Source organism: Bradyrhizobium niftali (genome assembly GCF_004571025.1).
Taxonomy (GTDB): Bacteria; Pseudomonadota; Alphaproteobacteria; order Rhizobiales; family Xanthobacteraceae; genus Bradyrhizobium; species Bradyrhizobium niftali.
The window spans coordinates 922,023-979,693 of the sequence record NZ_SPQT01000001.1; the positions used below are offsets into that span (position 1 = coordinate 922,023).

Consider the following 57,671-nt stretch of genomic DNA (forward strand, 5'->3'; position numbering starts at 1 on the left):
GATGTTTCTCGGGGCAACCCTGAAGCAGCCGATCGGTGGCGCCACCGACATCCGCGCCTCGGTGCTGGTGGCGGCGGCCGGCGGCTTCGAGGCCAACATCGAATGGCTGAAGGAGTATTGGGGCGCAGCCGCCGACAATTTCCTGATCCGCGGCACTCCCTATAACCGCGGCTCGATCCTTAAAATGCTGCTGGCGAAGGGTGTGCGGGAGATAGGCGACCCCACTCAGTGCCATGCAGTCGCGATCGACGGCCGGGCACCGAAATTCGACGGCGGCATCATCACCAGACATGACTCCGTTGTGTTCGGCATCGTGGTCAACAAGCACGCCGAGCGTTTCTACGACGAGGGCGAGGACATCTGGCCGAAGCGTTACGCGATCTGGGGCCGGCTGGTAGCAGCGCAGCCCGACCAGATCGCCTACATCATTTTCGATTCGAGCGTCGTCACCAGCTTCATGCCGTCCTTGTTCCCGCCGATCGGCGCACCGACGATCGCCGAACTTGCCGCCAAGCTTGAGCTCGATCCGGCCTCCCTTGAAAAGACCGTTATCAATTTCAACGCCGCAGTGCAGCCCGGAACCTTCGACCACACCATTCTCGACGACTGCCGCACCGAAGGCATCACACCGGCGAAGACGCATTGGGCGCGCAAGATCGACGCGCCGCCCTATCTCGCCTATCCGGTGCGGCCCGGCATCACCTTCACCTATCTCGGCACCCGCGTGAACAAGCAGTCGCGCATAGTGATGAAGGACGGCAAGCCTTCCGCCAACATGTTCGCGGCCGGCGAGATTATGGCAGGCAACGTTCTCGGCAAGGGTTACGCCGCCGGCATCGGCATGACCATCGGCAGCGTGTTCGGACGAGTGGCGGGACGGGAAGCAGCGAAGAATGCGAAGAACTAGATCTCGCGCTAATCGAAATTTTCTCGAGCAGCGCCGTCCCCTTATCGCATCAGGCAACAACGAGTAGAGCAACGCACCATGCACGGAACGAGAATTCTGGACGAGGCCGACCGCCTGATGACGGTCTGCAATTCCTGCCGCTATTGCGAAGGGCTCTGCGCGGTATTTCCGGCGATGGAAATGCGCCGAGCGTTTTCCAACGGCGACCTCAATTATCTCGCCAACCTCTGCCACGGCTGCGGCGCCTGCTACACCGACTGCCAGTTCTCCCCGCCGCATGAATTCAACGTCAATGTGCCGCAGACCTTGGCGGTGGCGCGCGCCGAATCTTACGCTGCCTATGCCTGGCCCCGCGCCTTCGCCGGCAGTTTCGCGCGCAACGGCCTTGTCATCAGCCTGATCGCCGCGTTCAGCGTCGCGGCCTTCATCTTCGGCTTCGCCGCCTTCAACGACCGCCAAATTCTGCTCGGCGTTCACGCCGACGCCGGCGCGTTCTACAAATTGATGCCGCATAATGCGATGGCGGTGCTATTCGGTGCGGTGTTCCTCTATGCGATCGCAGCTCTCGTCATGGGCGTGCGCGCGTTCTGGCGCGACATCGGCGAGCCCGTCGGCATGAAAACCAACATCGCCTCGCTGTTCCAGGCGATGCGCGACGCTGGCGAGCTGCGCTATCTCGATGGCGGCGGCGGCGGCTGCTTCAACGAGGACGATACGCCGACCGACCGCCGCAAGATCTTTCACCACCTGACCTTCTACGGTTTTGGCCTTTGCTTTGCCGCGACCTGCGTCGCCACGCTGTATCACTATCTGTTCGCCCGCGAGGCGCCCTATGCGTGGTGGGATCTGCCTGTTGTGCTCGGCACGCTGGGCGGCATCGGCCTCCTGATCGGGCCGATCAGTTTGCTCGCCGAGAAGTGGAAGCGCGACCCGGTCCTGGTTGACGCGCAGCGTTTCGGCATGGACGTCGCGTTCATCGCGATGCTGTTCCTGACCTCCCTAACCGGCATCGCGCTGTTGCTGCTGCGCGAGACATCGGCGATGGGCCCGCTGCTGGCGCTGCATCTCGGCGTGGTGTTCGCGCTGTTCGTCACAATGCCCTACGGCAAGTTCGTCCACGGCATCTACCGTTATGTCGCCCTGGTGCGCTATGCGCAGGAGCAGCGGGCGATAATCGGCGAGTGAAGCTCAAATCGGCCGGCGCGGATGCGCTCGTGATCGCCGCGACGCCAAAATTTGCTGCGCAGGCGATCCGCAAGACCTACGAGATCAACTGGCGTCCGATGACGTTCCTGACCAATGTGTCGGTATGGATGTCCTCGGTGATGGAGCCCGCCGGGCTCGACGCCGGCGCCGGCATCATCTCGAGCGCTTATGTCAAGGATCCGCTCGATCCGACCTGGGCGGATGATCCCGGCGTGAAGGGGTGGCGCGACTACATGGCCAAATATGTGCCTGACGGCGACGTCCGCGATTCCAACTACGTCAACGGCTACAACAACGGCATGGTGCTGGAGCACGTGCTCAAGGCGGCCGGCAACGACCTGAGTCGCGAGAACATCCTGCGGCAGGCGCTGTCGATCAAAGATCTGGAATTGCCGATGCTGTTGCCCGGCATCAAGGTCAATACCAGCGAGAGTGACCATCTGCCGGTCGAGCAGCTGCAGTTCATGCGCTTCACCGGCAAGCAGTGGGAGCGGTTCGGCGAGGTGCTCTCGACCAAGTAGCGTCGATATCGAACCCCAATGATGTCGAGGCGGGTTGGTCCGGGGGTGTTGCCATTGCGCTGCAGCAACGATGGGAGCGATTGTATTGAAAATTGAGGGCCATTGGTTTTACTCCGCGGTACCGAAGCCTCGAGCCCTTGGTCTGTCGGATGCAGGCGACGTCGAATTTTGGGGTGCAGGAGACGCACGGGATCCTGGACCGCTTCCAGGCCGAATTCCGCGGTTCGAGCGAAGGGCTCGGCTGGTCGTCGGCCTATGCTTCGGTGCAGCGTGAACGGCCGTTTGACGGGCACTTCCACGCCCTGTCCGACAATCTGATGGTGCTGCATCGGGGCGGCCCGGTCGACATCACCTATGTGATGGAGGGCAAGTCGGTCGCCCGACACATCCCGCGCGGCGGCGTGTTCTTCCTGCCGGCGGGGCACGCCTGCAACGTGGTCCTGCATGAAGCACTGGAATCGACCCATATCTATCTGCGCTCCGACCTGTTCGGGGGCCGGGACGGGGCCCCAAGCCCGATCGGCGGGCTCGCGCCGATGCTAGGCGATCAGGATGCCGTGCTCGAGCATCTTGCCGCGGCGATCGGCGATACCATCACCGGCGGCCTGCCGGCCTCGTCGCTCTTCGTCGATCCGATCGCGCAGGCGATTGCCAACCGCTTTGTCGCGATTAATTTCCACAAGCCGAGCGTGGAGGCCGGCAAGCATCCAAACCTGCTCAGCGTCAAGCAGATGGCGCGGATCCGCGAATTCGTCGACGCTAACCTCGATACCGATATCCGGCTTGACCAGCTGGCGGAGCTGTGCGGTCGCAGCACCGAATACTTCGTGCGCCTGTTCAAGGCGAGCATGAGGGAGCCATGAGCGGGTTCGATACCATCATCGAGGGCGTGCTGCTCGGCGGCGTCTATGCACTGTTCGCGCTCGGCCTGTCGCTGATCTTCGGCATCATGCGCCTCGTCAATCTGGCGCATGGCGACCTGATCCTGCTCGCGGCCTATCTTGTGCTCAGCGCGACCACGGCGCTCGGCCTGCCGCTTGCGGCCGCAGCCCTCTTGGTCGTCGTGACGATGTTCGTGCTCGGTTTCGTGCTGCAGCGGCTGGTGCTGGAGCGCGTGCTCGGCGACGATATCCTGCCGCCGCTGCTGGTCACCTTCGGCCTGTCGATCGTGATCCAGAACGGATTGCTGCTCGGCTACGGTGCGGACAGCCGCCGGTTGCAGGCGGGCGCCTTCGAATCCTCGTCGGTGATGCTGGCCCCGGGCTTGAGCGTCGGACTGGCGCCGCTCACGGCGCTGGTGACGGCGATCGCCGCCGTCGCGCTGCTGCAGCTCATCTTCTATCGCACCTCGCTCGGCCGGGCCTTCCGCGCCACCGCTGACAATCCCGCAATCGCGCAATTGATGGGCGTCAACGAGCGCAATGTCTATGCGATCGCCGTCGGGCTGTCGCTCGCGGTGTCGGTGATCGCCGCTGTCGTGTTCGGCATCCGCGCCAGCTTCGATCCATCGATCGGCCCGGCGCGGCTGCTCTATGCGTTCGAGGCCGTGATCGTCGGCGGCCTCGGCAGCCTGTGGGGAACGCTGGCCGGCGGCATCGTGCTCGGGCTGGCGCAGGCGATCGGCGGTCGGATCAACCCGGAGTGGCAGATCCTAGCCGGCCATCTCGCCTTCCTTGCCGTGCTGATGGTGCGGCCGCGCGGTCTCTTGCCGGCGAGGCGGACATGAGCGTCGAAAGCATCCATGTCCCGGCAAGCCGGGAGCAACGCCCGGCGCATCTGCCGGTAATGCTTGCATGGCTGAGTGTCTTCTCTCTGTACCCTCCCCGAATCATTACACCGTGCTTGCCAATCGGGACAGCTCGATTACATGCCCATCGTAGAATTGGATAGGCCAGCGGGCGAAACGGATATTCCAAGGAGCGTGGGCATGTTTCTACCTGGAATCGGATGAAGCGGGGACATGCTCCCGACGGCTTTTGCCGGACGCTTGACACCATCACCGGCCATCCAGCGCGCGGCGCCATTCGCGGAAGAAGGCTTTCCGCTTGGATTGGTCGAGGTTCGCTAGCAGATCGGGTCCGACGCGGATAGGACGGAGCGTGTCCTCGCTCACAGTTGCCCTTAGCCCGGCCGGCAGATCCGAGCGTACAGTTCCGAAGGAGCGCGCAGCCAACTGCTGCTGACCGTTCCGGGAAAGCAGGAAGTCCATAAAGAGGGCCGCCTCTGCCGGATGTGGCGCGTTCTTCGGGATGATCGCAATGCGTGTAATCAGCGCGGTATAATCCGTAAACAGGGTCACCCCGATGGACGGGTCGTCCTTTGCGCGTTCGAGCGCATAGGACGCGATCATGTTGTAGGCCAGCAGATGTTCTCCGCTCGCGACCCGATCGAGGATCGTGTGACTGAACGTATAAAGACGCACGCCGTCCTGCCCGAGACCGCGGATCAGGTTCCAGGTGTTTGGCGTAATCTGCACATCGTTGCTGAAGAAGAGGAATCCGGTGCCACTCAGTTCAGCATCATATGAAGCCACCTTGCCCTGATAGATGCTGCGCTTTGTGGTCAAGAGCTTGAGCAGATCAGCGCGCGTGCGTGGAACATCTTCAGTTGGAACCAGCCGCTTGTTGTAGACGAGCGCGATCGGCTCGGCGGTAATCCCGAATGCCTGCTTCCTCCAGATCGCCCAATCGGGAATTCGATCGGGCTCGGTTGGCGAGAAGGGCTGCGCATAGCCATCGTTCACGAGCTTGACTTGCAGGTCCATCGCCGAACTCCACGCAATGTCGGCGCATTGGCCTTGCTCGCGGCACTTCACGACATCTTCGTAGACCTCGAGAGAGCTCTGATGGATGTAATCGACGCGAATATCGGGGTGTAGGCGATGCCACTCGCCGAGCAGGCCTTTCACCTCCACGGTGTCCGATGTTGAGACAATGCGAACTGCTCCCTGCGTACCGGAGCCGACCGACAGTCGGTCCCGGTCGAGCGGGTCGGTGCGAACTTGATCCTCCTGGCTGCTCGCTGACGTGGCGGCCAGGACACAAAGAACAGTTAAGGCTACGAAATGTAACCCATTCCTCGGCATCCAAACGGCCTCGATCTACCGGACACCGACGGTGGAGGCGTCATGGGAGACGCTTCGCCAGCCGACGTCTAAAGCAGACATTATAGACGGTGCCGTCGTCCTAAGAAAAGGCCGGGGACTCTTCGGTAGGACGTATCTATCGTGCGGGTGCGATCGGCTCCATCCCGGATTTGACCAGTGCGGGAGCGGCTGCAGGCGAAGCGAGGAAGTCGACGAGCGCCTTGCCTTGCTCGCGCGCTTTGGCCTCCTTGGTGAGGGCCGCCGAGAAGATCGTGATCTTTTGCAGCTCCGGTGGCAGTGGTCCGACCAGATCAGCCCCCGGAATTGGCAGCAACTCACTGATTTGCTGAAAGCCGAGCTCGGCGTCCCCGTTCGCGACGACGCCTGCGACGGGGTCCGCTGGGATCATCCGCGCCTTGCCTTCCATCTCCGACGCGATGCCAAGTTTCTTGAAGAGCTCTGTCCCGACATAGACACCGCTTGCACTGTCGGAATATGCAACCGATTTCGCTGCAAGGAGGGTTGCCTTGAGAGCTTCCGGGGTCGAGATGTCGGGCTTCGGAGCGCCCGCGCGAACGACCATGCCGATCGGCGAGCGCACCAGATCCACACGGCTGCCAGCATCGGCAAGTCCCTTGGAGATCATGACACCGAGCGCATCGCCGACCATGATCAGCACGTCGGCAGGTTCGCCGCGGGCGAGGCGGACGGGGATTGCATTCTCGGTACTTCCCATCGAAGGCCCGTAAGACGTGATGACGGTGTTGCCGGTCGCCTTCTCGAATTGGGGAGCGAGCTCTTTGTAGGCAGCGCTCAGGCCGCCCGAAATCATGACCCGGATTTCTGCCGCCTCAGTCCTCGGTGCGCAGAGTGTTGCGACAAGGATTGCTATTGCAGGAAGCCAGGCCCGACGAATTGAAGACATCAAGTCACGCTTGGGTTGTTCGTTCATGGCCGGTCTTCCTCCTCAGGTACCGACGGTGTTCAAGCTGGCGGAGACTTCGGATGCCGTCGCAACCGCTTGCGTTCGATATACCAATAGGGTCCCGACGAGACCACATGCTGCCGCGGCGCTCATCCACCAGCCGGGGGCGGCGTTGTCACCGGTCGTGGCAATGAGCCACGTGCAGATCGCCGCCGTAAAGCCTCCGAATGTTGTGGCCAAGCTGTAGGCGAGCGAGAAGCCGGATGTGCGCACGCCAACCGGCATGACCTCCGTCAGCGCGACAATCATTGCGCCATTATAGCTTGCATAGATGAAGGACAACCAAAGCTCGACGGCCAGCATCTTGGCGAAGGTCGGTTCAGCGGCGAGCCAGGAGAGAGCGGGATAAGCCGACACGAGGCCAAGCAAGGAGAAGCCCACAAGGATCGGTTTCCGGCCTATCTTGTCGGACCAGGCCCCCATCACGGGAAGCCAGAAGAAGTTCGAGATGCCGACGCAGATGGTCACCAAGAGACTGTCGGTTGCGGAAAGCTTCAGCACCGACTTGCCAAAGGTGGGCGTGTAAACCGTAATGAGGTAGAACGAAACGGTCGTCATGATCACCATCATCATACCGCAGAGCACGATCGCCCAGTTTGCGAGGATCGAGCGGTAAATCTGACCGACGGTCGGATGATGCTTTCGCGCAAGAAATTCGTCCGTTTCCTGGAGCGAGCGCCGGATGAAGAACACGAAGGGCACGATCATGCAACCGACGAAGAACGGGATCCGCCATCCCCAGTCGTCGACCTGTTGGGGAGACAGCAAGGCGGTGAGGGCGAAGCCGAATGCGGCCGACACGATGATCGCGACCTGCTGGCTCGCCGATTGCCAGCTGGCGTAGAAGCCCTTGTGGCCGGGGGTCGCCATTTCGGAGAGGTAGACGGAAACACCGCCGAGCTCGACTCCCGCCGAGAAGCCCTGCAGCAGCCTTCCGGCCAGCACGAGAAGGGGAGCCGCGATGCCAATGGTCGCGTAACTCGGGACGAATGCGATCAAGACCGTTCCGCAAGCCATGATCGAGAGTGTGACAATCAAGCCCTTGCGGCGGCCGATCCGGTCGACGTAAGCGCCCAAGAAGATCGCCCCGAGCGGTCGCATCAAGAAGCCGGCTCCGAAAGCGACAAACGTCAGCAGCAGCGATGCATACTGATTTTCGAGCGGAAAGAACGCCTTTGCGATGTAGGAAGCAAACACGCCGGAAAGGAAGAAATCGAACATCTCCAGAAAGTTGCCGCTGGTGACGCGCAGCACCATTCCGATTTTTGATTGCTCGGATGTCGTCATGATATCCTCCCCTGGTTGTCGCGTTGCTTGACCCGATTTCGGGTTCTTGTGTCGTGTGCAGATCGCGCTCCGCGCCGCGACCGCTCGATCGGGCACGGTTGGAAAGCAAGGCAAGGAGCTGCTGCAACGGTAGCGATGGAGGTAGCGTAGACAGCTGAGCTGTCGTGAACCTGTCACGGGCCAGTGCTGTGCCGCGTCAGGTGCGCGCAGGCAGATAGGGCTGGCCCCGCCGAAAGACTCCGTTGCGGATTTATCGAACAGACGGGAGCGTTTGCGAAGAAGGAGATGCTATCACGGGCGCTCTGTGATAGACGTCATGGCAAGGCGCGAGATTAAAAGAAGCGCCTGAGCCGAGCGATGCGTTGGCGGGGAGGCGCCGTGAGAATCCTGATCGTTGAAGACGACAAAGCGCTTGTGCGCGGCCTCTCGGCTTCGCTCAAGGCCATGGGGTTTGCGGTCGACCACGAGCCGGACGGAGCCGAAGCGGCTTCGATTGCCATCTCCGAACCTTACAGCCTTGTCGTGCTCGACCTCGGTCTGCCGAACAGCTCAGGCTTTGAGGTCTTGCGTCAAGTCCGCGCCAGTGGGTCAAAGGTGCCGATCATGATTTTGACGGCACGCGATGCCACCGCAGACAAGGTGAGGGGGCTGGATCTCGGAGCGGACGATTACGTTCGCAAGCCATTCGATCTGTCGGAGTTCGAAGCCCGGGTCCGCGCGCTCGTCAGGCGGGGGCAAGGTCGCACCGATCCACTGTTGACTTGTGGATCCCTCGTGATCAATCCAGCGATGGGGCGCGCGACCCTCGGTGATAAACCGCTCGATTTGCGCCGCCGGGAGATGGCGGTCCTGAAAATATTGATGCTTCACCACGACAAGCTGGTGCCGAAAGACCGCCTCATCGCCGAGGTGTTCGGCTTTGACGAGCCGGTCGGACCAAATGTGCTGGAGCTTTATATCGCCCGTCTTCGCCAGAAACTGGGTCCTGATGGACCAAAGATCCGCACCATGCGGGGGCTCGGATATTTGCTGGAAAAGCACTGATGGCGCGAGGTCAGCCATCTCTCAAAACCCGATTTCTCGTCGGTCTGCTGGTTCCCGTGTCCTGCATTGCGGTGGCGGTGGCTGTTGGCGGCAGTCTTGTCATCTCACACGTGGTCGAGGTTACGCATGATCGGCTGCTGAAAGGCTCGCTGTTGGCGATTGCCGAGCGTCTTGCCGTGGAGGATGGAGAGGTGACGGTTGACTTGCCGCGCGTGGCGCTCAGCATGCTCGAAACGCAATCTGACGACAGCGTCTTTTACAGGGTGAGCGCGGATGGCCAGACGGTCACTGGATACAGCGACCTGCCTCTGCCCCGGAAGGCGGCACTGGAACCAGAACAGCCGATCTTTTGGGATGATAGTTACGGCGGTAATGCCGTCCGCATAGCGGCCATATCACGGCACGTCTACGGTATTGCCAAGCCGGTCCTGGTCACCGTTGCGGAAACCGAGCATGCGCGCGAGCAGCTGTGGCGAGAGATGATCCGCGAACTTGCAATGGCCGAGATCGTGTTGCTCGCAGTCATAGCCTTGCTCACGTGGCTCGCGGTTGAGCGCGGCCTCGGGCCGCTTGCCCAGCTGAAGCGGCAGATCGATCGTCGTGGAATCCGTGGCTCGAAAGATTTCCAGCCGCTCGATTTGCAAATGGTGCCGAAGGAGGCGCTTGCGCCGGCCCAGGCCATCAACGAATTGCTCGACCGCGTCAGCCTGGCGACGCAGATCTTGCGCCAGTTTACCGCCGATGCGTCGCACCAGATGCGAACTCCCCTTGCTGCGCTAAGGACGCATTTGGATCTCCTCAAGCGGCGCTTGACCGGTTCGAGCGAAATGACCGAGATGGTGATGGAAGTGGACGCCCAGGTCGTTCGGTTGGACCGGATGATCTCGCAATTGCTAACGCTGGCCCGTGCCGACGAAGATGCTTTGGTCAGATCCCCCTCAGAAACGATTTCGCTGGTGACGAAGGCGAAGCAAATTCTTGCTTTGCGGGCGCAAGCTGCGGCGGCTCGTAACATCGAGCTCCAGCTGGAGGTGGAGCAGGATGAGATGTCCATCGAAGCCAACGAGCTGCTAGTTGACGAGGTTTTCGGCAACGTGATCGACAATGCGATCCGGTATGGGGCGGCTGGTGGGGTGGTGATCGCGAGAGTGTCCAGGGACGGCGAGACCGGCGTGGTCGACCTCGAAGACGACGGCCCCGGAATTCCGCCGGCCGAGCGGCAGAAGGTGTTCGAACGGTTCTACAGGATCGCCCGTCCGGACGCTCCGGACGGAAGCGGTTTGGGGCTCTCGATCGTACGCGTGTTGCTCGACCGGATGGGCGGCTCCATCGAACTCGGCGAAGGCAAGCGCCTTCGTGGTCTCCGTGTCACGATGAGATTCCGCCTCGCATGACGCTGCGATAGCCAATCTCGTCGCCTTGGCAGCCGCGACAGGTTGTTGACAGGTAACCGCCTCTATCCTGCTCCCAACAGTGCTGGGTTGATGCTGGCCGCACGCGGACAGCGCAGCCATTGCGCATTCAAAAAACGTGGGAGGACGTCATGGCTGTACCGGCTCAGAACGGTCAGCGCATTCAAGGACATCCCTCCCTCCGTAGGTAGAGCCCCGGGTCTCGTGAACTCGGCGGGCGCGCGGATGACGGGAGGTGAGCATGACGACGTTGGACAGCTTTGGATGCCAGCGTACCCTCGATGTCGCTGGACAGCCCTATAGCTATTTTTCCCTGCTCGAGGCCGAAAAGAACGGTCTCGCAGGTATTTCGCGATTGCCCTTCTCTTTGAAGGTCCTGCTCGAAAACCTGCTGCGCTTCGAGGATGGCCGGTCGGTGACGCGCGTCAACATCGAGGCGCTCGCGAAATGGATCGACGATCGCGGCTCGGCCGGCGCGGAGATCGGCTTTCGTCCCGCCCGCGTGCTGATGCAGGATTTCACCGGCGTGCCGGCCCTGGTCGATCTCGCGGCCATGCGGGACGGGATGGAGAGGCTCGGTGGCGATCCCTCGAAGATCAACCCGCTGGTTCCGGTCGATCTCGTCATCGATCATTCCGTTGTGGTCGACCATTTCGGCAACCCGCAAGCCCTGCACGACAACGTTGCCAGGGAATACGAGCAGAATGGCGAACGCTACAACTTCCTGAAATGGGGGCAGGGGGCATTTGCCAACTTCCGCGTGGTGCCGCCGGGCACCGGCATTTGTCACCAGGTCAATCTCGAATATCTGGCCCAGACTGTCTGGACGGCGGAGCGTGGCGGCAAGACCTTCGCATATCCGGACACGCTGGTCGGTACCGACAGCCACACGACCATGGCCAACGGTCTTGCCGTTCTCGGCTGGGGCGTTGGCGGGATCGAGGCGGAGGCCGCCATGCTCGGCCAACCCTTGTCCATGTTGGTGCCGGAGGTGATCGGTTTCAAACTCTTGGGCCGGCTGCGCGAGGGCGTGCTGGCGACCGACCTCGTGCTGACGGTCACCCAGATGCTGCGCAAGAAGGGTGTGATCGGCAAGTTCGTCGAGTTCTACGGCGCGGGGCTCGACCACATGACGCTGGCCGATCGCGCGACCATTTCCAACATGGCGCCCGAATATGGCGCGACCTGCGGCTTCTTCCCGGTCGATCAGGAAACGCTGAACTATCTCAAGCTTTCTGGGCGTGCCAGCGATCGCATTGCGCTGGTCGAGGCCTATGCCAAAGCGCAAGGCCTGTTCCGGACACCGGGCATGGCCGATCCGGTGTTCACCGATACACTGGAGCTCAATCTCGACGACGTCGTGCCGTCGCTCGCCGGGCCGAAGCGACCCGAGGGACGGCTCGACCTGTCCGTGGCGAAGAGCAACTTTCTCACAGCCCTTGAGAGCGAGTACGGCAAGCAAGCTCAGGCTGCGAAGCATTTCGCTGTCGAAGGCAAGGAGTTCAAACTCGGCCACGGCCATGTTGTGATCGCCGCGATCACCTCCTGCACCAACACCTCGAACCCATCGGTGCTGATCGGCGCCGGCCTTTTGGCGCGCAATGCGGCGCGCAAGGGGCTCACGGCCAAGCCCTGGGTCAAGACCTCGCTCGCGCCGGGCTCGCAGGTGGTGGCGGAGTATCTCGAAACGTCGGGTTTGCAGAAGGATCTCGACGCGCTCGGTTTCTATCTCGTCGGCTTCGGCTGCACCACCTGCATTGGCAATTCCGGTCCGCTGCCGAAGGAGATCGCGAAATCGATCAACGATCATGGCGTGATCGGTGCGGCAGTCTTGTCCGGCAACCGCAATTTCGAAGGCCGCGTCTCGCCCGATGTGCAGGCCAACTATCTGGCTTCGCCGCCCCTCGTGGTCGCCTATGCACTGGCCGGTTCGCTTCAGGTCGACCTCGTCAACGAGCCGCTGGGGATCGGGTTGGATGGCGCTCCCGTTTTTCTGAAGGACATCTGGCCTTCGAGTACCGAAATTCAGCAGTTCATCCGCGACAACGTCACGCGCCGCCTGTTCGAGAGCAAATATGCCGAGGTCTTTGAGGGCGATGCGAACTGGAAGGCCGTCGAGGTCACGACGGCGCTGACCTATCGCTGGAATATGTCATCCACCTACGTTCAGAACCCGCCTTATTTCCAGGGTATTACGATGAATCCGCCGCCGACCCGAGATATCGCGGGCGCCCGCATTCTCGGGTTGTTCGGCGACAAGATCACGACCGATCACATCTCGCCTGCGGGCTCGATCAAGGCGTCGTCGCCGGCCGGAGAATTTCTGCGCGGCATGCAGGTCCGGCAAGAGGATTTCAACCAATACGGCACGCGGCGCGGCAATCACGAGGTGATGGTTCGTGGCACCTTCGCCAACATCCGCATCAAGAACTTTGCCGTGAAGGGCGAGGGCGGCGGGCCACCGGAAGGCGGCTGGGCAGTGCATCAGCCTTCCGGCGACCGGATGTCGATCTTCGATGCGGCGATGCGATACCAGCGGGAGAACGTGCCTTTGGTGGTGTTCGCCGGCGTCGAATACGGCAACGGCTCTTCGCGCGACTGGGCTGCAAAGGGCACAAAGCTCCTCGGCGTTCGCGCCGTCATTGCGCAGAGCTTCGAGCGCATCCACCGTTCCAATCTGGTCGGCATGGGCATCCTGCCCTTCGTCTTTGACGAGGGCACGTCCTGGAAGAGCCTTGGTCTAACCGGTTCCGAGCAGGTCTCGATCAAGGGAATCGCCGACATCACGCCGGGCCAGCGCGTGACCGTCGACATCACGATGGCGGACGGCACCGTGAAGCAAGTCCCGCTGACCTGCCGCATCGATACGCTCGACGAGCTCAACTACTACAAGCATGGCGGCATCCTGCCTTACGTGCTGCGCCAGCTTGCGGCGTGATCCCAAGGACACGATCAACACGGGGGACGAACATGTCAGGAAAAATTCCGGCGACCTTGATACCCGGCGACGGCATCGGTCCAGAGATCACAGCCGCCGTCACCCGCGTCCTGGATGCACTCGGCGCTCCTTTCGAATGGGACCTCCAGCAGGGCGGCATGGCCGGGATCCAGAGCGCCGGCGATCCCTTGCCCGGTGCGCTGATCGACAGCATTCGCCGCACCAAGCTCGCGCTCAAAGGTCCGCTGACGACGCCGGTCGGCGGCGGCTTCCGCTCGGTGAACGTGCGCCTGCGAGAAGAATTCGGTCTCTACGCCAATCTGCGTCCGGTCAAGACGATGGTGCCGGGCGGTCGTTACGAGGACATCGACCTCGTTCTTGTCCGCGAAAACATCGAGGGTCTCTACGTCGCTTTCGAGCATTTCATCCAGGTGGGCGACGATCCGCACGCGGTCGCGATCTCATCGGGCGTCAACACCCATGCGGAAGCACGTCGCATCGTTCGCTTCGCATTCGAGTATGCGCTTGCGCACGGCCGCAAGAAAGTGACGGTCGTTCATAAGGCCAATGTGCTGAAGGCTCTGACCGGCTTGTTCCTTCAGGCCGGCCGTGAAATTGCCAAGGAGTACGAGGGGCGGATCGCGATGGACGACCGCATCGTCGATGCCTGTGCCATGCAGCTGGTGATGAACCCGTGGCAATTTGACGTCATCGTCACCACCAATCTGTTCGGCGATATCCTGTCCGATCAGATGTCCGGCCTCGTCGGTGGCCTCGGCATGGCGCCCGGCGCCAATATCGGCGAGAAGGCCGCGATCTTCGAGGCGGTGCACGGCTCCGCGCCTGACATCGCCGGCAAGGGCATCGCCAATCCGCTCGCGCTGTTGCTCGCGGCGGGCCTCATGCTCAAGCATGTCGAGCGGGACGATCTCGCGAGCAAGCTGCGAACGGCGATCGAACAGACTTTGCAGGTCGACAACGTGCGGACAGCCGATCTCGGCGGCAAGGTCTCGACGGCGGATTTCGCCGGCGCCGTGATCAAGCGCCTCGCCTAGCGTCGAAGAACACAAGGAGAAGAAACATGGTGAAGGGCTCTGACCTGCTGGTCGCGGCATTGGAACATGAAGGCGTCGACCAGGTCTTTGGCGTTCCGGGCGAGGAAAATCTCGACGTCGTCGAGGCGCTCCGCAACTCGAAGATCGAGTTGGTCCTGACGCGTCACGAGCAGGCCGCCGCATTCATGGCCGCGACGCACGGGCGGCTCACCGGCCGACCCGGCGTCTGCATTTCGACGCTGGGCCCCGGCGCGTTGAACTTCTCGACAGGGGCGGCCTACGCCCATCTCGGCGCGATGCCGATGGTGCTGCTGACGGGGCAGAAGGCGATCATGAGCAGCCGCCAGGCGCGCTTCCAGATCGTGGACGTCATCGCCTCGATGAAGCCGCTGACGAAACTGTCGCGGCAGATCGTCAGCGCGTCCAGCATCCCGACACTGGTGCGTGACGCCTTCCGCGTCGCCATGGAGGAGCGGCCGGGCCCGGTCCTGCTAGAACTGCCCGAAGACATTGCGGGCGATGAGGTCGAGCCGGTGCCAATGGTGCCGATCCACCCCATCGAGATACCCGTCGCGCACCGGGCGGCGCTCGACCGTGCGGCCGAGATGATCCTCGCGGCAAAGCGCCCCCTGATCATGCTCGCGGCTGCCGCCAGCCGTCCGCGCTCGACGTTCGGCATCGCTGGCTTCGTGCGCCGCACCGGCATTCCGTTCTTCACGACGCAAATGGGCAAGGGCACCGTGCCTGGCGGCACCAACCTCTATATGGGGACTGCGGCGCTGTCCGAGCGCGACTATGTGCATGAGGCGATCGACCAGGCCGATCTGATCATCGCCATCGGCCATGATACGGTGGAGAAACCGCCCTTCATCATGGGTCCTAAGGGGCCGCAAGTCATCCACGTCAGCTACACGCCGGCGACGGTCGAGCAGGTCTACTTCCCGCATGCCGAGGTCGTCGGTGACGTCGGTCCGAGTCTCGAACTGCTGGCTGACCGGCTTGAAGGCAAGCTGCACAACGCCAAGGCGCTGCTGCCCCTTCGCGACAGTATTCTCGGTCGCATTGCCGACCGTGCCACCGAAAGCCGCTGGCCGGTGACGCCGCAGCGTCTGGTGCATGATGTCCGAAAGGTGATCCCGGAGAACGGCATCGTCGCGCTTGACAACGGCATGTACAAGATCTGGTTCGCTCGCAACTACCGGACCTATGTCGCCAACACGCTGTTGCTTGACAACGCGCTGGCCACGATGGGCGCCGGCTTGCCATCAGCGATGATGGCGGCGATGCTCTATCCGGACCGCCGCGTCATGGCGATCTGCGGCGACGGCGGCTTTATGATGAACAGCCAGGAGCTGGAGACCGCGGTCCGCCTCAAGCTCAACCTGGTCGTGCTGATCCTCAATGACGGTGCCTACGGTATGATCCGCTGGAAGCAGGCCGTCGATGAGTTCCCGGATTTCGGCCTCACCTTCGGCAATCCGGACTTCGTCCGCTACGCGGAGTCCTATGGCGCGAAGGGCTCGCGCGTCACCTCAGTCGATGGGCTGCTGCCGACCATGGAGATGGCGTTCAAGGGCGGCGGCGTGCATCTCGTCGACGTCGCCATCGACTATTCAGAGAACACGAAGGTTCTGGTCGACGAGCTGCGCAATCGCAAGCTCGGCGGCGAACCGACCTGACAAGCACGCCATGTTGCAGGTTGTTCAGGCGTTCGACCGTGCCCCCTTTGCCGAGGTTCCGGTCGATGATGCCGACGCGATGGAAGCGAAGCTGAAGGCCGCGCTCGGTGTGTTCGCCGACCGCGACGGCTGGCTCGCGCCCCATACGCGCGCCGCGGTGCTGCGGCGCGCCGCGGCTCTGCTGGCGGCGCGGCAGGATCATTTCGCACATCAGATCGCGCGCGAGGGCGGCAAGCCGCTCATCGATGCGAATATCGAGGTCACGCGTGCGATAGACGGCCTGCATTGCGCCGCCGACGAACTCCGGAATTTTGCGGGGCGCGAGGTCCCGATGGGCCTCGCGGCTGCGTCCACCAAACGCTGGGCGTTTACCACGCGCGAGCCGATCGGCGTCGTGTTCGCAATCTCCGCATTCAATCATCCGCTCAATCTGATTGTGCACCAGGTTGCGCCCGCGATTGCAGTCGGCTGCCCCGTCATCGTCAAGCCGGCAAGCGCGACCCCGCTGAGCTGCCGCGATTTCGTCGCGCTGCTGCACGAGGCCGGCCTGCCGGAAGGCTGGTGTCAGACCTTCATTCCGCGCGGATCAGCGCTTGCCGAGCAACTGGCCGGTGACCCCAGGATCAGTTTCCTGAGCTTCATCGGTTCGGCCAGCGTCGGCTGGCGGCTTCACAGCAAGCTTGCGCCCGGGACGCGCTCGGCGCTCGAACATGGCGGAGTCGCGCCGGCGATCGTTGACCGCAGCGCCGATCTCGACCGCATCATCACTCCTCTGGTGAAGGGCGGCTTTTACCATGCCGGTCAGGTCTGCGTCTCGACCCAGCGCATCTATGTGCACGAAGCCATCTTCAGCGAGTTCAACGAGCGTCTCATTGCCCGCGTGGCATCCTTGCGAACCGGCGACCCCATATCGGCCGAAACCGAGGTTGGACCGTTGATTCATCCCAACGAGGTCAATCGGGTCGCGGATTGGGTGAAGGAGGCCATTGCGGGCGGTGCCAAGCGCGTCAGCGGCGGCGAACGCCTGTCAGCAACATTGATGCAGCCGGCGATTTTGATCGAGCCGCCGGTCGGAGCCCGGGTGTCGCGTGAAGAAGTGTTTGGGCCTGTGGTCTGCGTCTACCGGTATTCGCGACTGGATGAGGCCATTGCCCAGGCGAACTCGCTGCGGGTGCCGTTCCAGGCCTGTGTGTTCAGCGAGGACATCGACGTTGCCCTGCGCGCCAGTGAACGACTCGATGCATCCGCGGTCATGATCAACGATCCCACCACGTTCCGGACGGACTGGATGCCGTTCGCAGGCCGCCGCGAGGCCGGCTACGGCGTCGGTGGCATTCGCTACACCATGCGCGACATGACCCAGGAAAAATTGGTGGTGCTGCATCGCCGCGCCTGAGCGCTCGCAGGCCATTCGACGAAACCCGGAGGAGCGGAAAACATGATCGGGAAATTCACCTTTCAGGCGCCGTCGAACATCATGTTCGAGCCCGGCGCTTCGCGGAAGATCAACGAGCTCGTGGCGAGCTACGGCGCGCAACGCGTGATGCTGGTGACCGACAAGGGCGTGCGGGGCGCGGGGCTGACCAGGGACGCGGAGGCCTCGCTGGCAGCAGCTGGCATCGAGCTCAGCATATTCGATGAGGTGGTCGCCGACCCGCCATCCCATATCGTGGAAGCGGCCGCGGACGCGTGTCGGGCCGGCCGGATCGAGCTCGTGCTCTCGATCGGCGGCGGCAGCGCACTCGACACCGCAAAGCTCGTGGCCTATCTCGCCCGGACGCCGGATCGTCTCGACGACATTTACGGCGTCGGTCTGGCAAAAGGAAAGCGCCTGCCGCTGTTGCTGGTGCCGACGACGGCCGGCACAGGCTCCGAAGTGACCCCGATCGCGATCGTCACGACGCCGACCACGGAGAAGAAGGGAGTTGTCTCGCCGGTCCTGATCCCGGACTGGGCAATCCTCGATCCCGAGCTGACCCTTGGTCTGCCGGCGCCAGTGACCGCCGCGACCGGTATCGACGCCATGGTGCATGCGATCGAAGCCTATACCAGCAAGATCAAGAAGAACCCGATGTCTGACCAGCTCGCGCGCCAGGCGCTCGCATTGTTGTCGGCCAATGTGCGGCGTGTCTGCGAGAATGGGAAAGATCTCGAAGCCCGTTCGGAGATGCTACTCGGTTCGATGCTCGCCGGCATGGCCTTTGCCAATGCGCCGGTCGCCGCCGTTCACGCGCTGGCCTATCCGATCGGGGCGATCTTCCACGTGCCGCACGGTCTGTCGAATGCGCTCGTGCTGCGCCATGTGCTGGAGTTCAACCTGACCGCGGCCGAGCCGCTGTATGCGGAGCTCGCCGAGATCGTGAAGCCGGGCCTGCGCGGCAGCGTGCCTGAGAAGGCGCGGGCCTTCATCGACGAAATGACGTCGATCGGCCGCGATTGCCAGGTGCCAGGATCGCTGGCGGCGGTCGGGATCGGCCGCGACGATCTGAAGAAGCTCGCGGAAGACGCGATGAAGCAGACGCGTCTCTTGGTCAATAACCCCAGGGAGCTGACACTAGATGACGCGTACGCGATCTACAGCGCCGCCTTCGGTGACGGTAGCAACCGCTTTGTGCAGGCCTCCCATGGCTGAGGAGAGCTCCAGCGCAAATCCGTTCGGCCCGCTCGCCGCGCAATGGATGGACTCCTGGCGCGCGATGGCGGGCGCTGCCGCCGGCGTCGGCGAAAACTGGTCGAGCTCGATGCTGCCCTTCATCATGAAGCGAGCGGCCGAGAGCGGGTTCGGCGTCGGCCCCGGCAACGACCTCTCCGAGGCGATCGAACGCATGGCCAAGGGACCGCGTCTCGCCGACGTGCTCGATTTCGACCGCAAGCTAGCGAACATAACGGCGGCCTGGGGCGAGCTGCAAAGCAAGCTTGCCGCTTATCAGTTCGTCGCATCGCGTCCTTGGATGCGAACGGCGCAGCAATACGAGATGAAAATACCGCAGCCAGGCGAGAGCCCCAATTGGCGCGAGCAGCTCGGTGCATGGAACGATCTTGCCAACGAGGAGCTGATCGCCAACCAGCACTCGGAGGAGTTTTTGGTCGCCCAGAAGCAACTGTTGCAGGCCGCGACCGAGTTCAGGGCCCGGCAATCGGAGATATCGGACGCGATCGCCGCCGTGCTGGGAATGCCCACGCAGCGCGATTTCGACGATCTGACCCGCCAGATCACCGAGCTTCGACGCGAGGTTCGCGCCCTGGAGCGACGAATCACCGGAGCCGCGCAATGAGCCCGCAGGTACCGAAGGGCGACGGCTTCGCATATATGAGCGACAAGCTGCTCAAGGCCGGCAAGCTGCTGTCGTCCATCAAGGACGAGGACGTCGATGTCGGCGCAACCCCAAAGACGCTCGTCATGCGGCGCGACAAGGTCGAGCTATTTCGCTATACACCCTTGACCGAGCAGAAGGTGAAGACGCCGGTCCTGCTGGCGTACGGCCTGATCGGCCGCTACACCATGGCGGACCTTCAGGAGGACCGCTCGCTGGTGCGCAGTTTGTTGCAGGAGGGGCTGGATCTCTGGCTGGTTGATTGGGGCCAGCCGAACCGCAGCGAGCGTTGGCTGACCATCGACGATTATGTCGACGACTACATCCATGCCGCCGTCGAGCGCGTTTGTCGCGAGACCGGATATGACAAGATCACGCTGCTCGGCATCTGCGAGGGCGGCGTGTTCACCACCTGCTATGCCGCGCTGCATCCGGACAAAGTCAAGGGCCTGGTGCTGACGATCACGCCGATCGACTTCCATGCCGATCGTGACGATCCCGACACCCATCACGGGTTCCTGAACGTCTGGACTCGCAGTCTCGATCGCGCCGACATCGACCGCTTAGTCGACGTCTATGGCGGGCTACCCGGCGAGTTCATGAGTTCGGTCTTCTCGCTGATGACGCCAATGCGCTCGTTGACCAAGTACAACATCGACCTGATCGACGTCATCGACGACGAAGCCAAGCTGATGAATTTCCTGCGCATGGAGAAATGGCTCGCCGACCGGCCCGCTCATCCGGGCGAAGCCGCCAAGCAGTGGCTGAAGGATCTCTACCAGGACAACAAGCTCGTGAAGGGCGACTTCGTGCTGTCGGGGCGGCGCGTCGACCTGTCGAAGGTCACCGCGCCGGTGCTCAACGTCTTCGCTTTAAACGACCACATCATCCCGCCGACCTGCTCGCGGGCGCTCCGCGCACATGTCGGCACCAAGGATTATTCGGAGATCGAGCTGCCCGGAGGCCACGTCGGACTGTTCGTATCCAGCAAGTCGCAGGGCTCGCTGACCAAGGGCATTTCGGAGTGGCTTTCCGCCAGGGACTAGCGCGATGAACAAGGACAAGATCGTTTCAGCCGACGAGGCGGTCGCCATCATAAGGGATCGCGATACGGTCTGCACATCCGGTTTCGTCGGCATCGGCACGCCCGACGAGCTTCTGATCGCGCTCGAGAAGCGATATCGCGAAACCCGTCATCCCGCAGACCTCACTCTGACATTTGCGGCTGCGCCCGGCGATGCCGGAGACCGTGGCCTCAATCGACTTGCCCATGACGGTCTCTTGAAGCGCGTGGTCGGCGGCCACTGGGCACTGGTGCCCAAGCTTGGCGAGCTCGCGCTCGCCAACCGTATCGAGGCCTACAATCTGCCGCTCGGCTGCATCTCGCATCTTTATCGCAACATCGCCGCGCGCGGCCCCGGCGTGATCTCTAAGGTTGGCCTCAAGACCTTCGTCGATCCCCGTTTGCAGGGTGGCAAGCTCAACGAGAGTACCACCGAGGATCTCGTCGAGCTGATGCGGATCAACGACGAGGAGTGGCTGCGTTACAAGTCGTTTCCGATCAACGTCGCGCTACTGCGCGGCACGACGGCCGATCCCGCGGGCAACATCACCATGGAGCGCGAGGCGCTGACGTTGGACAACCTTGCAATGGCGATGGCGGCGAAGAATTCGCGCGGCTTCGTCATCGTGCAGGTCGAGCGCATCGCGGCAAGCAATTCGCTGAACCCGCGCGAGGTGCAGATCCCGGGCATTCTCGTCGATTGCGTCGTGGTCGCCGACCCCACCAACCACGTCCAGACCTACGGCGCGACCTACAGCCATGCCTTCTCCGGCCGTCAGCGCGTACCGATGGATCGCGTCAAGCCGCTCGAGCTCGACGAGCGCAAGATCATCGCGCGGCGCTGCGCCTTCGAGCTGCCGCCGGGCGGCGTCGTCAATCTCGGCATCGGCATGCCCGAGGGCGTCGCCGCGGTCGCCGCCGAAGAGCACATGCTCAAGTTCCTGACCCTGACCGCAGAGCCCGGCATCATCGGCGGCATGCCGCAGGGCGGGCTCAATTTCGGAACCGCGCTCAATCCGGATGCCGTGATCCATCAGAACCAGCAGTTCGACTTTTATGACGGCGGCGGCCTTGATCTGGCCTGTCTCGGCATGGCGCAGGCCGACAGCGCCGGCAACGTCAATGTCAGCCGCTTCGGTAAACGTCTCGCCGGCGCCGGCGGCTTCATCAACATCTCTCAGAGCTCGAAGAAGCTGGTGTTTGCCGGCACCTTCACCAGCGGGGGCTTGAAGCTCGCCGTAGAGGAGGGCGCGCTCCACATCCTGCGCGAAGGCACGACGAAGAAGTTCGTCTCTGCGGTCGAGCAGATCACGTTCAGCGGCGATCATGCGGTGTCGACGGGCCAGCCCGTGTTCTATGTCACCGAGCGCTGTGTGTTGCAGCGGACGCCCGCCGGCGTGGAGCTGATCGAGGTGGCACCCGGCGTTGATGTCGATCGTGACATCCTGGCCCAGATGGAATTCGAGCCGCTGATCCGCAACGTCAAGCCGATGGATCCCCGGATTTTCCGCGACGGCCCGATGGGTCTGGACCATATGCTGCTTGGCCGAAGCCTGGCTGATCGGATCAGCTACGATGCCGAGCGTAACACGTTGTTCGTCAATTTCGAAGGATTTGATGTCAGGACGGTCGAGGACGTCGACCTGGTCCGCCGCGAGGTCGAACGCGCCTGTCGTGCCGTCGGCAAACAGGTGGCGCTCGTCGCCAATTATGACGGCTTTCATTTGGATTCAGCGGTCGGCGACACCTATTTTTCGATGATCGCCTATCTCGAGCAACGCTACTACAGCTCGGCATCGCGTTACACCACCAGCGCGTTCATGCGTCTCAAGTTGGGCGAGGGCCTCGCCGAGCGTCACGTCGCCCCGCACATCTTCGAAACCCGAGCGGAGGCGCAAGCTTTTGCGCGGGGACTACGTAAGGAAGAAGCCAGCATCTAATCGAGGGAGCTGATCATGACCCAGGATATCGAAGCCGTAACGAAAGCCATGAAGGAGCAGTTTGCGAAGCTGACGGAGAATCTCAAGGTACCAGGCGTGAATGTCGATGCATTGATCGAAAGCCAACGCAAGAACATCGAGGCAATGTCGAAGGCCGCGCAGTTGACTGCGGAGGGAGCTGCTGCGATCTCTCATCGCCAGCTGGAAATCCTGCGCGTCACCAGCGAGCAGGTGCGCACGGCAATTCGCGATATGAAGCTGTCGGGTGAGCAGCAAAGCGAGTTCGCCCGCAAGGCGTTCGAAACCGCAATCGCGAACGCGCGCGATCTTGCCGAACTGACGGTCAAGTCGAACACCGAGGTCTTCAACGTCGTGAAGCAGCGAATGACCGAGGATTTCGAAAGGATGAGAACGGCGTTTCTCCCGGGCGAAGGCAAGAAGTAGGTGATTACGGCATGGTTCGTGCCCGCTTGGAGAGCGCGGACCTGCTGATCAGGTTGCAGGGGCGACATGTTTGAAGCGGCTGGCGAGCTAATGCGGGACATGGCGGGCGGATCGCCGAAATCCGGACAGCCGGATCGGGAGGGCGTTGTGCTCGGGCTCTCGCCCTCCGGCTTTCACCAATTGGCCTATACCGATTGGGGGCCCATCGCGGACGAGAGGCCGGTCGTTTGCGTGCATGGACTGACGCGGCAGGGTCGGGATTTCGACCATCTGGCGGAACAGTTAGTGGCTGCCGGACGACGAGTGATCTGCCCGGATTTGCCGGGCCGCGGACGCAGCGGCTGGATCGACGATCCCGATCACTACGCGCTCCCCCAATATTGCGCCGACATGAACGCGCTGATCGCGCGCCTTGGCGTTTCTGAGGTGGACTGGGTTGGTACTTCGCTGGGCGGGCTGATCGGGATGATCATGGCCGGCTTCTCAGGCAGCATCGTCCGCAATCTCGTGATCAACGATATCGGCCCCTTCGTCTCGTCGACCGGGCTGCAGCGGATCGGCCAGTATATAGGCAAGATGCCATCGCTGTTCGCGTCCCTTGAAGATGCAGAGATGTACTTTCGAACGGTGCTGGCGCCTTACGGTGATCTGCTCGACGAGCATTGGCGTCATCTCACCACGCACAGTGTTCGTTGGGACGATAGCAAACAGGGATACGTGCTGTTATGTGATCCGAAGATTGCGAAAGGGTTTCGGTTGCCATGGTTTCAGCCGCTCAATCTCTGGGCCTATTGGGAGGCCATCAAGGTCCCGGTGCTTGTGCTGCGCGGCGCTCGCTCGGATTTGCTTTCATTCGATCTCGCGGCAGAGATGCGAAGGCGTAACCGACTGGCCAATGTTTTTCAAGTCGATGATTGTGGCCATGTACCACCACTGATGGCTCGCGAGCAGATTGATGTGGTCACCCAGTTTCTGCAGGCGTGATGGAACGCTGCCGACTGCGTAGGGAGGACAAGATGGATAATCTGGTGGGATATACGTCCGAGAAGATCTACGACGTCCCCGCGGAATGGGCCAACCGCGCCTGGGTCGACCAGGCCAAGTACAAGGACATGTACGCCCGCTCGATCGCGGACCCGAACGCCTTCTGGGCCGAGCAGGCCAAGCGCATCGACTGGATGCACGCGCCGACCAAGATCGAGAACGTCTCCTTTGCGCCCGGCAATATCTCGATCAAATGGTTCGAGGACGGAATCCTCAACGTCGCCTATAATTGCATCGACCGGCATCTCGCCAAGCGCGCCAACCAGACCGCGATCATCTGGGAAGGCGACGATCCCTCGCAATCCCGGCACATCACCTACAAGGAACTGCACGACGAAGTGTGCCGGATGGCCAACATCCTGCGCACCCGCAACGTCAAGAAGGGCGATCGCGTCACCATCTATCTGCCGATGATTCCGGAAGCCGCCTATGCGATGCTGGCCTGCGCCCGGATCGGTGCTGTTCACTCCGTGGTGTTCGCGGGCTTCTCGCCTGATTCACTCGCCCAGCGCATCAACGACTGCCAGTCCAAGATCATCATCACCGCCGACGAGGGCCTGCGCGGCGGCAAGAAGGTGCCGCTGAAGGCCAATGTCGATGCCGCATTGGCAAAGGCCGACGGCGTCGACTGGGTCGTGGTGGTCAAGCGCACCGGTGGCAAGATCGACATGAACCCGACGCGCGACCTCTGGTACCACGAGGCAGCGGCGATGGTGACGACCGAGTGCCCGGTCGAGCACATGCATGCCGAGGATCCGCTGTTCATCCTCTACACCTCGGGCTCGACCGGCCAGCCCAAGGGCGTGCTGCACACCTCCGGGGGCTACCTCGTGTTCGCCTCGATGACGCATCAATACGTCTTCGACTATCACGACGGCGACATCTACTGGTGTACCGCCGACGTCGGCTGGGTCACCGGCCACAGCTACATCCTCTACGGGCCGCTCGCCAACGGCGCGACCACGCTGATGTTCGAGGGCGTGCCGAATTACCCGGATAATTCGCGGTTCTGGAACGTCATCGACAAGCACAAGGTCAACATCTTCTACACCGCGCCGACCGCGATCCGCGCCCTCATGCAGGGCGGCGACGAGCCGGTGAAGAAGACCTCGCGCGCCTCGCTCCGCCTGCTCGGCTCGGTCGGCGAGCCCATCAATCCCGAAGCCTGGGAGTGGTATCACCGCGTCGTCGGGGACGAGCGCTGCCCGATCGTCGACACCTGGTGGCAGACCGAGACCGGCGGCATCCTGATCACGCCGTTGCCGGGCGCGACCAAGCTAAAGCCGGGCTCGGCGACGCAGCCGTTCTTCGGCGTGGTGCCTGAGATCGTCGACGCCGACGGCAAGGTGCTGGAGGGCGAGACAGCAGGCAATCTCTGCCTGACGCGCTCATGGCCGGGCCAGATGCGCACGGTCTATGGCGATCATGCCCGCTTCGAGCAGACCTATTTCTCGACCTACAAGGGCAAATACTTCACCGGTGACGGCTGCCGGCGCGACGCCGACGGCTATTACTGGATCACGGGCCGCGTCGACGACGTCATCAACGTCTCCGGCCATCGCATGGGCACCGCAGAAGTCGAGAGCGCGCTGGTGGCGCATGAGAAAGTCTCGGAGGCTGCAGTGGTCGGCTTCCCGCACGACATCAAGGGCCAGGGCATCTACGCCTATGTTACCCTGATGGCCGGGATCGAGCCGACCGAGGATCTGCGCAAGGAGCTCGTCACCTGGGTGCGCAAGGAGATCGGCCCGATCGCTTCGCCCGACCAGATCCAGTTCGCGCCGGGCCTGCCAAAGACCCGGTCCGGCAAGATCATGCGCCGCATCCTGCGCAAGATCGCCGAGGACGAACCGGGAAGTCTCGGCGATACCTCGACATTGGCCGATCCCGCCGTGGTCGATGATCTCGTGAAGAACCGGCAGAACAAACGATCAGCGTGAGCGGAGAGGGCGGCGGATGAATATTGATGCAATCGCGATCGGCCATGCACCACCTGATGATGTCAACGTCGTCGTCGAGGTGCCCCTCGGGGGAGAGCCGATCAAGTACGAACTTGACAAGAATTCGGGCGCGCTCGTCGTTGACCGTTTCCTCTACACGCCAACGCGTTAGCCCGGCAATTACGGATTTGTGCCGCGTACACTTTCGGACGACGGTGATCCGATCGATGTACTCGTCGCCAATACCCGTCCCATCGTCCCCGGAGCCGTCATCAATGTGCGTCCGGTCGGCGTACTGAGGATGGAAGACGACGGCGGCGGCGACGAGAAAATTGTCGCTGTCCCATCGTCTCGTCTCACCCAACGTTACCAGCACGTACATAGCTATACCGACTTGCCAGAGATCACCTGGAAGCAGATCGAGCATTTCTTCCTTCATTACAAGGATCTCGAACCCGGCAAGTGGGTGCGTCTGGCGGGATGGGGAGACGCGGAAGAAGCCCGCGAATTGATCGAGGCGGCGATTTCGCGCGCCGCCAACCGAAAATCGCGCTGAGGGAGCGCTGAAATGAGGCTTGTATTGTTGGGACCTCCTGGCGCCGGAAAGGGAACTCAGGCGTTCAAGCTTTCGCAAATCCTCGCGATTCCGCAGCTTTCGACCGGCGATATGCTTCGCGCGGCGGTGGCTGCGGGAACACCGATCGGGCGACAGGCCGCAAAGATCATGGAGCGCGGCGCCCTCGTGCCGGATCCGTTGGTGCTTGAGGTAATCGCCGAACGCGTTGCGCAGCCCGATGCCGAGAGAGGCTTCATCCTGGATGGCTTTCCGCGCACCGTAGTCCAGGCGGAGAGCCTCGACGAAATCCTCAATGGCCACAAACTGGATCGCGTACTGGAGCTCAAGGTCGACGAGGACCAACTGCTCGACCGAATACTCGGGCGCGCGACGCAGGCCCGTGTAAATGGAGAAGCGGTACGAGCAGACGACAACGAGAAGGCGCTCAACGCACGACTGAGGGCCTATGCAGACCAGACACGGCCCTTGACCCACTACTATGGAACCAAGGGATTGCTCAGAACAGTTGACGCCTCGCTGCCTATCGACCGTGTCACCGCAGAGCTTGTCGAGGCAATTCAATGAGAGGAACGGAGCACCGGGCGACGAATGCTCGTTTCCGCCAGATAAGACCTGTGCTGCAACCCCTAAGTCATCGACTTTTCTAGTCCCGTAGCTGCCCCGAATTGGCTGCCGTGTCGAATTCCCCATCGGGCGCCGTCTCAGATCGTCACTTGAACCGATTGTTGATATCGGTATTTGCGCCACTCGCCGACCGTTTTGGAGCGACGGGATTGCACAAGAAAACAGGGTTTCCGAACTAATGGGTTTCGCGATGTAGCGAACCAGTGGCTGACCCAAGCGCAGTAACGACCTCTCATCTGATGAAAATGCAAGTTTGGAAGCGCCGCGCGCTTGGGTCTCGCGAGTCACGGAGAAGGTCCCCGTCATGTTTCGCGCGCGGGGATGTGGCGACCAACAACGGCGAGAGAGAGGGCGAGACCGATCATGGCGACGCCCAGCATCAGGAGATAGCCGTCCTTTCCGCCGACCGTGATCACCGTTGCACCGGCAAAGGCACTGAGGATGGCTCCAAGCCGACCAAAGGCGAGGGCGGAGGCCGTGCCCGTGGCCCGGACTGAGGTTGGGTAGACATAGGCGCACACGGCGTACATGGTCGACTGCACCGCATTGGCGAAGAAGCCTTGCACACCTAAGCCTGCTATCAGAATGCTTGTCTCCAGCGCGATGTTCACGCGGGTCAGGTAAAGCGCGGTGGCGGCGCCGAGGAGGCTGCACAGCAGGAGCGGCCAACGGGAGCCGTACCGGGTGATGGCCATGGCGCATGTCAATGCGCCGAGCACGCCTCCGAAGTTGTAGGCCGTCAAACCGGACCCCGCAATCGCGACGTCCAACCCTTCGGACGTCAGCATCGTCGGCAGCCACGTGAAGGCACTATATACGGCAAGCAGGTTGAGAAAGAAGGCGCACCAGAGCGCGATCGTGTCGCGGGCTCGGCCCTTCTCGAACAACGCAGGAAAACCCTCGCGCTTCTCGATTCTTTGCTCGCTTAAATCTGTGAAGATGATGTCGGCCGCGACCGGACGCGACATTCGTCCGACGAGCCGGCGCAGCTCGGTCCAACGCGCGGGCCGGCGCGTCAGAAAACGGGGCGTCTCCGGAAGTATGAACAGCAGAATGAATCCGAGGAGCACGGCCAGAGCTCCGCCGAGAAAGAACAGGGCCCTCCAACCGAGACTCGGCAGGACCAGGCCGGCGAACAGGCCGGCGAGCATGCCTCCAAGTGGGACGCAGACGATGGTCGCCGTAATGGCGAGCGTCCGCCGCCGTGCGGGCGTGAATTCCGCCGCAACGGTCGTAGAGCTCGGCAAGGCGCCGCCAATGCCGAGTCCCGCAATAAATCGCAGTGCGCCGATGTGCCACAGGTTGGCTGCAAAGCCGATGCAGAAGGTTGCCAGCCCGAAAACCATCACGCTGACGATGACGGCCCCACGTCGTCCGAACCGGTCGGCAAGGAGGCCGGCGAAGGCGCTCCCTATTCCCATTCCGACTAGGCCGGCGGCAAGGGCGGGAGCAAAGTCACCACGGGTAACGCCCCATTCCTTGATCAGAACGGGCACCGCGAAGCCGATCAGCTGTCCATCGAACCCGTCCATGATGATCGACAGGGCGGCGATGAAGACGACGATTTTCTGCAGGACGGTCCAGGGGCCATCATCAAGGAGCTGCCCGATGTCAAGCGAGGAATGTGCGTTGTCGCCGCTGCTTCTAACCTCACCAGGAATGCGAGTTGGACTGGAGCCGGTTGCCGCAATGTGCGGAGCAGACAAGGGACCCATGGGGTACGACTCTGTCATGACTTGATTTCCTCCTGTTGTTTTGCGCCGTGTGGTGAACTGCCAACACGATCTTTCCTATGCCCGCATGACTGCACAGGACTTTGCTGTTCAGGCATTGCGGGCGATCTTTGCGTCGATGTGCCGGATCAAGGCTAAAACAGTTTCAGTCATTGGCGTTGAGAGGCCGCGTTCCTTTGCGTGTCTCACGACGGCACCGCAGATCGCCTCGATCTCGGTGGGTTTTCCGGCGAGCACGTCTTGGAGCATCGAAGGCTTGTGGTGCGTGTGATGTTGCATGGCGGACGCCAGGGTCTGTTCGACATGCGAACGATTGACGGGAAAGCCGCAGGCAATAGCGGTGTTACAGACTTCCGCAGCGATCGCGAACGCCAGGCCGCGCGTAGCAGCGTCGGAGCCGATCTGGCCAACCGTCGAGTGCGTGAGCGCGCAAAGCGTATTTAGGGCGGCGTTGAACGCAACCTTTTCCCATATTGCGGTTTCGACCTGAGGATCGACGGTGGCGTTCAACCCGCCGCGCGCGAGCAGTTCGGGCAGCAGCTTCAGAATTGGCGTCGCAGGCTCGGAAGTCGCCGCCAGGCGGGCGATCCCCGCACCGTGCGACTCCACGTGGCCGGGCGCGACGAGGTCTGCAGGATAGGTCGTGATGCCGATCAGGACGTTCTGGGGGGGAGCGAAGGCGGTCAACGCGAGCTTGTTATCGAGTCCGTTCTGAAGGCTCAGCAAGACCGTCTCCGGGTCGATGCAGGCGCGGACCGCCGAGAGGGCGGAACTTGTGTGCATGGACTTGGTGAAGACCATGACGAGATCGAATATCGTCGCCACCTCCTGTGGAAAGACAGCTGGCAAACGGATGGACCGCTCGCCTGCGTCTGTCTTCAGGACGAGACCGTGTTTTCGGATCACCTCCACATGCGAGACATTCAGGTCGATCAGGGTAACGTCCGATCCGCCTTCGAAAAGACAACCGCCGAACAATGATCCCATCGCACCGGAGCCGAGAATGGCGATTCGACGCCGTGGTAACTGCCGATCTGACATTCTGTGCTCCGTCTAGACGAGCCTGATCGCGCCTCGCCCGAGGGGGAGACGACATCGTTTCATTGGAGATTCGAGACCGGGCTCGCGCCTGATCAGAACGGGTAATGTCGTTCGCTTGTCTGGATGGTCATCCAGCGGGTGTCTGTGAACTCGGCGATTCCAGATTTGCCGCCAAATCGCCCGTATCCGCTGTCCTTCACGCCTCCGAACGGCATCTGAGCCTCGTCGTGCACGGTAGGGCCATTGATGTGGCAGATCCCGGATTGAATGCGCGAGGCGACGCGCATGCCTCTCGACGTATCCCTGGTGAACACGGCGGACGACAAGCCGTAGGCATTGTCGTTTGCGCAGGCAATCGCGGCTTCCTCCCCCTTGACCCGGACGATCGGCTTGATCGGTCCGAAGGACTCCTCGCTGTAGATTTTCATATCCGACGTGACGCCATCGATCAGCGTGGCCGGCATCAGCGTGGAATCGGCTTTCCCGCCACACAGCAGCTTTGCGCCTTTCGCGAGCGCGTCATCGATGAGGTCGTTGCAGCGCTTGACAGTGCTCATATCCACGACCGAACCGAGAACGACAGGGCCCTTCCTCGGGTCGCCGAGTGGCAGCTTGGAAGCCTTGTCGGTGAGACGACGTACAAACTCGTCTGCGATGGTCTCATCAACGATGATTCGTTCGGTCGACATGCAGATCTGTCCCGAATTCGCAAAGGCACCGAACGCGGCTGCGTTCACCGCGGCGCCGATATCGGCATCGTCAAGGACGACGAGCGGCGCCTTGCCTCCGAGTTCGAGGACCACCGGCTTGAGATACTTCGCGCATGTGGCGGCAATGATCTTTCCGACGCGGGTCGATCCTGTGAAATTGACCCGGCGGACGGCGGAATGCGCGATCATCGCTTCGACCACGGATCCAGCGTCCGACGGAGCGTTGGTGACGTAATTGACGACGCCCTGGGGAAAGCCGGCTTCCTTGAATGCCTCGACGATCAGCCCGTGAGTTGCGGGGCACAGCTCGGACCCTTTCAGAACGACGGTATTTCCGCAGGCCAGCGGAAGCGCGATGGCTCGCACGCCGAGGATCACAGGCGCATTCCAGGGCGCCATGCCAAGGACTACCCCGGCGGGCTGCCGCACCGCCATCGCGAAGCTGCCGGGCACATCGGAGGGAATGATCTCACCGCTGATCTGCGTCGTCATTGCCGCGGCCTCAAGCAGCATGCCGGCGGCGAGATGGACGTTGAACCCAGCCCAGATCCCCGAGCCGCCGGTTTCGGCAGCGATGGATGCCGCAAATGCAGGGGCCTTGGCCTCCAGCGCGTGCGCTGCCTTAGTCAGAAGGGCACGGCGCTCCGATGGCCCTGTGGCAGACCAGCTCGGGAAGGCCGCGGCGGCCGCTTCCACAGCTGAAACCGCATCGTGCGCTGTGGCTGCCGGTGCTCGCGTTGCAATCTGGCCATCGAGCGGATTGAGGCGCTCGAACGTGGCGTCACCGGTGGCCGCTCGTTGCTCGCTGCCGATCAACATCGAGATCGTATTCATGTCTACTCCCTCGGTTTTTCTACCTGTGCAGGTCTCTGTCCTCGACCTCGACTTCGATCAGGGTAGGTCGCTCGGACGAAAATGCCTTGTCCAACGCGTCGTGGAGGCCCTTGGCGCTCCCGGCATGGACTGCGGAGCAGGCCAGGCCCCTCGCGATCGAGACGAAATCGAGCCCGGGAAGGTCGGTGCCCTGGACGTGCTCTTGCGAACTGAAGCCGAACACAGGTGCGAAGTCCTGTAGCGCGGCGTAACGCCCGTTCTTGAGAATGACGAAGGTGACGGGCAGACCGAGTTGCGCCGCGCTCCAGATGGCCTGGATCGAGTAGAGGCTCGAGCCATCGCCCATCAGGCCAATCACACGGCGGCCGGGCTTGCCCAACGCCACGCCCACCGCGGCGGGCATGCCGTAACCGAGGCCGCCGCTGTCCATCGTGTAGAAGGCTTCGCTCTGCGTGATGGGCAAGTGCGCCTGCATCACAGGCCTGGCGCCCGGCGCTTCCTCGACGATGATGCTGTCGGCAGGTTTTGTGTCCGCAATGGTTTGCATCACGAAGGCCGTCGAGAGGGGCGTCGTCGGCTCCACTCGCCGCGCGATGGAGCGAGCAGGAGGAAGGGCACGCGTCGGGGGCCTCGCACGTGCCAGAAGATCCAGGAGGCCGAGCCGCACACTGCCGATCGCAGCCATTCCCTCCGGCGTCCATGCGGCGGTCTGGGGATCGTCGGTCAACTGGAAAAGCTCGGCTCCATCTGGCAGATGCGGACCAAACCCCTCGACATGATACGAGAACGCCGGCGCGCCAATGGCGAAGACGAGATCGTGTCCGTCGAGCAGGTGGACGATCTTCTCGCGGATCGCCGGCAAGAACCCGGCGAACAATCGATGGTCCTCGGGGAAGCTACAGCGGCCGGACATCGGCGCAGTGAAGACCCGCGCATTGTGCGCTTCGGCAAGCTGCCGGACCTCGTTGAAGGCCCCGTCGCGATCCACGGCCGCTCCGACGACGAAGGCCGGCCGCTTCGAACGATCGAGGGCGTTTCCGATTTGCTCGAGAATGGCTGGATCGGGGCGGACCTGCTGGCTGACCGTGCGTGTTGGCAGATACTCGGCCGGACGGTCCCAATCGTCCACCGGCACCGAGACCAGGACAGGCCCGCACGGTTGCGTCATCGCGATGTAGTAGGCGCGCGCGATGGCATGCGGCACGTCCTCGGCACGTGCCGGTTCAATACTCCATTTCACGTAGGGCTTCGGCAGCTCGGTAGCTTCTCTGGAAGCGAGAAACGGATCGAAAGGGAGGATGGAGCGGGCCTGTTGTCCTGCCGTGATGACGAGGGGCGTCCGGTTCTTGAACGCGGTGAAGATGTTTCCCATCGCGTTGCCGACGCCGGCCGCCGAATGCAGGTTGACGAAGGCCGCGTTGCGCGTTGCCTGTGCAAAGCCGTCGGCCATGCCGACGACGACTGCTTCCTGGAGCCCGAGGACGTAGCGGAAGTCTTCAGGAAAGTGCCGGAATAACGGCAATTCCGTCGATCCCGGATTGGCGAAGACAGACGTCATGTTGAGACGACGCAGCAGGTCGACGACGGCATCGCGCACTGTCGGCGCAGTCACCCGTTGTTGCTCGAACGTATCCGTCCCAGTGGCCATATCGTTCCCATCCCGGTTTTTTGTCGTTCGGACACTAGGGGAGGGACGCCGTTGCAAAGAATTGAAAAAAAGGCGAAAACCCATTACACTTGGTTATGGCCCTGAGCATCGAACAGCTGACGACCTTCACCACGATCGTCAAGGCGGGGAGCCTTGGCCGGGCGGCTGCCCTGTTGAACATGACACAGCCCGCGCTGAGCCGGGCCATCAAACGGCTGGAGCAGCAACTCGGCGCCGAACTGTTCGAGCGCCACTCCAAGGGCATGCAACTCACAGATATCGGAAGGGCCTTCTTGCCGCACGCGACTTCGCTGCATGTCGAAGCCACGCAGGCGCTGGAGGAAATTCAGGCGCTGCGCGGCGCGGCGAAGGGGACCGTCCGCGTTGGGGCAGTGGCGAGCATCGCGAGTTCGATCCTGCCGCCCGCGATCGAGCGGACCTTGACGAAGTGGCCCGGTCTTCACTTCGAAGTCTTTGAAGGCGTCTGGGACTTATTGGCAGCGAGTTTGTCGAAGCACGAGATCGATCTCGCCTTGGGCGCGGACGCGCCGGACACGGACGAAATCGTGGCAATTCGCGATTGTTGCTGGGAGGACACGAGCCACGTGATCGTTTCGTCTGGACACCCTCTCAGGCGTCGTCGAAAGTTGACGCTCGCCGATACGCTTCACGAGAAATGGACGATCCCGCCGCCTGGCACCGGACCGCATCAGCACGTCGAGCGTGTGTTCGCCGAACAAGGCCTCGGCATGCCCGACGTCATCGTCAGAACGCGCTCGATCACGGTGCTCAAGAGCCTTGTCGTCGATTCCGGGTTTCTGAGCTGGATGGCGGAGCCGATGTTCGAGCCGGAGCGGCGCGCTGGCCTCATTGCACCCCTCTCGATCGCGGGGGTCGATGGGAGGCGAAAGCTGGTGGCATTTCGCCGCCGGCGGGGTCTCCTGGCCGTTCCGGCAGTGAAGCTGCTGGACGAGTTGAGGCGGCTAACGTCGGCGGGAAACCGCAAACGCTGACCGCACATCCGGCCATGTTGGCCGGACCCCTTCTAGGAATGCGTCGCCTGCCCGTTCCGACAGTCGCGCGGCGCCACGCCGAACTTGATCCGGAAGGCCTTGCTGAAGTGGCTGAGATCGTTGAACCCGTTGTCCGTCGCGATCTGGGGCACGCCGCGCGCTGATCGCGGTGATCTCGGCGTATGAGCGGTTGCCCTGTGGGCCGAAGGCTCTGCCGTTCCGGACGCTCATTCTTCACTCAGTCGGTCGAGGCTGCAGGCTCGCTCAGAATGGTCGGAGCAGAGGCTGTTGTCATCAATGCGAGCGCTTGCTCCCGAAGCTTGCTTTTCATGATCTTACCCACCCCCGTCAAAGGCAGCGGTTTGTCGCCGACCCATACTCTTTTGGGGCATTTGTATGCGGCGATATGGGATCGGCAGAATTGTCCAATATCGGGCTCGGTTAGTCTGGCGCCCGGTTCGCGCACAACAAAGGCGTGCACCGCCTCGCCCCAATACGGATCTGGAACGCCGACCACTGCGCAGCTCCGGACGCCGGGCAAGGCTTCGAGCACGCGTTCGACTTCGCCGGCGTAGACGTTTTCTCCGCCCGTGATGATCAAATCCTTCAACCGGCCGACCACAGCGATATACCCATCCTCGTCGCGACGGCCCATGTCGCCGGTTCTCAGCCAACCGTTGCGCAAGACTTCCGATGTGCGTGCAGGATCTCGCCAATAGCGAGCCATAACACCCTCACCACGTACAACGATTTCGCCTGTCTCACCAGGAATGCATTCCCGGTCGTCCTCGCCGGAGATGCGAACGTCGAATCCGGGGAGCGCAATGCCGGCCATGCTCAGTCGCTCACGGCTTGATTTCTCTAGGCGGTGGGCCTCGGACGGCAGCGTCAGGCAGGAACCTCCGGCTTCCGTCTGCCCGTAAACCTGGTGAAAAGAGGCGTTTGGCAGCTCTCGAATCGCACGCCGCAAAAGGGGCTCGCTGATCGGCGACGCTCCGTATCCGACATGTTCGATGCGCTGAAGTGCTGCCTTGTGGCCCGAGGTGTTCTCGAGGAGTGTGGCGAGGTAGGTGGGCACGAGGCCTAAAACATTTACGCCGTGATCGGCGATCGATGCGAACACATCGTCAGGTTTGGTGGAGCCGGGAAAAACATGAGTCCCGGCGGCCAGTGTGATTCCGTGTGTGTGCGTCAATCCAGATAGATGAAAGAGGGGGCTGGTGTGGAGATAAACGGACATCGTGTCGTGGCGCATAATATTCAGCAAATTCTCTGCCTGTCTTAGAAACGAGCGCCCAGTGAGCATTGCCCCCTTGGGAGTACCCGTGGTCCCTCCCGTGTAAATGATGCCGGCAATGTCCCGATCTTCGCCGAAACGGAGGATCGTTGGCTTAGAGGGCAGGCAGCCCGTCGGCGTAGGCTCGCGGAGGTCGTTGAGAGTCTCTATCTGCAGCGCGCGAGAGATTTGGCATTCGGCCGCGATTGTGTGTGCAGTATTGGCGTGTGCCGCGTCAAACAGCAGAGCGGCAGCCTCGACATGAGAAAGGATGGCGCCGAGTTCGCTGGATGACAATCGTATGTTCAGAGGGACCAGCACGGCTCCCGCGGCCCAAACGGCATAGGTCGTCGCAAGATGGGCCGGAGAATTTCCTGCCAGCAGACAGACATGCATACCGGGTTCAAGGCCGTTCTTTATCAAGGCGCCCGCAATCTGAGAAACCCGCCACGCAAAGGCGGACCATGTCTCGGAGCCTGCTTGGGAAACGACTGCCACGCCGTTGGGATTTTGGCGCGCCGCGCTCCAGACAAGCGTATCAAACGTGGGCATCTCCATCGTATTCATTTTCGTCTTCTTCTGTTTGCTTGAGGCCGGGACCTCGCCGCGGGAGTTTCTGATTTTAGGCTACGCTTCCGGAGTAGAGGTGCATAGGTCTACGCCGCGGTTGACCAAGTTACTGTCTAGACGGTAAGTTAGTTTTCTTAAGCGCAGACACAATCCTGGCAAGTTCCAAAAAGCCTAGTCAACACGGATGATACATGCTCGAACAGATGAGGGTGCTGAGTTTTTCACATTGGCTTCAGGGTCCAGCCGCTTCCCAATATCTGGGCGATATGGGCGCCGACGTGATCAAAGTGGAGCCACTCGAGGGCGCTTTCGAGAGACGATTCAGCCCCGCGGGAGCCTACGTGGATGGACATTCAAGCAGCCTCTTGGCAGCAAACCGCAACAAGCGGTCAATTGCGATCGATTTGAAGCATCCGAAGGCCAAACGGATCATTCATCGGCTCGTAGAAACGATTGATGTTGTTACTGAGAACTACCGCGTCGGTGTTCTCGACCGTCTCGGCTTCGGGTTCAAGGATCTGCAACAAACGAAGCCCAATCTTATCTATGCATCAGCCACGGGTTGGGGGGTGAATGGTCCGATGGTTCAAGAACCAGGACAGGATTTGCTTGCCCAAGCGCGTACGGGTCTGATTGCGGCGACCGGCGATCTTGCCACGCTACCGTCGAGCGTTGGTGCCGCGATCGTCGATCAGCACGGCGGGGCGCTTCTGGCGCTCGGCATTCTTGCCGCCTATGTGAAGCGACTTGCAACCGGCGAGGGGACGCGGGTCGAATCGAGCCTCCTCACGTCTGCAATCGATCTGCAAGCCGAGACGCTGACCCATTTCTTCGCCCGGCGGGCAACGCGTGCAAATATCGAGCGAGATCCGCATATCGGGCTTTGGTTCTCCGATGCTCCCTATGGCGTCTACCGGCTTTGCGATGCGCACATAGCCGTCAGTGCGGGAGGGACATTCGAAGACCTACCTAGGCTCCTCGGTATTCCGGAATTGGCAGAGCTCGGACCGGACGGCCGCAAAACGCGGCGGAATGAATATGCCAAATTGTTCGCCGCCAAACTCGAGACGATGACATTCGACAAAGTTGCTGCGGTATTGACGTCGCAGGGGATCTGGTTCTCACGGGTACAGTCCTATGACGACCTCCCCGATGATCCCCAAATTGCGGCCATTGGAGCATTAACCCGCGTTCCGGTTGGGGAGGCCCAGGCGACGCTAGTCACTCACCCCATTCGGTATGATGGCGAAGTGCGCCCAGTACGCCACCTTCCGCTCGCTCTTGGCGATTCGACGCGGGCGGTGTTGCAAGAAGCCGGTTATACGGAAGACGAGATCGCTGCCCTCGCGGCCGAAAAAGCCATTGGGGTCGCCGATCCCGACTGATCGAATACTGTGGGAGCTTGCCAAGGTGTGGATCGAGCCCCACGGTGAGTGCACTAGCGGTTCATCAACGCGCGGGAACCTTCACGAGCACGTACGTGAGGTGCTTCCCTTTGGCGACGAGGAAGTTGTGTGGAATCTTGGCTGGGATGTGAACCAAGTCACCTGGCGCGAGCGCATGCCGCTCCCCGCCCTCGATTCCCGTGCCTAGGTACTCGCCGATGCCCGGGCCAGCCTTGGGGTCGATCATTTTGCCGCCCAGGAGCAACGTGCCCTCCCCGCTTTGCACAATGACGACATCGACAAAGTTGTCATGCTGCTCAGGGAGTCCATCCGCATCCCGATAAAGCATTCGGAAGCGGTAATGGCCGTAGTCGGCCAGCGTTTCCCGCGCGGAGTTATCCGCACCGACCTTCTTGGATATCGCCTCGTCTCGTTGCTTCAGTTCGGCCGGCTTCCACATGGCGAACCCCACCGGGTCCGCAGCCAAGGCAGGGGTAACAAGAAACCCGGCGGTGAGGAAACAGATGGCGGCCTTCATCGACGGAGCTCCTTTGATGTAGTGGAACGTCTGTGTTGTCTGGCTGACGATAGCGATGAGCCGCGCACCACGGCGAGTCGACCGCGGGCGATGGTGCGTCGGCTCAATCGCAAGGTTAGCCGGCTCGTGATTTCTGAAATCATTACTTGAGTTCTATGACGACCGCTCGCGGTGGACCTTGGGTGGCTTCCTCGGACGGAACGTCAGTACCTGCCGGGACATATAGAACATCACCGACATTCCACCGCGTGTCGTTTACCGCCGCACCCTCCGGAGATTGCCGAATGACACCACCCTTGAGAAATACGACAACTGCGTCTCGACCCTGCTGCCGCCTCGGGATCCGTTGACCCTGAATCCAAGTTACGTCCCACACGGCGACCCGGTCGTTCTCCAGTCCTTTCGTGGCTCCGTCCCTTGGAAAGCCTGATTTGGTAGCAGCCGCCTCTGCCGGTTTCGGAACCGTTTTCAGTTCCACCATGATGGCCCGCCTCTCTTGGTCGCTGACACCCTCTTCAGCGTGAATCGTGCCCTTCGGATTGAACCGGACAAACCCAAATGGAGCGGGCCGACCAACAGAAGACGTTCCGTCTCGTTCCGTAATCTTCACTGCCCCTTCAACCAATGTGACTGAGAGATAGTCGACGGGGTGTTCATGAAGTAGGGTGGCCTTGCCCTTTGGCCACGTCGCATCCCAGATAATGACGCGACTATTCTCCAGTACCTTTCTCGACCCTTCGCGCGGAAACGCCGGCGGGAGATCCTCCGCCTTGAGAGACGCTGTGAGCGCCACGCTTGCCAGGGCGAAGAGGATGCCGCCCTTGAGAATTGTTCTGTTCATTCGATCTTGTCCAGGGCGCCGAGCCGCCACGGCCCCTCCAGGTAGAGGCGATCGCCCTTCCCCCACGACCCCGCGAGTGCGCGGTCTATGAAGATGTTGATGCCGATGTCCACGCCGCCCGGCGTGTGTGCATCGGCCGGAAACATGTGGTCCGCGACGGCTTCGATAAACGCGGCCTCCGACGGAATGAGGAACATATAGCCCGGCGACACCGGTGCGTCATTGGTTGAGCTCTCTGCGCGACGCTCGCCAATGGCGTTGCGGCGGCTGTGACCGCTCCGCCGCCAATTGCCCGCGCTTGAGAAAGTCGCGTCCCGAACTGTCCGATTCGCCCATGGCTTCTCTCTGGATCGGTTAACTCGGAAGATCGTTGCAAGTAGCGTTAGGTCAAGCAATCCGGTCCGAAGGTCGGCACCCGACGCTCGGCTCCTAGAGCTCGGTCGGCACTGACACGCTCAGCTGTCCGGCAGCGGTGATCATCGTTCCTCGAAAAATGTCAGGAAGGGCGATAGAGGCTGGACGACACCCGGCTGAAGTCGGGCGCTTCCTTGGCGAAGAACGCACGAACGCCTTCTCGGGTCTCGGCTGAACTGGAAACGAGGTCGCACATCAACAGCGTGCGGGCGATCGCCTCGTCCTCGGAGACGTCGAACGCCAGATCCACGGCCGTCTTGCACACCGAAAGTGCGAGCTTGGGACGAGCAATAAGCTGCCGTGCGAGATCCAGCGCGACCTCCATTGCCTTGCCGCTCGGCACCACGCGATTGATCAGCCCCCACGACAGCGCTGTCGCCGCATCGATCGGTTCGCCCAAGAACATCATTTCCTTCGCGCGAGCCTCCCCGATGCGTCGGCTGATACGAACCGATCCTCCACTGCCTGGGAAGACCCCAAGCTTGATCTCCGGCAACGCGAGCCGCGCATCCTCATCGACGACGATGAGGTCGCAGGCGGAAGCGAGCTCAAGTCCGCCGCCGAAGGCAAGGCCGTGAATGGCTGCGATGGTCGGAATCGGCAGGTGATCGATTCGGCGAAAAACCTTATTCTCGCGGATTAATTTCTTGTGGAGGACATTCCCGGATTCTGCATAAGCCGGGAATTCTCGCACGTCCGAACCCGCGCCAAAGGCCTTGCGGCTTCCGGTCAGAATGAGCACGCGCACGGTTGGGTCTGCATCGATCGTATCGAGATGACCTTCGAGAACGCCCATCAGAGCAGTCGTCATCAGGTTGAGCGGCGGGTTGTCGAACGTGATCGTCGCGATCCCCGCATCGATGGTCAGGTGATGGTCAGTCATGGTTCGGTTTCCGTTTCAGATTCAATTTTTGCGACCTATTGGACGTTTTGATGAGGCCGCGAAGGTCTCCCCCGAGTACAAATCCCACGCCGAGTTGGATGTGACAAACTGTTGTCGTGTCGGATACGATTTGGTCTCATGGAAGCCTCTCAAAGCCTTCTCTCACGTCTGCAGATCGAACTTGTTGTTCAGCTCGGAAGCGGCCGTCGACGCGGTAGGTTTGTCGCCCGGAATCGCTCCCAATTCCCGCAGGCGCCGGCGAAGGCGCTCGATATCAACGTTCTTTACGTTTGCTTCGCTTTCGAGCGCCATGGACGCAGCCACTCCGGCTGCCTCACCCATTGCCATGCAGGGCGGGATCTCGCGCGAGATCTTCTGAGCGGTCGATGTGGCGGAATAGTGCCGTCCCGCCGCGAGCGCGTTTACGAGCCCCTTCGGCTGAAGCGCTCTATAGGGGGTGAAGTAGTCCCGCCCACGCGCAACTGAGTCGGCAAACCAGCGACGGTTGGTAATGTCTTCCTTCGTCACGACGTACTCGCCTTGCAACAGTCGCGTCTGGCGGACGCCAAGCTGCGGTGCGAAATCTACGACGAAACACTTTTGGAAGCCGGGAAGGTTCTGCTTTACGTACTCGACGAGTTGGTCAGCGCGTCGTCGGGTTTCGTACTCGGCCCGCGTCATGTCGGTGACATCGAGGCCATCAATTCCAGTCAGGTGCGGGCAGTTGCACCACACGATTCCAGGCAGAGGAGTCTTAAGCCACCAGAACTCCCAGGAGCCGCCGATAATCTTGCGCGCCTGTCCATCGATGCGTGCGAACGCCTCCGGCTCCTCCTGCTGGAAGCGGTCGGCTTCCTCGGTATCCACGCCGCCCAATCGGAAAACATTGGTCACTAAGTATTGCTCGTGCGCAAACGGAGCGCCGGCGGAGGCGAGAACATCGAGGTCGCCGCTTGCATCGATTACAACATCTCCCATGATTGCCTGACGGCCCGATTTCGTCTCGCAGACTACGCCCCGAATGCGGTCATCTTCGACGATAGCGCGGGAAAACCAGCTATGCAGTCTCGTCTCGACGCCCGCTTCGCGCACCATCTCAGTCGAGACACGCTTCCAGCTATCCGGATCAAAGGTCGCCGCATAGCAGACGGGGGGAGGCTTTGTACGCGCGTAGAGATCGAACAGGCCCCACCGCGCCCACTTTCGATAGTGTTCCGGCGTGGCTGTCCGTTCGTGCTGAGGAGGGACCACGGCCAGGCCCTCGCGTTGCATCCTGTCAATGTACTCTGCACAAAGGCCCATCACTGTAATTTCCGAGCCCGAGCACATGTCGTCGAGCACCAAAACCATACCGCCGGAGGCCAGGCCGCCAAGATAGGAATAGCGTTCGAGAAGAACGACGGATGCGCCCTGCCGTGCTGCCGCGACGGCGGCGCAAACACCCGCCGGACCGCCTCCAACCACTACGACATCGGCGCGCGACGCGATCGTGGCTGAACGATCTGCGGCAAGGTGAAGATCGACGCTGTCTGACATCGGGATTGCTCCAGGAAAGTTGCGCTAATTAGGTAAGCCGGCTGTCGTTGCCGTTCGGAATGACCTTAATGACGTGCTCAGCCGACAGAACGCTTTCATTGCGCTGGTTGATGCCTTTGACTTCACAGTAGAGGCGGGCGCGCTCGGCGTCTTTTCGGCGAAGAGTGTAATCGATCCTAATAGTGTCTCCGAACCGGACCGGTCCGAGAAAGCGCACGCGATCATATCCTGCAGAAACACCCGGAATGTTCGCACGTGCCGCGAATTGGCTCGATGCTGTGGAGGCGAGTCCGAGGATCAGGACGCCATGAGCTATCCGGCCCTCGAACCGCGTTCTCTTCATGTATTCTTCGTTGACGTGTACGGGAGCGAAATCTCCGGTAATGCCGGCAAACATATAGACGTCCGCTTCGGTGACTGTCTTCTCGAACTGAACGGTTTCACCTAACTGGATGCTATCGATTATTTGCTCGCAGCTTCTCACGCTTCGATTCCTATTTTTGGCGATTTTTCTCTTCGTCAGAGGTTGACGAACTTGCCGTCCTTGACCGTCACGAAGAACATGGTGCCTGGGCCCCAGCCGTCGTGATTGGTCTCGCTGTACTCCACTGGGGCTGCCGCATAGAGTTTGACGGGCCCCATTTTCTCCACGGCGTCACGAATCTCGGATCCAGTCGTGGCGCCCGTCCGCAGTGCCTGAACAATGGCTTCCATCGCGGTTGCGCCGCACACCGAGCCATACGATCGATTACCACCATGGTCCTTCAGCAGTTCAACGAGAGGCTTCAACGGTCCGGGATCGAACGGATTGCTGTTCGAAAGCGCAATAAGACCTTCCGCAGCCGGACCAGTAGCTTCAAGGATGGCGCTCGAAACAAGCGCGGAGACCCCGTACACGGGCGCCGTCGAACCCATCTCACGCAGTTTCCGGAGCATGCTGCTCGCCGTCTGCGTTTGCGAAGCCGCGATCAGCACCGCATCGGGGCGGGCATTTCGTAGCTTGATGGCGTGCGTGGTGAAGTCCGTGTTCGAGATGGGTGCGGATACAATCTCAGCGATCTTGATGCCGTTCTTATTGGCGTAGTCCTTCATCATCTCGGACGCTTGCTGGCCATAAGCGTCTTCCTGCACGAATATCGCAATCGTCTTGCGCCCATCGGCCTTCACCTTGTCCATCAACTTTGGAGCGTCCGCGCTGAGGGGAGGGGCCATCCGGAAAATCCATTTGAAGTAGGATGTGCTCGGATCCGTCACGGATTGCGACGAGGTCGGCGCGAAGATCGGCGTCTGGTTGCGCGCGGCGAAATCGGCAAATGCCAATGTTTCCGAAGCCGTTCCGGCCCCGAGGATGGCGACCACCTTGTCGTCCAGAATGACCTGACTCGCGACACGGGCGGCTTCAGTCGGGTTCGTCTTTGTATCGCGTATGACGAGTTCGATCTTGCGTCCGTTAATGCCACCTGCGGAGTTGACCTTTTCGGTCACGGCCTCGGCGGCTCGGCGCTCGTCCAACGTATAACCAGCAGAGGTCCCTGTCAGGCCGAGCAGAATGCCGACCTTGATTGGGTCCTTCGAGGTCGATTGGGCCGAAGCGCTTGAGATACCGGCCGCAAGAACAACCGCTGTTACGAGACAACGAAACACTTGCATCACGTTTTCCTCCGCAGGATGTTGTTCTATTTGAAATATGCCATGGCCATTCGTTCACGATCGGCCAGTTCCGCCCGACCGCCTTGCGACACGACTTGGCCGGCGGCCAACAGCACGAAGCGATCAGCAGTGATGGAGACCAACGTCTGATTCTGTTCGACAAGAAGGATGGCAATGCCGGTCGTGCGGAGCCCGTTCAACGCTTCGGCCAGTTCTCCGACGATAATCGGGGCCAAGCCCTGCGATGGCTCGTCGAGCAGCAAGACTGTCGGCCGTCCGGCTAGGCATTTCGCGACCGCGACCATTTGTTGCTCGCCGCCGCTCAAAGATCCCGCCGCCGTATTCCATCGCTCGCGGATAAATCCGAACCGGCCAGCGGCCTCCTCGATCGCGGCGGCGCGCTCCGTTGAAGGTGCCAACCGGGCGCCGAGCGCCAGATTTTCGCCGATCGTCAACGTGGGAAACAGGCCGCGGCCTTCCGGCACCGTCGCGAGACCCGCTCGGCTTCGACGATGCGTCGCCATGCCCATCAGGTTATTTCCGTTGAGCAGCACCTCTCCCGAGCCGGCAACGGTACCGTTTAGCGCGCCAATTAAGCTCGTTTTGCCAGCACCGTTTGGTCCGATCAACGCGACGATCTCGCCGGGGTCAACTTGGAGCGAGATATTCCGGCAGGCTTCCAACAGTCCGTAGCGTGCGCCAACTTCGCGACAAATCAGACTTGGCCGGGTTGAACCGCCTGCTTCAATGGACATAGGCAGGCCCCAGATATGCTTCGACTACCTTTTCCGAGCAGACCACCGAGTTCGGCTCTCCGCGAGCGACAACCGTGCCATTCACGAGCGCCAACAACTCATGACTGAGCCTGGAGACGAAGCCTACGTTATGTTCAATCAGTACGATCCCGATCCCGCTGGCTGCCGCGTTTTTGATGGCATCGGCCAGGCGTATCCGGTCTGACTCGTCGAGTCCGGCTGCCGGCTCATCAAGCAGCAAGTAGCGTGGGCCGGCGACCAAGGCCCGAGCCACCTCGAGCAGCCGCAACTGGCCGAGCGACAGCGATCCGGCGCGGTCCTCCGCCGCTCCGCCTAACCCGAGGAGCCGTATTTTCTCAATCGCACCGTTCCTGAGATGCTCTTCGCTGCGGCCGACCGAAGGTAACCCAAGAAAGCAGGCGAGACGGCCTTGCGCCAGGTGAGGCGTATATCCAAGCATCACTGCGTCAAGCACGGTTCGATTCATGTCCAGCCGCGGCGTTTGAAAGGTGCGACTGATGCCGCGTCGGACGCGCTCGTCCGTGCGCAACTGTGTGATCTCGACGCCGTCGACGACCACCGTACCCTTCGGCTGGATCACACCCGTGAGGCAGTTGAAAAGCGTCGTCTTCCCGGCACCATTCGGGCCGATGAGGCCGAGGATGCGTCCAGGTGTGACTTCGAGTGAAACCTCAGCGAGCGCTTGGAGGCCACCGAAGCGAACGGAGAGATCTCGAGCTGACAGGGTCATGCGCGCTCAAGCCTCACGCCAGGTGTGTTCTTGGCTTCCGGAATCGTCGTGGCTCGGCGGCGGGTCCATCGCATCATCCCCGGAGAGACGATACCGTCAGGGAAGAAGACGAGAATGACGATGAGGAGGGAGCCGAAAATCATTCCTTGTGTGACGGTGCCCGGAAGAAGATCGGAGGCAAGCGTAAACAGTGATGCTCCCACGATCGGCCCCAAGACCGACTTGCGCCCCCCCAGCACGACCATGAACAGGATGTTGGCCGACAGGGTCGGATCCAATGAGTCCGGCGCCATAAAACCAATGTAATGTGCGTAAAACCAACCGGCGAACCCGGCAATTCCGGCGGACAGGGAGAAGAGACTTGATAGCTCAAGCGCGACATTGGTGCCGGTTGATTCGGCGAGAAGGCGGTCCACCCGGATCGCATTCAGTGCTCGTCCGCGTCCGCTTTCAACGTAAGAAGCGTAGCAATATGCTACGATGAGGACGGCCGTCCAAACCGTCCAATGCGCATACGAGCGTTCGACGCCGATAATCGGAAGAGGTGCGATACCGGTGATGCCGTTGTAGCCGCCAGTCAATCGCTCCGCCCGCTCGAATACGACCTTGAAGATCATCACGAGCGAAATAGTGACCAGCGCAAGAGACAATTCGGGAAGACGAAGGAGCGGCCGTGCAATCACGAATGCAAGAATCGCTGGGAGGCCGACCGAGACAACAAGTGAAGCGAAGGGTGACCAGCCGAACTTGACCGTCAGGATCGCGGTCGTGAATGCTCCCACGGCCGCGAACCCTCCTTGTGCCAGTGATATGGCGCCACCTTGGCCATAGAGAAGCCCAAGAGGAAGCGCGAGAAGGCTAAAGAATCCGATCGTGACCGATGTCGCATAGATAGATGGCCTGACCTCGCCGGCGATCGCCAGCGTAATCGCGATGCCCAATATGATCAGGACAGGAGAGATCCTGCTGAGACGAACGCTTCTGGTCATGGCCGCGCTCCGTGGAACATGTCGCGCGAAACAAGCCCGCTACAGAGGACGGCGACGATCAAAATGGGCGCCGTCGCCGCGTCCCAGCCCTGCGGCAGATAGGCTTGGCCAAGTGCAATTGCGAGCCCGATCAGAAGCCCGCCCGTGAAGGCCAGGGAAACGGTCACGCGGCCGAGGACCACGGCCCCACTGAAGGCAACAATAGAGAGCGCAAAACCACTCGAGTAGGACACGCCGATACTCATGGAGGCGAGAACGCCTGCAACGCCTGCAATCGCGCCCCCTAGCAGGAATACAACGAATTGAACACGGCGGACCGGAATGCCGGTAAGGCTTGCAGACTTTGCGGAGATCGCGCTTGCGCGCATTAGAAGCCCCGCAGGAGACCAACGAAGTGCCGCGAGTAGTCCCGCCAACAGCACGACAGCCAAAAGGAAAGCGAAGACGCCTTGAAACGTGAGAAACACGCCTGCCACGTCAAAGGCGCCCGGAACGGATGGAAAGAAGCGGTTGTCGGTCCCGAACACGCTCTGAAGCGCAGATTCGATGACGAACGTGTAGGCGATCGTGCAGAGTACGATCAATATGGTATCGCGGGTCGCGCCAAGTCGTCGGAAGATCAGGAAGATGACGCCCATCGTGCCACTGAGCGCCGTTGCCGCCAAGATTCCAAGGAGCGCGCCCCAAGGCGGCCCTGCCCATACAGCCACCATGCCAGCCGCGGCCGCGTAGCTGCCTGTTGCAACGTCAACGACGTCCGTGGTCATCCAGACAACTGCAATGGCGAGTGCGAGGAGGCCGAACACAGCCCCAAGAAAGATTCCATTCAGCCCGAATTCGACGAAGGCCATGCCTCCTCCGGTTTCGCTCCCTCGGAGTGCTTCGCGGTTGCATCCGCCAGCGCTCTCATATATCTAACTGACCGAACGGTAACTAATATGGACGCGGCATGTCAAGCGAGTTCGACGGTTTGATCGGAAGAGTTAGTCGCTACATTATCGACCATCCCGACGACCGCGACTGGTGGGAGCGCGGGCCGGCTCTCGTCGGCCTTCAACGCTTTGAAGATCCCGAGGCGAACCGAGTGGTGGAAAGGTGGATCGACCGCGCGGTCGCCCGACAATCGAGCGCCGGGTATCTCGCGAATGATGAGCGTGACTATCTCGGCTCGGGCCATGTGCGCGTCTTTACGCCATCACCGGCGAACGCATCGTCGTTCGGTGTTGCATTGTTAAACGTCTATCGGCGCACGCGCGAACAGCGCCTGCTCGACGCAGCGCTTCTTCACGCTGAAGCCCTGTTGGCCGCGAAACGAACGAGAGATGGCGGCATTGTGGCCCGGCTCGAAGCGCCCGAGCTATGGATCGACTTCGCCTATTTGATGGCACCTTTCCTGACCCTGCTTGGCTGCGTGACGGGCAGAGCGGAATTCCTTGATGAAGGGGCGCGTCAGATCGAGGTCATGGCAAAGCACCTCGTCGATCCCCACCAGAATCTCGCGCGCCATGTGTGGTGCGAAACCCCAGACCATTATCCACAGTCGACGTTCTGGGCGCGAGGAAATGGGTGGCTCGTTGCTGGACTTGTTGATGTCATCGAGATGAAGCCCGACCACGCCGCAGCAGATCGGCTTTGCGAACTTCTTCGCAGGGTTCTCACCTCGTTGCACGAACGGCAGGACCGCTCGGGCTATCTGCGACACGTGCTTGATGATCCCTTCGCGCCATTCGAATCTTCGGGGACGTTGCAATATGCCTATGCGGCCGCGGCGGCAGCCAGGCTCGGCCTCGTCGAGTCGGGATTTCGAGATTCCGCGATCCGGGCTTTTCGTGTCGTAGCGGATTCGGTCGGCGCCGACGGCGGCGTGCCGGCTGTTGCACTTCCGCCGGGGGGGCCCGGCGTGCCGTTTGGAAAAGCGCCGTTTGCTCAGGGGTTCCTGCTCCTCGCGGCTTTTGAACTTCAAGCCGAACTGCGCCGTTGAAAGTGCTCCAACCAGATTAGAGGTGCCAATTGGCCAAAAAATCCCGAACGAATGAACAGTGGCGAGAGGAGAGCCTTGAAACGCTCTACCGCTCTGGTGTCGCCGTGTTCTCGGAAAAGGGCTTCCGCGGGGCATCGCTCGACGAGATCGCAAAACTTGCCGGCATGTCGAAGGCTGGCCTGCTCTTCTATTTCGACAACAAAGACAAATATCTGGCGCATATCTTAAGACGAATTACTGCAGTCTACATTGACGCTGCTATCGCTCGCGCCAAAGAGGAAAAGGATGTCGTCGATCGGGTCGTGCGGTTCTTGCACCAGCAGGTTAGTTATTCCGTCAAGAACCAACGCGAGATAATCCTGTTTGTTCTTTTATCTATCGAACTCCGCAACGCCGAGAGCGAGAGCGGCGCAATCATCGCACAAAAGTACAAGGACATGCGAGACTTCATCGAGGAGGTCGTCCACGAGGGCATCAAGACTGGCCGCTTCTCCGCTGATGTCCGGCTTCGCGAGACATCCTCGACGTTCATGGCCATTCATGACGGCATCCTGCTCGAGTGGGTCCGCCGTGGCGAAGAGCTGGACGGATCGGAACTCGTTCGCGTCTTCCGGCGGGCGCTCCTGGCGAGCCTTTTCCCGGCGCAATCAAGAACGGCCGCACACAAGCTACTCACATTTCAGCCGGAGATCGCGAATGTGCGAGCGCCGCCAGTGCGGAAGGCGAGGCGGGCATCGGATCAATGACAGGATTTTCCAATGATGCCCATCGCGAATGAAAGGGCGACCGGTTTGGACGCACTTCGAATCTCCTAAGACAAGCCGGCTCTTGTTCGGCCAGCCAAACAATCAAGAGGAAACGACATGATTGACTTCGAAGTTCCAGAGGAAAGCCGACTGCTGGTCGACACGGTGAAACGCTTCATTGAAAAGGAGCTCGCCCCTCTCGAACAGAAGGTCGAGGATTCCGGGACGGTGGATCCTGATCTCGTCCGCGACTTGCGCCGCAAGTCATGCGAGCTCGGGCTCTTTGCGATGACCTATCCCCGAGACGTCGGTGGGGGAGGGCTCGGAACAATCGATTCCTGCCTGGTCGAAGAGCAATGCGGCTGGACATCGGATGCGCTCGTGCGGCGCGCCTTTGGTGCCATTCCTGGGCCGATCATTCATTGTCAAGGGGAGCAACGCGAACGCTATCTTCTTCCGGCAGTCCGGGGCGAAATCGACGTCGGACTGGGTATGACCGAGCCGGCTGCCGGCTCGGACGCGGCAGCAATCCGCACGACAGCAAAACGCGACGGCAAGGATTGGATCATCAATGGGACCAAGCACTTCATCACGGACGGCGATTTCGTTGATACGGTAATCATCTCCGCGGTAACGGATCCCGAGAAGGGCACAAAGGGCATCTCAACATTTTTCGTCGATAAGGGGACGCCCGGATTTCGTGTCGCGCGCGTGCAGCACATGATGGGCATGCGCGGCGTTAACCACGCCGAGCTGTCGCTGGAGGATGTGCGCGTGGGCCCGGAGCAATTGCTGGGGGAGGAAGGCGCGGGCTTGAGCCAAATGCTGTCGTTTGTGAACGCCTACCGGCTCGGCGGAGTTGGCGCGCGCGCCGTCGGAATGGCCAGCCGGGTCCTTGCGCTGGCGACCGATTATGCCCGGCAGCGCAAGCAGTTTGGAAAGCCCATCGGCGAATTCCAGATGATCCAGGAGAAACTCGCCGATATGGTCACCGACATCTTCGGCGTCCGTATGATGGTGCTGAACACCGCCTGGGAGATCGATCAAGGCAGGGATCCGCGTGAAAAGGTATCCATGGTCAAGTTCCACGCATCCGAGATGCTTGGCCGCGTCGTCGATCGCGGCGTCCAGATTTTTGGGGGAATGGGATATACGAAAGAGTTCATCATGGAGCGTCTCTATCGCGATGCCCGCGTTCTTCGGATCTATGATGGTACGACCGAGATCCACAAAATGGTGATCGCTCGATCGCTGATGAAGAATGGCGTCCCGGCTCTCTGATGAATGTTTTTTGGTAGGTCATGAGAATTGCGACCATTGGCTCGGGAGCGATGAGCTGCCTATTTGGATGTGTTGTGGAACGCATTTAAACGGCTTGCATCAGGCTCTCGGCCACGGAAAAAGCGTTGTTCTTCAGGGATAAAGCGATACGCGTCTCGCCTATCGCCTGGCGGAGTGCAGCGCGGATCATCGGTGAGCGGCTAGTACGCATCCGGGGAAGGCGTCAGATTTGCCAAGCGCGCGTCTCTTGATAAGGTGACGGAATTGTCGAGGACGAGGCGACTCAGCGAATGGTTAAAGGAGTAGACAAGGTCGGGCTGGAGAGCTCGATTCGCGCTGTCGAACGAGAGACCCTCAACGATCGCGTGTACCGCGAACTCCGGACTATGATCATGTCTGGAGGCTTCGCGCCCGGCTCGGAAATGAAGCTCCGAGGTCTGGCGCAAAGCCTACATGTTAGCCTGATGCCGGTTCGGGACGCCATTGCGCGCCTAGTCGTCGAACGCGCACTGAAAATGCTCCCCAACCATCGCGTCATCGTACCTGAAAAGACGATCGATGAGTTCTTGGAAATTCGCAGAGTTCGGATTCTTCTGGAGGGCGAGGCCGCCGCCCTGGCATGTCAGCACGTTAGCCCTGACGTCATTGCATCCCTCAAGCGCATCCATGAGAAGATTAAATCCTTGAGTGGAAATAAGCAGCGTCAATTTTGGGCGCTGAACCAGGAGTTTCATTTTACGGTGTATGAAGCGGCCAAGAGCCCGTTATTACTTTCAATGATCGAGTCGCTGTGGCTCCAGATCGGGCCTGTTTTCAACCATATTCCGATCAATTTGACCTCGGAAGGCGCCCGCGGCCATCATCGAATTATAGCTGCGCTTAGTGCCGGCGATGCCAAGGCAGCAAGGGCGGCGCTAACAGAAGACCTAATGAAGGGTGGCGATCGCATCATCGCGGCCTTTATCCAGGACAAGCAGCCGGCCCACTAGCCGTCTAGTCCTCCACCAAACTATCCAAATTCAAACACGAAGCTGGAAGTGCTGCGCTGCTGCTAGTAGCGCGTGCGTGCTGGGGCGCGCTCAAAGCTCTTGACTCTCATTCGTGATTTGTTATCACAAATCACAATTCGCGAGCGTCCCGAGGAGGATCGCTCGCTTGGGAGGAGATTTGCGATGAGGTCTCTAGGTGTGGTTTTCGCAGGTGCGTTGATGTGGGCGAGTTCCGCACACGCTGACGATCCACCCATCAAGATTGGCGTCATGAACGACATGTCGTCGGTTTATGCCGTTGCTGGCGGTCGAGAGACCGTTGAAGCCGTTCGCATGGCAATCGACGACGCGGGGCCGGTGCTCGGTAAGAAGGCCGAGCTCATCTTTGCCGATCATCAGAACAAGCCGGACGTCGGCTCGGCCATCGCGCGCCGCTGGTATGACGTTGAGGGTGTCGATGCGGTCGTCGACGTACCGAACTCGGCGGTTGCTTTCGCGGTCCAAAGTCTTGCCAAAGAAAAGAAGAAGATTTCGCTATTTGTTGGCGCCCTGAGTTCCGACGTGACTGGTCCCAAATGCGACACTTACACGACGCAATGGGCCGTTGACACGTATTCGCTGGCGCACGTAATGGGAGCCGCTGTTCTCAAGCGGGGCGGCAACCGCTGGTTCTTCCTCGGCGCCGATTATGTATTCGGACGTGCCCTTGTGCGCGATACCAGCGCCGTAATCGAGGCCAACGGAGGCAAGGTCCTCGGCGCCGTCTACGCGCCGCTGAACACTTCCGACTTCTCCTCCTTCCTCTTGCAGGCGCAGCCGACCAATCCGAACGTGATCGGTCTTGCAAATTCTTCGGACGATACGGTCAACTCCATCAAACAGGCCGTCGAATTCGGTCTCACCTCAAACGGTGCGACCTTCGCGGCTTACGTGCTCTTTCTCGAGCATGTCCAAAGCATCACGCTCAAGGCCGCCCACGGCTTGCTTCTGGCCAATCCCTTCTATTGGGACCTGAATGACGAGACGCGTGCCTGGTCGAAGCGCTTCGAAGAAAAGATAGGTCATCCGCCGGATTGGGATCCTGCGATGTCGTACAGCGCGGTGTTCCATTATCTCAAAGCAGTCAACGCCGCCGGATCGCGCGACGCGGACGCCGTCGCTGCAAAGATGCGCGAGCTGCCGGTCAATGACTTCACGACCAAAGATGGGAAGGTGCGGATCGACGGCCGTGTGTTGCGCAACCTCTATCTTCTCCAAGTCAAGAAGCCCGAGGAGTCCAAAGGAAAGTGGGACCTCTACAACGTGGTGGCTACAGTACCTGGAGATGAAGCATTCCGTCCGCTCCAAGATGGCGGATGTCCGTTGGTGAAAGCCGGCTCGGCCAAACCGTGATCAACGTAGCAAATCGTCGCGCGAAGCGGGGCTGGGGTCGTCGATGACAAAAACTGGATCGAGGCAATGGTGATGAAGAGTGGCGGTCAAGCCGTCGTTGACGTTCTTAAGGCCGAAGGCGTGAAGTTTATCTTTGGAATGCCCGGCGGCCACACAATCGGAATTTACGACGCTCTCTACGGACAACAGCAGATCTCTCACATTCTCGTGCGGCACGAGCAGCATGCTGCAAGCATGGCTGCCGGCTATGCGCAGCTTACCGGTGAGCCCGGCGTGTGCTGTGTGACGGCAGGGCCCGGCGCCACCAATCTGGTCACGAGCGTAGCGGAAGCATATGTCGGTGCGTTGCCGATGGTCATCATCGCGGGACGTGGTGCCACCCGCAACGCACATCGTGGCGCAAGCCAAGAAATCGACCAAGTCAGGATTTTTGCCGCTATCACGAAATGGGGCGTCCGGGTCGATCGACCGGACCTCATTGTCGAAAGCCTGCGTCAAGCGTTTACCATTGCCCGCTCGGGCAAGCCAGGTCCTGTGCTTATCGATATCCCTCAGGATATCCTTGGAATGCAGTTTGACGTCGGCGACTATCTCCCAGTCGGCAAGCCGGCTGCGGTTCGCGGTGATAGCGACCGCATCAAGACCGCGGCGGCGGCTCTTCTCGCGGCTAGAAAGCCGCTAATTGTCGCCGGTGGCGGCGCCGTAGCCGCAAACGCAACGTCTGAAGTGCGTCAACTCGCGGAGATGCTGGGCAGCCCCGTCGTCACGACGCTCGCAGGGCGTGGCATATTGCCTGACGATCATGAACTCACGGCTGGCGGCATCGGTCATCATCGGCAGGATGTCACAAAGTATCTTCTGCCAAACGCCGACGTTGTCATCGGCATCGGCGCTCGCTTTGAGCAGCAGGAAACCAACTGGAAGCCAGAATATGTTCCGGCGCCGGCGGCCACCTATATCCAGATCGATATCGATCCGAACGAACTCGGCCGCTCGGTCGTTGCGACCATCGGCATCACGGGAGATGCGCGCCTGGTTCTCCAGGATCTTCTCACGGAGTTAAAAACAAAGGGTACTGGTCAGCGCACGGTCTCCAAGGAGTGGCTCGCCGAGTTGTCGAACCGGCGCGCTGCGCTCGAAACAGAGCGCGAAAGCATGGCGAGTTCTAATGCCACGCCAATTCATCCGATTCGAATCTTCGATCGCATCCAGCGCGTGTTCCCACGCAACGCGACCGTCGCCATCGACGTCGGCGTGCTCGCGCAGGGTATGGGTGGCGCATTCCCGTATTTTAAGATCTTTGAGCCACGCGCGACGATCGTGCCCTCGAGCTTCTATGGAATGGGCTTCGCGGCATCGGCTTTTCCCGTCGCACGCCTCGTCTATCCTGACCGGCCTGCCGTCTGCTTCGTCGGTGATGGATCCTTCCAGATGGTGATGAATATCCTTCCCGTTGCCGCCGAACTCAAGCTCGGTGTCACGTGGTGCATATTCAACGATCACGCCTTGGGCTCGATCCGCGACATCCAAGTGCAAGCGTTCAATGAGCGGTTCATTGGGACCGAATTCGTACTTGATCTCGATTACGCGGGCCTTGCAGTCGCCTCCGGCTGCTACGGCGAGCGTGTCACCGATCCCCACCAGGTCGAGGCCGCGCTACAACGGGCGTTCGTGGCCAACGAAAGCGGTAAGCCCGCAGTTCTCGACTTCGTCGTCGCCAAAGAGCGCATGGCGGGTAGTACGGAGTTTTTTGCACGATGAAACCACTCTCATTCGGACAGCCGGTCGGCGGACTGGTGCAGGCAGCCTATACGGTCGAAAACATCGATCACGCGATGATGCATTATGTGAAGGCGCTGAATATCGGGCCTTGGTTTGTGAGCGGTCCTTTCGTGCCTGCGAAGGGAATGTATCGAGGCCAGCCGACCGACATGAGTTTGACTCTCGCCGTCGCCTTTACCGGCCACATGATGATCGAGCTCATTGAGCAGCACGACACCAAGCCGTCGGTCTATCAAGAGACGATCAAGGTCAAAGGTCACGGTTTCCATCACTGGGCCGTCTGTTCCAAGGACTTCGATGCGGACGTCGCTCGCTACGAGGCTGCGGGCTACCCGGTCGTGTTCTCCGACCTCTCGCCGCGCGGCGTGCGGATCGTCTATGTCGATACCCGCCGCGACTTGCCGGGCATGCTTGAGGTGATCGAGACGACGGAGGCGCTCGAAGGCATCTATCACAGCTACTTCGCAGCGGCGCAGAACTGGGACGGCAAGGATCCCATCCGGCGCTGGTCACTCAAACAAGGGGCCTCGACGTGAAAACCCAGGATCTGTTCGATGTCACCGGCCTTTCTGTCATTATTACCGGCGGTGCCAAAGGCCTGGGTCGGGCCTTCGCCGAGGCAATGCTCGACAATGATGCACGCGTCGTCCTGCTGGACAAAGACGAGTCTAGCCTCGATCAGGCGGTGTCCGAGCTCAAGGCGCGCGGCGATGTAGCCGGCGTCTCCGTCGATGTTACCGATCGCGATGCAGTCAGGGCCGCTGTCAACAAAGCGGTCGAACGAAACGGCCGTCTCGATGTCGTTTTCGCCAATGCGGGCATCGACGCCGGACCGGGATTTCTGTCGATGGCCGGCGAACGGGATCCGGAGGGTGCGATCGAGGCCGTCCCGGACAGGCTGTGGGACAAGGTCATCGATACGAATTTGACCTCTATCTTTTCGACCATTCGAGCCGCTGTTCCGCATATGAAGCGACAGAACGGCGGACGCATCATCCTGACCTCGTCGATTGCGAGCATCAGGCCAGGCGCTATCGTCGGTATGCCCTATCAGATAGCGAAGGCGGGTGTGTCGCACCTCGCCAAGCAGTCCGCACTTGAGCTCGCCCGCTACAACATTCTCGTCAACGCAATTTTGCCGGGTCCGTTTCTGACCCAGCTCACGACGCCCGACCTCAAGAAGCGCTTCGAAGCTGGCAGCCCTATTCACCGCGTCGGTCGACCCGAGGAGATACAGGGGCTGGCGCTTTTCCTGGCTTCACCAGCGTCTAGCTATATCACCGGGACCCATATCGTCATCGATGGCGGCGCCTTGCTTGGTCGCGCTGACTAAACTGATCGAACGTTAAACCAGGAGAGACGCGATGAAAGCCGCTGAACTGTTTGACCTGTCCGGACATGTCGCCGTCGTTACAGGCGCTGCGTCTGGCCTTGGACTCGCGATTGCGCAAGTGATCGCAGCCAATGGAGGGCGGGTCGCGATGCTTGACATCGACGAGGGCAAATTGAAGCAGGCGGCGGCCGCCATCGACGAGGCCGGTGGAGCCGTTGAGACGTTCAGCGTCGATATAGCCGAGGCCGGCAAAGTCGAATCTGTCGTGGACGCTTACGCCGAAAGATATGGCCGGCTCGATTGTGTGTTTGCGAACGCAGGCGTGAGCGGTGGCCCCGGATACGGCAAGCCCGAAGGCGAGCTCGAGGCGGCGTCCATGGAGCTTTGGGACGCCTGCCTTCGGGTCAACCTTGATGGCGCTTTTCGGACAATTCGCGTGGCGGCAAAACATATGAAGCCACGGCGGCAGGGATCGATCGTCGTGACGTCTTCCGTCGCGGCGCTGCACGCGTCGGCGCTGCCGAGTTACGGCTACCACGCGGCAAAGGCCGGCATCGCACAGGTGGTACGCGTCGCGGCTCTCGAGCTCGGTCCTCACAATGTGCGTGTCAATGCCATCGCGCCAGGCCCTTTTCGGACGAATATCGCCAATGGCCGGATGCATACGCCCGAAGGTGCCGCGGCGTTCGCAGATACCGTGCCCTTAGGGCGGCTTGCCGAACTGGATGAAATCAAGGGGCTCGCGCTGCTGTTGGCATCGCCGGCTTCCACGTACATGACCGGCGCGATCATTCCGATCGACGGTGGAACGCAGGCCTGAGGGCCGCGCAATTAGAAAATAAATATTTGGAAAATCAGGAGAGTGTTGATGGATATCGGATTTATCGTTGACGGTGGTGCGGTTGCGGCCGAGGGAGGGCGGACTTTCGAGCGCAAGGATCCCATGACCGGTAAGGTCGCGACACGCGCGCCGGCGGCGACGCTCGCAGATGTCGAGAAGGTCGTCGCTGCTGCGGCCAAGGCGTTCGAGACCTGGTCAGAGACAGGGCCCTCGCTACGTCGCGGCCTCCTTCTGAAGGCGGCTGATCTTATGGAGAGCCGAACCAATGAATTTATCAAGCTGATGCTAGAGGAGACCGGGGCGACGGCGCCTTGGGCTGGCTTCAATGTCCATCTCGCCGCCGGCATCTTGCGCGAAGCTGCAGCTCTCACCACCCAAATCACCGGCGAAGTCATTCCGTCCGATAAGCCCGGCATCTGGTCGATGGCTGTACGCCAGCCGGCCGGCGTCGTCCTCGGCATGGCGCCGTGGAACGCCCCGGTCATTCTCGGCACGCGGGCAATCGCGGCGGCGCTCGCCTGCGGCAACACGGTCATCTTGCGTTCCTCAGAAACCTGTCCCGGAACGCATCATCTTATCGGCCAAGTTCTGAATGATGCTGGCTTCCCCAAAGGAGTCGTCAACGTCCTGTCGAATGCACCTCCGGATGCGCCCAAGATCGTCGAGGCGTTGATTTCCAATCCTGCCGTACGCCGGGTCAATTTCACAGGCTCAACCAAAGTCGGTCGCATCATCGCCAAGCTCGCGGCGGAGCATCTCAAGCCTGCCCTGCTGGAACTTGGCGGCAAGGCGCCTTTGGTCGTTCTGGATGACGCTGATCTGGACCAAGCAGTCGATGCTGCGGCCTTCGGCGCTTTCATGAATCAGGGGCAGATCTGCATGTCCACGGAGCGCATTATTGTGGATCAGAAGATCGCCGATGCGTTCGTCGCCAAACTCGCGGCCAAGGCTTCGACATTGCCGGCTGGCGATCCGCGTGGGCATGTCGTCCTGGGATCGTTGGTCGATCTAGCGCCCGCCGAGCGTATGGATGCGCTCATCAAGGATGCTACCGGAAAGGGAGCGAAGATCGTCGCGGGCGGCAAGCGCAACGGAACGGTCGTGGAAGCCACCTTGCTCGACCACGTGACGTCGGAGATGAAAATCTACAACGAGGAATCGTTCGGACCCGTGAAATCGATCATTCGTGTCGCCGGCGTCGATGAGGCCGTGCGCGTCGCCAACGACACTGAATACGGGCTGTCCGCTGCGATTTTCGGCCGCGATGTCTCCCGTGCCCTGACGATTGCGAAAGGTATCCAGAGCGGTATCTGCCACATCAATGGGCCGACCGTGGCCGATGAGGCTCAGATGCCATTCGGCGGCACAAAGGCCAGCGGGTACGGCCGCTTCGGCGGAAAGGCCGTCATCAACGAATTCACCGAGCTTCGTTGGATAACGATCGAAGGTCCGCAGCACTACCCGTTCTAAGGGAAGACAAGGTCCAGCATGTTCATCGAAAAGCTCTCGACAATACCCGGGTGCTGGACCCGCTTGCACAAGACGATCAATCGTAGAGCGATCCCTTGAGCGCCTCAGCACAAAGAAGAGGCAGAGAAGGTAAGCGTCTCGTTGGGACTGCATGCGGGTAATCGCAATGCGACGCTAAAGCAGGGAGTGGGTGCATGAGGCGACGCTCGGACAGAAGATTGAGG

50 protein-coding genes and 2 pseudogenes (1 of these 52 only partly in view) are annotated in these 57,671 nt (G+C 61.1%); 32 read left to right on the forward strand and 20 right to left on the reverse strand.

The features are described from left to right. The 5 genes and pseudogenes from tcuA to E4K65_RS04110 all read left to right on the forward strand — a co-directional run. Positions 1-907 carry the 3' portion of an FAD-dependent tricarballylate dehydrogenase TcuA gene (gene tcuA, locus E4K65_RS04090; protein ID WP_135173217.1) on the forward strand. Its footprint begins 485 nt before the window's first position, so 907 of the gene's 1,392 nt are visible here — the last part of the coding sequence; the start codon falls outside the window, past its left edge; it ends in the stop codon at positions 905-907. A gap of 78 nt (positions 908-985) precedes the next feature. Continuing rightward, positions 986-2,092 carry a tricarballylate utilization 4Fe-4S protein TcuB gene (gene tcuB, locus E4K65_RS04095; protein ID WP_135173004.1) on the forward strand — a complete coding sequence of 369 codons (1,107 nt, stop codon included), beginning with the start codon at positions 986-988 and terminating at the stop codon, positions 2,090-2,092. Beyond that, positions 2,077-2,634: pseudogene (locus E4K65_RS04100) on the forward strand (ABC transporter substrate-binding protein); the annotation flags it as partial. The gene tcuB and the pseudogene E4K65_RS04100, both read left to right, overlap by 16 nt. Before the next feature lie 149 nt (positions 2,635-2,783). Next, on the forward strand, positions 2,784-3,497 hold the full coding sequence (locus tag E4K65_RS04105; RefSeq protein WP_135173005.1) for a helix-turn-helix domain-containing protein: 714 nt from the start codon (positions 2,784-2,786) through the stop codon (positions 3,495-3,497). Next, positions 3,494-4,360, forward strand: a complete 867-nt coding sequence (locus E4K65_RS04110) for a branched-chain amino acid ABC transporter permease (RefSeq protein WP_135173006.1) — start codon at positions 3,494-3,496, stop codon at positions 4,358-4,360. The genes E4K65_RS04105 and E4K65_RS04110 overlap by 4 nt, the downstream gene beginning before the upstream one ends. A 270-nt stretch (positions 4,361-4,630) precedes the next feature. Here E4K65_RS04110 and E4K65_RS04115 read toward each other — a convergent pair whose 3' ends face one another. From E4K65_RS04115 to tcuC, 3 genes are all read right to left on the reverse strand, one after another. Further along, a complete protein-coding gene (locus tag E4K65_RS04115) occupies positions 4,631-5,542 on the reverse strand; it encodes an ABC transporter substrate-binding protein (RefSeq protein ID WP_235885462.1) in 912 nt (303 codons plus the stop codon). Positions 5,543-5,855: 313 nt separating this feature from the next. Further along, complete coding sequence (locus tag E4K65_RS04120; RefSeq protein ID WP_135173218.1) at positions 5,856-6,644, reverse strand: substrate-binding domain-containing protein; 789 nt, start codon at positions 6,642-6,644, stop codon at positions 5,856-5,858. Positions 6,645-6,686: 42 nt separating this feature from the next. Then, positions 6,687-7,991, reverse strand: a complete 1,305-nt coding sequence (gene tcuC, locus E4K65_RS04125) for an MFS transporter (RefSeq protein ID WP_135173008.1) — start codon at positions 7,989-7,991, stop codon at positions 6,687-6,689. 378 nt (positions 7,992-8,369) lie between these two features. On the opposite strand from tcuC, the gene E4K65_RS04130 reads away from it, so the two are divergent. The 15 genes and pseudogenes from E4K65_RS04130 to E4K65_RS04200 all read left to right on the forward strand — a co-directional run bounded on the left by E4K65_RS04130 (position 8,370) and on the right by E4K65_RS04200 (position 27,005). Continuing rightward, positions 8,370-9,035: a response regulator gene (locus E4K65_RS04130; protein ID WP_135173009.1), complete on the forward strand. Its 666-nt coding sequence runs from the start codon at positions 8,370-8,372 to the stop codon at positions 9,033-9,035. Continuing rightward, positions 9,035-10,429 (forward strand): sensor histidine kinase, encoded by a 1,395-nt coding sequence (locus E4K65_RS04135; RefSeq protein WP_135173010.1) that lies wholly within the window; start codon positions 9,035-9,037, stop codon positions 10,427-10,429. The genes E4K65_RS04130 and E4K65_RS04135 overlap by 1 nt, the downstream gene beginning before the upstream one ends. Positions 10,430-10,688: 259 nt before the next feature. Further along, positions 10,689-13,385, forward strand: coding sequence for an aconitate hydratase AcnA (gene acnA, locus E4K65_RS04140; protein ID WP_135173011.1), 2,697 nt, complete (start codon positions 10,689-10,691; stop codon positions 13,383-13,385). A gap of 32 nt (positions 13,386-13,417) precedes the next feature. Further along, positions 13,418-14,440 carry an isocitrate/isopropylmalate dehydrogenase family protein gene (locus E4K65_RS04145; RefSeq protein WP_135173012.1) on the forward strand — a complete coding sequence of 341 codons (1,023 nt, stop codon included), beginning with the start codon at positions 13,418-13,420 and terminating at the stop codon, positions 14,438-14,440. Between the two features lie 26 nt (positions 14,441-14,466). Continuing rightward, on the forward strand, positions 14,467-16,119 hold the full coding sequence (locus tag E4K65_RS04150; protein ID WP_135173013.1) for an acetolactate synthase large subunit: 1,653 nt from the start codon (positions 14,467-14,469) through the stop codon (positions 16,117-16,119). 10 nt (positions 16,120-16,129) lie between these two features. Beyond that, positions 16,130-17,515, forward strand: coding sequence for an aldehyde dehydrogenase family protein (locus tag E4K65_RS04155; protein ID WP_135173014.1), 1,386 nt, complete (start codon positions 16,130-16,132; stop codon positions 17,513-17,515). 45 nt (positions 17,516-17,560) lie between these two features. Beyond that, a complete protein-coding gene (locus E4K65_RS04160; protein WP_135173219.1) occupies positions 17,561-18,751 on the forward strand; it encodes an iron-containing alcohol dehydrogenase in 1,191 nt (396 codons plus the stop codon). Next, positions 18,744-19,394 carry a poly(R)-hydroxyalkanoic acid synthase subunit PhaE gene (locus E4K65_RS04165; RefSeq protein ID WP_167770503.1) on the forward strand — a complete coding sequence of 217 codons (651 nt, stop codon included), beginning with the start codon at positions 18,744-18,746 and terminating at the stop codon, positions 19,392-19,394. Before E4K65_RS04160 ends, E4K65_RS04165 begins: the two co-directional genes overlap by 8 nt. Next, entirely contained in the window at positions 19,391-20,479 is a 1,089-nt protein-coding gene (gene phaC / locus E4K65_RS04170) for a class III poly(R)-hydroxyalkanoic acid synthase subunit PhaC (protein ID WP_135173016.1), read from the forward strand. The genes E4K65_RS04165 and phaC overlap by 4 nt, the downstream gene beginning before the upstream one ends. Before the next feature lie 4 nt (positions 20,480-20,483). Then, entirely contained in the window at positions 20,484-22,436 is a 1,953-nt protein-coding gene (locus tag E4K65_RS04175; protein WP_135173017.1) for an acyl CoA:acetate/3-ketoacid CoA transferase, read from the forward strand. A gap of 15 nt (positions 22,437-22,451) precedes the next feature. Next, positions 22,452-22,880 (forward strand): phasin family protein, encoded by a 429-nt coding sequence (locus E4K65_RS04180; RefSeq protein ID WP_135173018.1) that lies wholly within the window; start codon positions 22,452-22,454, stop codon positions 22,878-22,880. 66 nt (positions 22,881-22,946) lie between these two features. Continuing rightward, positions 22,947-23,864 carry an alpha/beta fold hydrolase gene (locus E4K65_RS04185; protein ID WP_235885464.1) on the forward strand — a complete coding sequence of 306 codons (918 nt, stop codon included), beginning with the start codon at positions 22,947-22,949 and terminating at the stop codon, positions 23,862-23,864. Between the two features lie 32 nt (positions 23,865-23,896). Continuing rightward, on the forward strand, positions 23,897-25,864 hold the full coding sequence (gene acs, locus E4K65_RS04190) for an acetate--CoA ligase (RefSeq protein ID WP_167770504.1): 1,968 nt from the start codon (positions 23,897-23,899) through the stop codon (positions 25,862-25,864). A gap of 16 nt (positions 25,865-25,880) precedes the next feature. Then, positions 25,881-26,420 (forward strand): annotated as a pseudogene (gene ppa, locus E4K65_RS04195) (inorganic diphosphatase). Positions 26,421-26,432: 12 nt separating this feature from the next. After that, positions 26,433-27,005: an adenylate kinase gene (locus tag E4K65_RS04200; protein WP_135173019.1), complete on the forward strand. Its 573-nt coding sequence runs from the start codon at positions 26,433-26,435 to the stop codon at positions 27,003-27,005. 362 nt (positions 27,006-27,367) lie between these two features. Here the strand turns inward: E4K65_RS04200 and E4K65_RS04205 are convergent, their stop codons facing one another. The 4 genes from E4K65_RS04205 to mdlC all read right to left on the reverse strand — a co-directional run bounded on the left by E4K65_RS04205 (position 27,368) and on the right by mdlC (position 33,031). Further along, positions 27,368-28,798 (reverse strand): MFS transporter, encoded by a 1,431-nt coding sequence (locus tag E4K65_RS04205; RefSeq protein ID WP_167770505.1) that lies wholly within the window; start codon positions 28,796-28,798, stop codon positions 27,368-27,370. A 90-nt stretch (positions 28,799-28,888) separates the two neighbouring features. Further along, on the reverse strand, positions 28,889-29,839 hold the full coding sequence (locus tag E4K65_RS04210; protein WP_135173020.1) for a ketopantoate reductase family protein: 951 nt from the start codon (positions 29,837-29,839) through the stop codon (positions 28,889-28,891). 92 nt (positions 29,840-29,931) lie between these two features. Next, positions 29,932-31,383 (reverse strand): aldehyde dehydrogenase, encoded by a 1,452-nt coding sequence (locus E4K65_RS04215; protein WP_135173021.1) that lies wholly within the window; start codon positions 31,381-31,383, stop codon positions 29,932-29,934. A 19-nt stretch (positions 31,384-31,402) separates the two neighbouring features. Further along, the gene (gene mdlC, locus E4K65_RS04220) at positions 31,403-33,031 is read right to left on the reverse strand and encodes a benzoylformate decarboxylase (RefSeq protein ID WP_135173022.1); all 1,629 of its coding nucleotides are present in this window, start codon (positions 33,029-33,031) and stop codon (positions 31,403-31,405) included. Positions 33,032-33,126: 95 nt separating this feature from the next. Here mdlC and E4K65_RS04225 point away from each other — a divergent pair, with 95 nt between their 5' ends. Then, complete coding sequence (locus E4K65_RS04225; protein WP_135173023.1) at positions 33,127-34,044, forward strand: LysR family transcriptional regulator; 918 nt, start codon at positions 33,127-33,129, stop codon at positions 34,042-34,044. A gap of 32 nt (positions 34,045-34,076) precedes the next feature. Here the strand turns inward: E4K65_RS04225 and E4K65_RS49955 are convergent, their stop codons facing one another. Further along, on the reverse strand, positions 34,077-34,196 hold the full coding sequence (locus E4K65_RS49955; RefSeq protein WP_167770506.1) for a helix-turn-helix domain-containing protein: 120 nt from the start codon (positions 34,194-34,196) through the stop codon (positions 34,077-34,079). 86 nt (positions 34,197-34,282) lie between these two features. Next, on the reverse strand, positions 34,283-35,887 hold the full coding sequence (locus E4K65_RS04235; RefSeq protein WP_135173024.1) for a class I adenylate-forming enzyme family protein: 1,605 nt from the start codon (positions 35,885-35,887) through the stop codon (positions 34,283-34,285). 194 nt (positions 35,888-36,081) lie between these two features. Between E4K65_RS04235 and E4K65_RS04240 the strand changes: the two genes are divergently transcribed. After that, the gene (locus E4K65_RS04240) at positions 36,082-37,275 is read left to right on the forward strand and encodes a CaiB/BaiF CoA transferase family protein (protein ID WP_135173025.1); all 1,194 of its coding nucleotides are present in this window, start codon (positions 36,082-36,084) and stop codon (positions 37,273-37,275) included. A 64-nt stretch (positions 37,276-37,339) separates the two neighbouring features. Here the strand turns inward: E4K65_RS04240 and E4K65_RS04245 are convergent, their stop codons facing one another. From E4K65_RS04245 to E4K65_RS04295, 11 genes are all read right to left on the reverse strand, one after another. Further along, complete coding sequence (locus E4K65_RS04245; protein ID WP_135173026.1) at positions 37,340-37,813, reverse strand: cupin domain-containing protein; 474 nt, start codon at positions 37,811-37,813, stop codon at positions 37,340-37,342. A gap of 142 nt (positions 37,814-37,955) precedes the next feature. Beyond that, a complete protein-coding gene (locus tag E4K65_RS04250; protein ID WP_135173027.1) occupies positions 37,956-38,654 on the reverse strand; it encodes a cupin domain-containing protein in 699 nt (232 codons plus the stop codon). Continuing rightward, the gene (locus tag E4K65_RS04255) at positions 38,651-38,866 is read right to left on the reverse strand and encodes a gluconate 2-dehydrogenase subunit 3 family protein (RefSeq protein WP_209312030.1); all 216 of its coding nucleotides are present in this window, start codon (positions 38,864-38,866) and stop codon (positions 38,651-38,653) included. Before E4K65_RS04255 ends, E4K65_RS04250 begins: the two co-directional genes overlap by 4 nt. Positions 38,867-39,150: 284 nt before the next feature. Beyond that, positions 39,151-39,951 (reverse strand): enoyl-CoA hydratase/isomerase family protein, encoded by an 801-nt coding sequence (locus tag E4K65_RS04260; protein ID WP_135173028.1) that lies wholly within the window; start codon positions 39,949-39,951, stop codon positions 39,151-39,153. 162 nt (positions 39,952-40,113) lie between these two features. Beyond that, on the reverse strand, positions 40,114-41,487 hold the full coding sequence (locus E4K65_RS04265) for an FAD-dependent oxidoreductase (RefSeq protein ID WP_135173029.1): 1,374 nt from the start codon (positions 41,485-41,487) through the stop codon (positions 40,114-40,116). Between the two features lie 28 nt (positions 41,488-41,515). Next, complete coding sequence (locus E4K65_RS04270) at positions 41,516-41,971, reverse strand: MaoC family dehydratase (protein WP_135173030.1); 456 nt, start codon at positions 41,969-41,971, stop codon at positions 41,516-41,518. 35 nt (positions 41,972-42,006) lie between these two features. After that, on the reverse strand, positions 42,007-43,137 hold the full coding sequence (locus E4K65_RS04275) for an ABC transporter substrate-binding protein (RefSeq protein WP_135173031.1): 1,131 nt from the start codon (positions 43,135-43,137) through the stop codon (positions 42,007-42,009). A gap of 26 nt (positions 43,138-43,163) precedes the next feature. Continuing rightward, complete coding sequence (locus tag E4K65_RS04280; protein ID WP_135173032.1) at positions 43,164-43,892, reverse strand: ABC transporter ATP-binding protein; 729 nt, start codon at positions 43,890-43,892, stop codon at positions 43,164-43,166. Further along, on the reverse strand, positions 43,882-44,643 hold the full coding sequence (locus E4K65_RS04285) for an ABC transporter ATP-binding protein (protein WP_135173033.1): 762 nt from the start codon (positions 44,641-44,643) through the stop codon (positions 43,882-43,884). The genes E4K65_RS04280 and E4K65_RS04285 overlap by 11 nt, the downstream gene beginning before the upstream one ends. Then, positions 44,640-45,632, reverse strand: coding sequence for a branched-chain amino acid ABC transporter permease (locus E4K65_RS04290; protein WP_135173034.1), 993 nt, complete (start codon positions 45,630-45,632; stop codon positions 44,640-44,642). Before E4K65_RS04290 ends, E4K65_RS04285 begins: the two co-directional genes overlap by 4 nt. Further along, on the reverse strand, positions 45,629-46,483 hold the full coding sequence (locus E4K65_RS04295; protein ID WP_135173035.1) for a branched-chain amino acid ABC transporter permease: 855 nt from the start codon (positions 46,481-46,483) through the stop codon (positions 45,629-45,631). The genes E4K65_RS04290 and E4K65_RS04295 overlap by 4 nt, the downstream gene beginning before the upstream one ends. Positions 46,484-46,581: 98 nt before the next feature. On the opposite strand from E4K65_RS04295, the gene E4K65_RS04300 reads away from it, so the two are divergent. The 10 genes from E4K65_RS04300 (at position 46,582) to E4K65_RS04345 (ending at position 57,447) form a co-directional block, all read left to right on the forward strand. Next, positions 46,582-47,613 carry a glycoside hydrolase family 88 protein gene (locus tag E4K65_RS04300; RefSeq protein ID WP_135173036.1) on the forward strand — a complete coding sequence of 344 codons (1,032 nt, stop codon included), beginning with the start codon at positions 46,582-46,584 and terminating at the stop codon, positions 47,611-47,613. A gap of 29 nt (positions 47,614-47,642) precedes the next feature. Continuing rightward, positions 47,643-48,359 (forward strand): TetR/AcrR family transcriptional regulator, encoded by a 717-nt coding sequence (locus E4K65_RS04305; RefSeq protein ID WP_135173037.1) that lies wholly within the window; start codon positions 47,643-47,645, stop codon positions 48,357-48,359. Between the two features lie 117 nt (positions 48,360-48,476). After that, positions 48,477-49,640, forward strand: coding sequence for an acyl-CoA dehydrogenase family protein (locus E4K65_RS04310; protein ID WP_135173038.1), 1,164 nt, complete (start codon positions 48,477-48,479; stop codon positions 49,638-49,640). Positions 49,641-49,930: 290 nt separating this feature from the next. Next, positions 49,931-50,629 carry a GntR family transcriptional regulator gene (locus E4K65_RS04315; protein WP_135173039.1) on the forward strand — a complete coding sequence of 233 codons (699 nt, stop codon included), beginning with the start codon at positions 49,931-49,933 and terminating at the stop codon, positions 50,627-50,629. A gap of 183 nt (positions 50,630-50,812) precedes the next feature. Further along, positions 50,813-52,021 carry an ABC transporter substrate-binding protein gene (locus tag E4K65_RS04320; RefSeq protein WP_135173040.1) on the forward strand — a complete coding sequence of 403 codons (1,209 nt, stop codon included), beginning with the start codon at positions 50,813-50,815 and terminating at the stop codon, positions 52,019-52,021. Positions 52,022-52,087: 66 nt separating this feature from the next. Then, the gene (locus tag E4K65_RS04325) at positions 52,088-53,782 is read left to right on the forward strand and encodes a thiamine pyrophosphate-binding protein (RefSeq protein ID WP_135173041.1); all 1,695 of its coding nucleotides are present in this window, start codon (positions 52,088-52,090) and stop codon (positions 53,780-53,782) included. Positions 53,783-53,817: 35 nt separating this feature from the next. Then, on the forward strand, positions 53,818-54,339 hold the full coding sequence (locus E4K65_RS04330; RefSeq protein ID WP_167770507.1) for a VOC family protein: 522 nt from the start codon (positions 53,818-53,820) through the stop codon (positions 54,337-54,339). Continuing rightward, complete coding sequence (locus E4K65_RS04335; protein ID WP_135173043.1) at positions 54,336-55,136, forward strand: SDR family NAD(P)-dependent oxidoreductase; 801 nt, start codon at positions 54,336-54,338, stop codon at positions 55,134-55,136. Before E4K65_RS04330 ends, E4K65_RS04335 begins: the two co-directional genes overlap by 4 nt. Positions 55,137-55,167: 31 nt before the next feature. Then, positions 55,168-55,956, forward strand: coding sequence for an SDR family NAD(P)-dependent oxidoreductase (locus tag E4K65_RS04340; RefSeq protein ID WP_135173044.1), 789 nt, complete (start codon positions 55,168-55,170; stop codon positions 55,954-55,956). A gap of 48 nt (positions 55,957-56,004) precedes the next feature. Continuing rightward, on the forward strand, positions 56,005-57,447 hold the full coding sequence (locus E4K65_RS04345) for an aldehyde dehydrogenase (RefSeq protein ID WP_167770508.1): 1,443 nt from the start codon (positions 56,005-56,007) through the stop codon (positions 57,445-57,447). Positions 57,448-57,671: the final 224 nt, after the last annotated feature.

Coding starts and splice junctions, on each gene's coding strand:
- tcuB (WP_135173004.1), top strand. CDS start 986: ATGCACGGAACGAGAATTCTGGACGAGGCCGACCGCCTGATGACGGTC.
- E4K65_RS04105 (WP_135173005.1), top strand. CDS start 2,784: ATGCAGGCGACGTCGAATTTTGGGGTGCAGGAGACGCACGGGATCCTG.
- E4K65_RS04110 (WP_135173006.1), top strand. CDS start 3,494: ATGAGCGGGTTCGATACCATCATCGAGGGCGTGCTGCTCGGCGGCGTC.
- E4K65_RS04120 (WP_135173218.1), bottom strand. CDS start 6,644: ATGTCTTCAATTCGTCGGGCCTGGCTTCCTGCAATAGCAATCCTTGTC.
- tcuC (WP_135173008.1), bottom strand. CDS start 7,991: ATGACGACATCCGAGCAATCAAAAATCGGAATGGTGCTGCGCGTCACC.
- E4K65_RS04135 (WP_135173010.1), top strand. CDS start 9,035: ATGGCGCGAGGTCAGCCATCTCTCAAAACCCGATTTCTCGTCGGTCTG.
- acnA (WP_135173011.1), top strand. CDS start 10,689: ATGACGACGTTGGACAGCTTTGGATGCCAGCGTACCCTCGATGTCGCT.
- E4K65_RS04145 (WP_135173012.1), top strand. CDS start 13,418: ATGTCAGGAAAAATTCCGGCGACCTTGATACCCGGCGACGGCATCGGT.
- E4K65_RS04150 (WP_135173013.1), top strand. CDS start 14,467: ATGGTGAAGGGCTCTGACCTGCTGGTCGCGGCATTGGAACATGAAGGC.
- E4K65_RS04155 (WP_135173014.1), top strand. CDS start 16,130: ATGTTGCAGGTTGTTCAGGCGTTCGACCGTGCCCCCTTTGCCGAGGTT.
- E4K65_RS04165 (WP_167770503.1), top strand. CDS start 18,744: ATGGCTGAGGAGAGCTCCAGCGCAAATCCGTTCGGCCCGCTCGCCGCG.
- phaC (WP_135173016.1), top strand. CDS start 19,391: ATGAGCCCGCAGGTACCGAAGGGCGACGGCTTCGCATATATGAGCGAC.
- E4K65_RS04175 (WP_135173017.1), top strand. CDS start 20,484: ATGAACAAGGACAAGATCGTTTCAGCCGACGAGGCGGTCGCCATCATA.
- E4K65_RS04180 (WP_135173018.1), top strand. CDS start 22,452: ATGACCCAGGATATCGAAGCCGTAACGAAAGCCATGAAGGAGCAGTTT.
- E4K65_RS04185 (WP_235885464.1), top strand. CDS start 22,947: ATGTTTGAAGCGGCTGGCGAGCTAATGCGGGACATGGCGGGCGGATCG.
- acs (WP_167770504.1), top strand. CDS start 23,897: ATGGATAATCTGGTGGGATATACGTCCGAGAAGATCTACGACGTCCCC.
- E4K65_RS04200 (WP_135173019.1), top strand. CDS start 26,433: ATGAGGCTTGTATTGTTGGGACCTCCTGGCGCCGGAAAGGGAACTCAG.
- E4K65_RS04205 (WP_167770505.1), bottom strand. CDS start 28,798: ATGACAGAGTCGTACCCCATGGGTCCCTTGTCTGCTCCGCACATTGCG.
- E4K65_RS04210 (WP_135173020.1), bottom strand. CDS start 29,839: ATGTCAGATCGGCAGTTACCACGGCGTCGAATCGCCATTCTCGGCTCC.
- E4K65_RS04215 (WP_135173021.1), bottom strand. CDS start 31,383: ATGAATACGATCTCGATGTTGATCGGCAGCGAGCAACGAGCGGCCACC.
- mdlC (WP_135173022.1), bottom strand. CDS start 33,031: ATGGCCACTGGGACGGATACGTTCGAGCAACAACGGGTGACTGCGCCG.
- E4K65_RS04225 (WP_135173023.1), top strand. CDS start 33,127: ATGGCCCTGAGCATCGAACAGCTGACGACCTTCACCACGATCGTCAAG.
- E4K65_RS04235 (WP_135173024.1), bottom strand. CDS start 35,887: ATGAATACGATGGAGATGCCCACGTTTGATACGCTTGTCTGGAGCGCG.
- E4K65_RS04240 (WP_135173025.1), top strand. CDS start 36,082: ATGCTCGAACAGATGAGGGTGCTGAGTTTTTCACATTGGCTTCAGGGT.
- E4K65_RS04245 (WP_135173026.1), bottom strand. CDS start 37,813: ATGAAGGCCGCCATCTGTTTCCTCACCGCCGGGTTTCTTGTTACCCCT.
- E4K65_RS04250 (WP_135173027.1), bottom strand. CDS start 38,654: ATGAACAGAACAATTCTCAAGGGCGGCATCCTCTTCGCCCTGGCAAGC.
- E4K65_RS04260 (WP_135173028.1), bottom strand. CDS start 39,951: ATGACTGACCATCACCTGACCATCGATGCGGGGATCGCGACGATCACG.
- E4K65_RS04265 (WP_135173029.1), bottom strand. CDS start 41,487: ATGTCAGACAGCGTCGATCTTCACCTTGCCGCAGATCGTTCAGCCACG.
- E4K65_RS04275 (WP_135173031.1), bottom strand. CDS start 43,137: ATGCAAGTGTTTCGTTGTCTCGTAACAGCGGTTGTTCTTGCGGCCGGT.
- E4K65_RS04280 (WP_135173032.1), bottom strand. CDS start 43,892: ATGTCCATTGAAGCAGGCGGTTCAACCCGGCCAAGTCTGATTTGTCGC.
- E4K65_RS04285 (WP_135173033.1), bottom strand. CDS start 44,643: ATGACCCTGTCAGCTCGAGATCTCTCCGTTCGCTTCGGTGGCCTCCAA.
- E4K65_RS04290 (WP_135173034.1), bottom strand. CDS start 45,632: ATGACCAGAAGCGTTCGTCTCAGCAGGATCTCTCCTGTCCTGATCATA.
- E4K65_RS04295 (WP_135173035.1), bottom strand. CDS start 46,483: ATGGCCTTCGTCGAATTCGGGCTGAATGGAATCTTTCTTGGGGCTGTG.
- E4K65_RS04300 (WP_135173036.1), top strand. CDS start 46,582: ATGTCAAGCGAGTTCGACGGTTTGATCGGAAGAGTTAGTCGCTACATT.
- E4K65_RS04310 (WP_135173038.1), top strand. CDS start 48,477: ATGATTGACTTCGAAGTTCCAGAGGAAAGCCGACTGCTGGTCGACACG.
- E4K65_RS04315 (WP_135173039.1), top strand. CDS start 49,931: ATGGTTAAAGGAGTAGACAAGGTCGGGCTGGAGAGCTCGATTCGCGCT.
- E4K65_RS04320 (WP_135173040.1), top strand. CDS start 50,813: ATGAGGTCTCTAGGTGTGGTTTTCGCAGGTGCGTTGATGTGGGCGAGT.
- E4K65_RS04325 (WP_135173041.1), top strand. CDS start 52,088: ATGGTGATGAAGAGTGGCGGTCAAGCCGTCGTTGACGTTCTTAAGGCC.
- E4K65_RS04340 (WP_135173044.1), top strand. CDS start 55,168: ATGAAAGCCGCTGAACTGTTTGACCTGTCCGGACATGTCGCCGTCGTT.
- E4K65_RS04345 (WP_167770508.1), top strand. CDS start 56,005: ATGGATATCGGATTTATCGTTGACGGTGGTGCGGTTGCGGCCGAGGGA.